At 55.5% G+C, this 57,671-nt stretch carries 54 protein-coding genes and 8 tRNA genes (2 of these 62 running past the window's edge); 42 read left to right on the top strand and 20 right to left on the bottom strand.

What is annotated here, in order from left to right:
• The 9 genes from eno to rpoS form a co-directional block, all read left to right on the top strand.
• Positions 1–5, top strand: the end of a protein-coding gene (gene eno / locus G565_RS0106195) for a phosphopyruvate hydratase (RefSeq protein WP_028670155.1). It extends 1,291 nt beyond the left edge of the window; 5 of the gene's 1,296 nt are visible here — the last part of the coding sequence; its start codon lies off the left edge, out of view; the stop codon is at positions 3–5.
• 194 nt (positions 6–199) lie between these two features.
• Positions 200–514 (top strand): cell division protein FtsB, encoded by a 315-nt coding sequence (ftsB, locus tag G565_RS0106190; RefSeq protein WP_245584137.1) that lies wholly within the window; start codon positions 200–202, stop codon positions 512–514.
• Positions 515–542: 28 nt separating this feature from the next.
• Complete coding sequence (ispD, locus tag G565_RS0106185; protein ID WP_028670153.1) at positions 543–1,250, top strand: 2-C-methyl-D-erythritol 4-phosphate cytidylyltransferase; 708 nt, start codon at positions 543–545, stop codon at positions 1,248–1,250.
• A 36-nt stretch (positions 1,251–1,286) separates the two neighbouring features.
• A complete protein-coding gene (gene ispF / locus G565_RS0106180; RefSeq protein WP_028670152.1) occupies positions 1,287–1,772 on the top strand; it encodes a 2-C-methyl-D-erythritol 2,4-cyclodiphosphate synthase in 486 nt (161 codons plus the stop codon).
• Positions 1,772–2,797: a tRNA pseudouridine(13) synthase TruD gene (gene truD, locus G565_RS0106175; protein WP_037337923.1), complete on the top strand. Its 1,026-nt coding sequence runs from the start codon at positions 1,772–1,774 to the stop codon at positions 2,795–2,797. Before ispF ends, truD begins: the two co-directional genes overlap by 1 nt.
• Positions 2,798–2,814: 17 nt before the next feature.
• Complete coding sequence (locus tag G565_RS0106170; protein WP_037337995.1) at positions 2,815–3,474, top strand: protein-L-isoaspartate(D-aspartate) O-methyltransferase; 660 nt, start codon at positions 2,815–2,817, stop codon at positions 3,472–3,474.
• Positions 3,475–3,543: 69 nt separating this feature from the next.
• Complete coding sequence (locus G565_RS0106165; RefSeq protein WP_051207456.1) at positions 3,544–4,437, top strand: DUF368 domain-containing protein; 894 nt, start codon at positions 3,544–3,546, stop codon at positions 4,435–4,437.
• A 125-nt stretch (positions 4,438–4,562) separates the two neighbouring features.
• Entirely contained in the window at positions 4,563–5,474 is a 912-nt protein-coding gene (locus G565_RS0106160; protein WP_157600011.1) for a peptidoglycan DD-metalloendopeptidase family protein, read from the top strand.
• Positions 5,475–5,527: 53 nt separating this feature from the next.
• Complete coding sequence (gene rpoS, locus G565_RS0106155) at positions 5,528–6,559, top strand: RNA polymerase sigma factor RpoS (RefSeq protein WP_028670147.1); 1,032 nt, start codon at positions 5,528–5,530, stop codon at positions 6,557–6,559.
• Positions 6,560–6,647: 88 nt separating this feature from the next.
• On the opposite strand, the gene fdxA is transcribed toward rpoS, so the two are convergent.
• Positions 6,648–6,971, bottom strand: a complete 324-nt coding sequence (gene fdxA, locus G565_RS0106150; RefSeq protein ID WP_028670146.1) for a ferredoxin FdxA — start codon at positions 6,969–6,971, stop codon at positions 6,648–6,650.
• 157 nt (positions 6,972–7,128) lie between these two features.
• On the bottom strand, positions 7,129–9,756 hold the full coding sequence (gene mutS, locus G565_RS0106145; protein ID WP_425413968.1) for a DNA mismatch repair protein MutS: 2,628 nt from the start codon (positions 9,754–9,756) through the stop codon (positions 7,129–7,131).
• 30 nt (positions 9,757–9,786) lie between these two features.
• Here mutS and G565_RS0106140 point away from each other — a divergent pair, with 30 nt between their 5' ends.
• The 9 genes from G565_RS0106140 (at position 9,787) to G565_RS0106100 (ending at position 17,307) form a co-directional block, all read left to right on the top strand.
• The gene (locus tag G565_RS0106140; RefSeq protein ID WP_245584136.1) at positions 9,787–10,275 is read left to right on the top strand and encodes a CinA family protein; all 489 of its coding nucleotides are present in this window, start codon (positions 9,787–9,789) and stop codon (positions 10,273–10,275) included.
• A gap of 86 nt (positions 10,276–10,361) precedes the next feature.
• Positions 10,362–11,450 (top strand): recombinase RecA, encoded by a 1,089-nt coding sequence (gene recA, locus G565_RS0106135; RefSeq protein WP_028670143.1) that lies wholly within the window; start codon positions 10,362–10,364, stop codon positions 11,448–11,450.
• 70 nt (positions 11,451–11,520) lie between these two features.
• Positions 11,521–11,994, top strand: a complete 474-nt coding sequence (locus tag G565_RS0106130; protein WP_028670142.1) for a regulatory protein RecX — start codon at positions 11,521–11,523, stop codon at positions 11,992–11,994.
• 358 nt (positions 11,995–12,352) lie between these two features.
• A complete protein-coding gene (gene alaS / locus G565_RS0106125) occupies positions 12,353–14,956 on the top strand; it encodes an alanine--tRNA ligase (RefSeq protein WP_028670141.1) in 2,604 nt (867 codons plus the stop codon).
• A 110-nt stretch (positions 14,957–15,066) separates the two neighbouring features.
• Complete coding sequence (locus G565_RS0106120; RefSeq protein WP_028670140.1) at positions 15,067–16,299, top strand: aspartate kinase; 1,233 nt, start codon at positions 15,067–15,069, stop codon at positions 16,297–16,299.
• A 249-nt stretch (positions 16,300–16,548) separates the two neighbouring features.
• Positions 16,549–16,743 (top strand): carbon storage regulator CsrA, encoded by a 195-nt coding sequence (gene csrA, locus G565_RS0106115; protein ID WP_028670139.1) that lies wholly within the window; start codon positions 16,549–16,551, stop codon positions 16,741–16,743.
• A 106-nt stretch (positions 16,744–16,849) separates the two neighbouring features.
• Positions 16,850–16,939 (top strand) — tRNA-Ser (locus G565_RS0106110).
• 81 nt (positions 16,940–17,020) lie between these two features.
• Positions 17,021–17,097: transfer RNA gene (locus tag G565_RS0106105), tRNA-Arg, on the top strand.
• 133 nt (positions 17,098–17,230) lie between these two features.
• Positions 17,231–17,307, top strand: a tRNA-Arg gene (locus tag G565_RS0106100).
• Between the two features lie 103 nt (positions 17,308–17,410).
• On the opposite strand, the gene G565_RS0106095 is transcribed toward G565_RS0106100, so the two are convergent.
• Positions 17,411–18,385, bottom strand: coding sequence for a tRNA-dihydrouridine synthase (locus tag G565_RS0106095; RefSeq protein WP_028670138.1), 975 nt, complete (start codon positions 18,383–18,385; stop codon positions 17,411–17,413).
• A gap of 334 nt (positions 18,386–18,719) precedes the next feature.
• Here G565_RS0106095 and G565_RS0106090 point away from each other — a divergent pair, with 334 nt between their 5' ends.
• The 19 genes from G565_RS0106090 to ylqF all read left to right on the top strand — a co-directional run bounded on the left by G565_RS0106090 (position 18,720) and on the right by ylqF (position 35,465).
• Entirely contained in the window at positions 18,720–18,950 is a 231-nt protein-coding gene (locus G565_RS0106090) for an OadG family protein (protein WP_028670137.1), read from the top strand.
• A gap of 41 nt (positions 18,951–18,991) precedes the next feature.
• Complete coding sequence (gene oadA / locus G565_RS0106085; protein WP_028670136.1) at positions 18,992–20,791, top strand: sodium-extruding oxaloacetate decarboxylase subunit alpha; 1,800 nt, start codon at positions 18,992–18,994, stop codon at positions 20,789–20,791.
• 11 nt (positions 20,792–20,802) lie between these two features.
• Positions 20,803–21,969 (top strand): sodium ion-translocating decarboxylase subunit beta, encoded by a 1,167-nt coding sequence (locus G565_RS0106080; protein ID WP_028670135.1) that lies wholly within the window; start codon positions 20,803–20,805, stop codon positions 21,967–21,969.
• A 139-nt stretch (positions 21,970–22,108) separates the two neighbouring features.
• Complete coding sequence (locus G565_RS0106075) at positions 22,109–23,353, top strand: hypothetical protein (RefSeq protein ID WP_028670134.1); 1,245 nt, start codon at positions 22,109–22,111, stop codon at positions 23,351–23,353.
• Positions 23,350–24,051 carry an OmpA/MotB family protein gene (locus G565_RS0106070; protein WP_028670133.1) on the top strand — a complete coding sequence of 234 codons (702 nt, stop codon included), beginning with the start codon at positions 23,350–23,352 and terminating at the stop codon, positions 24,049–24,051. The genes G565_RS0106075 and G565_RS0106070 overlap by 4 nt, the downstream gene beginning before the upstream one ends.
• A gap of 1 nt (position 24,052) precedes the next feature.
• Positions 24,053–24,592, top strand: coding sequence for a hypothetical protein (locus G565_RS0106065; protein ID WP_028670132.1), 540 nt, complete (start codon positions 24,053–24,055; stop codon positions 24,590–24,592).
• Positions 24,593–24,729: 137 nt separating this feature from the next.
• The gene (locus tag G565_RS0106060; RefSeq protein WP_245584135.1) at positions 24,730–25,605 is read left to right on the top strand and encodes a TRAP transporter TatT component family protein; all 876 of its coding nucleotides are present in this window, start codon (positions 24,730–24,732) and stop codon (positions 25,603–25,605) included.
• A gap of 170 nt (positions 25,606–25,775) precedes the next feature.
• Positions 25,776–26,765 (top strand): TRAP transporter substrate-binding protein, encoded by a 990-nt coding sequence (locus G565_RS0106055; protein ID WP_245584134.1) that lies wholly within the window; start codon positions 25,776–25,778, stop codon positions 26,763–26,765.
• A complete protein-coding gene (locus G565_RS0106050) occupies positions 26,762–27,244 on the top strand; it encodes a TRAP transporter small permease (protein ID WP_245584133.1) in 483 nt (160 codons plus the stop codon). The genes G565_RS0106055 and G565_RS0106050 overlap by 4 nt, the downstream gene beginning before the upstream one ends.
• Entirely contained in the window at positions 27,241–28,518 is a 1,278-nt protein-coding gene (locus tag G565_RS0106045; RefSeq protein ID WP_028670128.1) for a TRAP transporter large permease, read from the top strand. The genes G565_RS0106050 and G565_RS0106045 overlap by 4 nt, the downstream gene beginning before the upstream one ends.
• Positions 28,519–28,629: 111 nt before the next feature.
• Positions 28,630–28,705, top strand: a tRNA-Val gene (locus G565_RS0106040).
• Between the two features lie 6 nt (positions 28,706–28,711).
• A tRNA-Asp gene (locus tag G565_RS0106035) sits at positions 28,712–28,788 on the top strand.
• A 67-nt stretch (positions 28,789–28,855) separates the two neighbouring features.
• A tRNA-Asp gene (locus tag G565_RS0106030) sits at positions 28,856–28,932 on the top strand.
• Between the two features lie 137 nt (positions 28,933–29,069).
• Positions 29,070–29,145, top strand: a tRNA-Val gene (locus tag G565_RS0106025).
• 6 nt (positions 29,146–29,151) lie between these two features.
• Positions 29,152–29,228, top strand: a tRNA-Asp gene (locus tag G565_RS0106020).
• Positions 29,229–29,617: 389 nt separating this feature from the next.
• Positions 29,618–31,636, top strand: a complete 2,019-nt coding sequence (locus G565_RS0106015; protein ID WP_028670127.1) for an NADPH-dependent 2,4-dienoyl-CoA reductase — start codon at positions 29,618–29,620, stop codon at positions 31,634–31,636.
• A 547-nt stretch (positions 31,637–32,183) separates the two neighbouring features.
• Complete coding sequence (locus tag G565_RS0106005) at positions 32,184–33,626, top strand: hypothetical protein (protein WP_028670125.1); 1,443 nt, start codon at positions 32,184–32,186, stop codon at positions 33,624–33,626.
• Positions 33,623–34,552: a 1-aminocyclopropane-1-carboxylate deaminase/D-cysteine desulfhydrase gene (locus G565_RS23195; RefSeq protein WP_051207451.1), complete on the top strand. Its 930-nt coding sequence runs from the start codon at positions 33,623–33,625 to the stop codon at positions 34,550–34,552. The genes G565_RS0106005 and G565_RS23195 overlap by 4 nt, the downstream gene beginning before the upstream one ends.
• A gap of 37 nt (positions 34,553–34,589) precedes the next feature.
• Positions 34,590–35,465, top strand: coding sequence for a ribosome biogenesis GTPase YlqF (ylqF, locus tag G565_RS0105995; protein ID WP_028670124.1), 876 nt, complete (start codon positions 34,590–34,592; stop codon positions 35,463–35,465).
• 94 nt (positions 35,466–35,559) lie between these two features.
• Here the strand turns inward: ylqF and G565_RS0105990 are convergent, their stop codons facing one another.
• Positions 35,560–36,498 carry a histone deacetylase family protein gene (locus tag G565_RS0105990; RefSeq protein ID WP_051207449.1) on the bottom strand — a complete coding sequence of 313 codons (939 nt, stop codon included), beginning with the start codon at positions 36,496–36,498 and terminating at the stop codon, positions 35,560–35,562.
• A gap of 95 nt (positions 36,499–36,593) precedes the next feature.
• Here G565_RS0105990 and G565_RS0105985 point away from each other — a divergent pair, with 95 nt between their 5' ends.
• Both G565_RS0105985 and nudC read left to right on the top strand, forming a co-directional pair.
• Positions 36,594–39,251 carry a bifunctional acetate--CoA ligase family protein/GNAT family N-acetyltransferase gene (locus tag G565_RS0105985; protein ID WP_028670122.1) on the top strand — a complete coding sequence of 886 codons (2,658 nt, stop codon included), beginning with the start codon at positions 36,594–36,596 and terminating at the stop codon, positions 39,249–39,251.
• Positions 39,252–39,295: 44 nt separating this feature from the next.
• On the top strand, positions 39,296–40,111 hold the full coding sequence (gene nudC, locus G565_RS23190) for an NAD(+) diphosphatase (RefSeq protein WP_051207447.1): 816 nt from the start codon (positions 39,296–39,298) through the stop codon (positions 40,109–40,111).
• Positions 40,112–40,160: 49 nt separating this feature from the next.
• Here nudC and ccoM read toward each other — a convergent pair whose 3' ends face one another.
• The 15 genes from ccoM to G565_RS0105905 form a co-directional block, all read right to left on the bottom strand.
• Entirely contained in the window at positions 40,161–40,277 is a 117-nt protein-coding gene (gene ccoM, locus G565_RS27575) for a cytochrome c oxidase subunit CcoM (RefSeq protein WP_281168917.1), read from the bottom strand.
• Between the two features lie 138 nt (positions 40,278–40,415).
• Positions 40,416–41,156 carry a fumarate/nitrate reduction transcriptional regulator Fnr gene (gene fnr, locus G565_RS23185; protein ID WP_051207445.1) on the bottom strand — a complete coding sequence of 247 codons (741 nt, stop codon included), beginning with the start codon at positions 41,154–41,156 and terminating at the stop codon, positions 40,416–40,418.
• A 117-nt stretch (positions 41,157–41,273) separates the two neighbouring features.
• Positions 41,274–42,236, bottom strand: a complete 963-nt coding sequence (ttcA, locus tag G565_RS0105965; RefSeq protein ID WP_037337915.1) for a tRNA 2-thiocytidine(32) synthetase TtcA — start codon at positions 42,234–42,236, stop codon at positions 41,274–41,276.
• 94 nt (positions 42,237–42,330) lie between these two features.
• Positions 42,331–42,873: an adenine phosphoribosyltransferase gene (locus G565_RS0105960; RefSeq protein WP_028670120.1), complete on the bottom strand. Its 543-nt coding sequence runs from the start codon at positions 42,871–42,873 to the stop codon at positions 42,331–42,333.
• Positions 42,874–42,930: 57 nt separating this feature from the next.
• Positions 42,931–43,521 carry a gamma-glutamylcyclotransferase family protein gene (locus tag G565_RS23180; RefSeq protein WP_051207443.1) on the bottom strand — a complete coding sequence of 197 codons (591 nt, stop codon included), beginning with the start codon at positions 43,519–43,521 and terminating at the stop codon, positions 42,931–42,933.
• 10 nt (positions 43,522–43,531) lie between these two features.
• On the bottom strand, positions 43,532–44,176 hold the full coding sequence (locus G565_RS23175; protein WP_051207441.1) for a sulfite exporter TauE/SafE family protein: 645 nt from the start codon (positions 44,174–44,176) through the stop codon (positions 43,532–43,534).
• Positions 44,173–44,415, bottom strand: a complete 243-nt coding sequence (gene ccoS / locus G565_RS0105945; protein WP_028670119.1) for a cbb3-type cytochrome oxidase assembly protein CcoS — start codon at positions 44,413–44,415, stop codon at positions 44,173–44,175. Before ccoS ends, G565_RS23175 begins: the two co-directional genes overlap by 4 nt.
• A 37-nt stretch (positions 44,416–44,452) precedes the next feature.
• A complete protein-coding gene (locus G565_RS0105940) occupies positions 44,453–46,930 on the bottom strand; it encodes a heavy metal translocating P-type ATPase (protein ID WP_157600010.1) in 2,478 nt (825 codons plus the stop codon).
• Positions 46,861–47,367: a FixH family protein gene (locus G565_RS0105935; protein WP_028670117.1), complete on the bottom strand. Its 507-nt coding sequence runs from the start codon at positions 47,365–47,367 to the stop codon at positions 46,861–46,863. Before G565_RS0105935 ends, G565_RS0105940 begins: the two co-directional genes overlap by 70 nt.
• Positions 47,368–47,442: 75 nt before the next feature.
• Positions 47,443–48,852, bottom strand: coding sequence for a cytochrome c oxidase accessory protein CcoG (gene ccoG / locus G565_RS0105930; protein ID WP_028670116.1), 1,410 nt, complete (start codon positions 48,850–48,852; stop codon positions 47,443–47,445).
• A gap of 94 nt (positions 48,853–48,946) precedes the next feature.
• Positions 48,947–49,846 (bottom strand): cytochrome-c oxidase, cbb3-type subunit III, encoded by a 900-nt coding sequence (ccoP, locus tag G565_RS0105925; protein WP_028670115.1) that lies wholly within the window; start codon positions 49,844–49,846, stop codon positions 48,947–48,949.
• On the bottom strand, positions 49,843–50,025 hold the full coding sequence (locus tag G565_RS0105920; protein WP_028670114.1) for a CcoQ/FixQ family Cbb3-type cytochrome c oxidase assembly chaperone: 183 nt from the start codon (positions 50,023–50,025) through the stop codon (positions 49,843–49,845). The genes ccoP and G565_RS0105920 overlap by 4 nt, the downstream gene beginning before the upstream one ends.
• A gap of 4 nt (positions 50,026–50,029) precedes the next feature.
• Entirely contained in the window at positions 50,030–50,635 is a 606-nt protein-coding gene (gene ccoO / locus G565_RS0105915) for a cytochrome-c oxidase, cbb3-type subunit II (protein ID WP_028670113.1), read from the bottom strand.
• 17 nt (positions 50,636–50,652) lie between these two features.
• Positions 50,653–52,092, bottom strand: a complete 1,440-nt coding sequence (gene ccoN / locus G565_RS0105910; RefSeq protein WP_028670112.1) for a cytochrome-c oxidase, cbb3-type subunit I — start codon at positions 52,090–52,092, stop codon at positions 50,653–50,655.
• A 221-nt stretch (positions 52,093–52,313) separates the two neighbouring features.
• Entirely contained in the window at positions 52,314–53,777 is a 1,464-nt protein-coding gene (locus tag G565_RS0105905) for a hypothetical protein (RefSeq protein WP_028670111.1), read from the bottom strand.
• Between the two features lie 300 nt (positions 53,778–54,077).
• Here G565_RS0105905 and G565_RS0105900 point away from each other — a divergent pair, with 300 nt between their 5' ends.
• Positions 54,078–54,350, top strand: a complete 273-nt coding sequence (locus tag G565_RS0105900; RefSeq protein ID WP_028670110.1) for an acylphosphatase — start codon at positions 54,078–54,080, stop codon at positions 54,348–54,350.
• A 10-nt stretch (positions 54,351–54,360) separates the two neighbouring features.
• Here the strand turns inward: G565_RS0105900 and G565_RS0105895 are convergent, their stop codons facing one another.
• The gene (locus G565_RS0105895) at positions 54,361–54,930 is read right to left on the bottom strand and encodes a lytic transglycosylase domain-containing protein (protein WP_245584132.1); all 570 of its coding nucleotides are present in this window, start codon (positions 54,928–54,930) and stop codon (positions 54,361–54,363) included.
• A gap of 219 nt (positions 54,931–55,149) precedes the next feature.
• Between G565_RS0105895 and aspS the strand changes: the two genes are divergently transcribed.
• A complete protein-coding gene (aspS, locus tag G565_RS0105890; protein ID WP_028670108.1) occupies positions 55,150–56,922 on the top strand; it encodes an aspartate--tRNA ligase in 1,773 nt (590 codons plus the stop codon).
• Between the two features lie 38 nt (positions 56,923–56,960).
• A protein-coding gene (locus G565_RS0105885; RefSeq protein WP_028670107.1) for a YebC/PmpR family DNA-binding transcriptional regulator crosses the window boundary here: on the top strand, positions 56,961–57,671 show its 5' portion. The gene runs 21 nt beyond the window's last position; only the first 711 of its 732 coding nucleotides appear in the window; it begins with the start codon at positions 56,961–56,963; the stop codon falls past the right edge of the window.

The following is a 57,671-nucleotide window of genomic DNA, read 5'->3' as shown; positions in this document are numbered from 1 at the left end:
GTTAAGCCGGTTCTGTTGCCTGTTTGGGTGAGAATTGAACAGTAAATGCAAAAGGGGGCTTGGCCCCCTTTTTTGTTTGAGTCAGAATGCCGCCAGAGTTGTACAATGGTGCCGAGCAAGCGCCCCCCTCCCGAACCGAACCGAACCGGGAGGTCACACACTGCCACCGTTGCGTGGCCTGACAGAGAGAAGCCAACCGGTGAAAACCAGTGCTGTGCCACAACTGCAACGCCAAAACCCGCTGCGCTGGCTGCAAGTTGTCTTGTTGGTGTTACTGGTCATGTTGCAATATCGCTGGTGGTTGGGCGAAAACAGCTGGGTTGATGTGACTCGCCTGCAAACCGATGTGGCCGACCAACAGCGAATCAATGCCGATCGCCAGGCGCGCAATGATGTTCTCAGTGCCCGGGTAGCGGATCTTAAGTCCGGACTGGATGCCGTCGAAGAGCTGGGTCGCAGTGACCTCGGGCTGATCAAGCCAGGCGAGGTTTTCTACGTCATACCCGCTGAATAGTGGCAGTGCGACGGTTGATTTGGACACTATGGACCTAACTGATTTCCCTCGTGTGCACCTGGTATTTCCTGCGGCCGGAATCGGGCAGCGTTTTGGCCAGCCACACCCCAAGCAATATACTCAATTGGCTGGCAAAACCTTGCTGGAATGGACGCTTGACGCCTGGAGTGATTTGCCTTTTCAGGGTGAGCGCATACTGGTGTTGTCCGGTAATGATGCTCAGGGACATGCCCTGGCGACCCGTTACCCTGGGTTGCGCTGTGTCGAAGGCGGAGCAGAACGCGCCGAGTCGGTACTGGCAGGGCTGTCGGCCATCAACGCGGCGACAGACGATTGGGTTATGGTGCATGACATCGCTCGCCCTTGTGTGCGCCGGGCCGATATTCTGGCGTTACTGGCTCATTGTCAGTCCGCAGGGCAAGGTGCACTGCTGGCGCGCCCGTTGACAGATACCATTAAGCGTAAAACGGGTGAGCAGGTGTCGACGGTTGACCGCCGGCAGCTATGGGCAGCCATGACCCCCCAATGCTTTCGCCATGGGCAACTGCACAATGCCTTGTCATTCGGTCTGGCCGAGGCTACATATCTGACCGACGAAGCCTCGGCCATGGAAGCGTTGGGTGAACCGGTGGGTTTGGTCAGTGGCAGTGGCGACAACATCAAAGTGACGCACCCGGACGATTTGGCACTGGTGGCGTTTTATCTGGAACAACAGGGTCGGCTGAGCTCGACCTGACGGTCACAAACAGCGATCGCTTCAACGAGGCAAGGCATGCGAATAGGCCATGGTTTTGACGTACACCGGTTTGATCCGGATGCCGGTCCGACGGACATAAGGCTGGGCGGGGTGCTTGTGCCCGCTGAGCATCCATTGCTGGCGCATTCCGATGGCGATGTCGTGCTGCACGCTATCGCTGATGCGCTGCTGGGTGCGGCAGCCCTGGGCGACATTGGTGAGTGGTTTCCGGACACAGACACGCAATGGGCCGGTGCGGACAGTCGGGCTTTGCTGGCCAATGTTTATCACCGCATCGTCAGTCAGGGGTATCGGCTGTTGAATCTGGATGTCACCGTCATCGCCCAGGCCCCTCGCTTGGGAAGTTACAAAGCTGCGATGAAACTGACCATCGCTGAAACGCTGCACTGTGATCCGGCACAGGTGAACATTAAGGCGACCACGACCGAGAAACTTGGCTTTACCGGTCGCAAAGAGGGCATCGCCACCGAAGCGGTGTGTTTGCTGGAGGTGGCGTCTTGATGGAGCTGCCGCAATGGCCCAGAGCCTGGGGTGATGTTGTCGGGGCGGGTCGACTAAAAGCCGAGCCGGCCGATTTTTACGTAGATGAGGCTCTGCCGGAGTCGGCCTCCGGTGAGGGTGAGCACTTATGGGTCACCCTTGAAAAAACAGGACAGAATACCGCCTGGGTTGGCAAGCAACTGGCACGTTGGGCCGGAATTGCGCCCCGGGATGTCAGTTACGCCGGGTTAAAAGATCGCCATGCCGTGACCCGCCAGACCTTCTCCTTGCACCTGCCGGGCAAGCCAGACCCATCCGAACCTCTGCGTCTGGATGGCGTTCAGGTGCTGGCCCTCAAGCGACATGGTCGCAAACTGCGTACGGGCCAGTTGATTGGCAACCAATTTGTGATTCGCTTGCGCGACTGGCAAGGCGACACCGATGCGCTGGCGCAACGCTGGCAACGGGTCGTCGAGCAGGGATTTCCAAATTATTTTGGCCCGCAGCGGTTTGGCGATCAGGGTCAGAACCTGAGTCGGGCACTGGCCTGGATTCGCGGTGAGGGCAGATTGCCGCGGGGACAACAAGGCATACACGTCTCCGCGATGCGCAGCTTTCTGTTCAATGCTTTGCTGGCAGAACGTGTCGGGCAGGGAACCTGGAACCAGTTGTTGCCTGGCGATTTTCTCCAGTTCAAAGAAGGTAAGCGCGGGTTTGAATGTCTTGAACCGACTGATAGCGAGTGGTCACGCGTGGCGTCTGGCCAGCTCTCCCCTAGCGCCAGCCTGCCCGGAGAGCAGTCGGAAGTGTTTGCTCTGCTTGATGAGCGTGAATCGACGCTGCTGAGTGCCGAGTCGGAATGGACTCAGGCGTTGGTACGGCTGCGCATTCAGCGCAGTTTGCGCAAGTTGCGTGTTTACCCTGAACACGGGCAATTGGAATGGCAGGGGAGCGATCCGCAATTTCGGTTCTTTTTACCGGCAGGCAGTTACGCCACTGCGTTGCTGCGAGAGGTATCGGGTTGTGATGAGGAGGTAACTCCTTGAATCTGACCGGCATCGGCATGACTTCCCAGCGGACCCGACAGCGGCTGATTGAACGGCTGTTTGCCAAGGGCATCCGCGACCCCCGTGTTATGGAATGTTTCATGAAAGTGCCCCGCCACATCTTTGTTGATGAGGCATTGGGGCACAAAGCCTACGAAGACATCGCTGTGCCAATTGGCTATGGTCAGACATTGTCGCAACCCTACATCGTGGCACGTATGAGTGAACTGGTGCTGGCGGCACCACACCATGAGCGTATTTTGGAGATCGGCACCGGATCGGGCTTCCAAACCTCCGTGCTGGCGCACCTGGTCGATGAGATTTACTCGGTAGAGCGGATTAAACCATTGCAGTTGAAAGCGCGGGAACGGTTGCGACTGCAAAAGCTTTACAATGTGCGCCTCAAACTGGATGACGGCTTTCTGGGCTGGCCCGATGCCGGACCATTCGATGTGATCATTGGAACCGCCGCTCCCGACTCGCCACCGCAATCCCTGCTCGACCAACTGGTGCCTGACGGCGGACAACTGATCCTGCCCGTGGGTGCCGCCGAGCAGTATTTAACCGTGGTCGAACGCCAGGGTGATGAGTTTACCGAGCGGCGCATTGAACCCGTGCACTTTGTTCCGATGCTCGCTGGCATTCAAACGGGCGAAACCGATACGCTGAGGCTGTGAATGAACATTTTCCGGCCTGTAGTGCTTGTAACCGGGCAGGGATATTACCCATCAATAGGGAGTCACTGAGTGATTAAGTTGATACTGAGCTGGTTTTTCAAAGGTGCTGTCATGGGTGCGGCGGATGCTGTACCCGGCGTATCCGGTGGCACCATGGCGCTGATCACGGGCATCTATGAGCGGCTGATCAATGCGCTGGCCTCATTCCGGCCCGGTTTACTGGTGGGTCTGTCGAAAGGGCAGATTGCGGCCGTCTGGCGTGAGATCGACGGTACCTTTCTGGCCAGTCTGGGTCTGGGCATTCTGGTCAGTCTGGTGACGGTTCTGAATCTTGTTCAGTGGCTGTTAATCGCCGCACCGCCAATATTGTGGGCGTTCTTTTGTGGCTTGATTGTCGCGTCGCTGGTTATGTTGCTCAAGCAACACCGTTGGCACCGTGTTGATGTTGGCCTGTTTCTAGTTGGTACCGCTATTGCGGCGAGTATTTCCTTTGCGGGTGAAATGGCACTGGCCGTCACTCCGGTGACCCTGGTGTTCGGCGGTGCGCTCGCGATATCTGCCATGTTACTGCCCGGTATATCCGGCAGTTTCATTCTGTTGTTGCTGGGTTTGTATCCGGCCATTACAGAAGCGGTGCACGCGCGCGATGTGGTCACTATTGCCTGGGTTGCGTTGGGTTGTCTGATCGGCCTGCTGGTGTTCAGCCGGTTCTTGCAGTGGGTGCTTGCCCGTTGGCATGATCGGGTTATGGGCTTCATGCTGGGGTTTGTCATGGGGGCCTTGCTTAAGGTCTGGCCCTGGCAGCATGATCAGCAGTGGCTCACACCGGAGCTGTACACTCGACTCTCCGGTCAGCCATCCTGGTTTGTCGGCGCCATACTGGCGGCGTTAGCAGGGGCGGCGCTGGTGACCTTGCTGAGTCTGAAAACGGGCGGTTCCAGGGTTGTCAAATCAGAAACATGAAGCAGTCCTCGATTTGAACCTGGTATCTGCCCGTTTTTAGATTAATTACACCTAATAAATTACCCTGTATTAAGGTTGGGCTATATTGCAGGGTCATGAACAGCGTTTGAGGGGTGGATGAATCTTTGTTTGAGAAGGAAACCGACGTGATGATTCACGTCTGGAAGGCGTCAATTTTCTGGACATGCCTGAGCACCCTTGTCGTGTTAGTGGGGTGTACCAGCAGTGCCTATCGTTCGCTGGATCCGGCAGGAAGCAGTGCACGGGGTACGACCACCCACAATACCGGGTCGCCAGTGATCCAGTCTCGCCCTGCCAGCGCGGCGCCGGCATCAAACGCCCGTACTGCCTCGCCAGCGTCGCGCCCTGATCAGTATCAGGTTCGTCGGGGGGATACCCTCTATTCGATTGCTTTTCGGTTTGGTCTTGATTTTCGGCGCCTGGCGGCGGCCAATGACATCGATCGGCGCTATACCATCTTCCCCGGCCAGATATTGATGCTCAGAGAGGCCGATGCTCCCGTGGTTGCTGCGGCCCCGTCCCGGCCATCCACTGCGTCACCACCGGCACAACCTTCAGCCAATAGCAGGTCTTCACAAACAGTTACAAACGCAACGCCAGCGCCATCGTCGCCATCGTCTTCGTCGGGAAATGCCAGTAATAATAATCAGTTAGCATGGGTTTGGCCACACGACGGGAAAATAGTGCGAACATTTGACTCTAATGTGTCCGATCGTAAAGGCGTTGATCTGACCGGTGAGATTGGTGATTCTGTGGTTGCGGCGGCAGCGGGTTCCGTTGTCTACGCAGGAAATGGTTTGCCTGGTTATGGCAACCTGATCATTCTGGAACATCAGGGCTCTCTGTTGAGTGCCTATGCATTCAATCAGGAATTGCTGGTGTCGGAGCAGGATCGGGTCACCGCAGGGCAGGCCATTGCCCGAATGGGCAGGCAGGGTGACCAGCCCAGCCTGCACTTCGAGATAAGGCAAGAGGGTAAGCCCGTCGATCCAATGAGGTTTTTGCCTCGTCGGTAGTCGGGTTCTTCCGGCCACAGGGCGCACGCCCTATATCGCACAGGTGAATGACTATGGCAGCACTCCGGGAACTCAGCACGGCAACCGCGGAAGACACCTTCACTCCGTATACAAATCTGCTCGATACCCCCAATGATGAAGTCAGCGCCGCTGAAAAAGCGGAAGCGGGCGACTCTGCAGAATTGGATTACGAAGGTGATACCGACACCGAATTTCGCGACGCCGTTAACAATCTGAGTGGCATGCAACGCTCGCTTGACGCCACGCAAATGTATTTGAACGAGATTGGTTTTTCGCCTCTGCTCAGCCCTGAGGAGGAGGTGTATTTCGCCCGACTGGCTCAGAAAGGGGAGCCGGCTGGCCGCAAGCGCATGATCGAAAGCAACCTGAGGTTGGTTGTTAAAATCGCGCGCCGTTACCTCAATCGAGGGCTTACTCTGCTCGACCTGATTGAAGAGGGCAATCTCGGCCTGATTCGTGCGGTCGAGAAATTTGACCCGGAGCGGGGCTTTCGCTTTTCAACCTACGCGACCTGGTGGATACGCCAGACTATTGAGCGTGCCATCATGAACCAGACGCGCACCATTCGCTTACCCATTCATGTGGTCAAAGAGTTGAATGTTTATTTGCGTGCTGCCCGGGAGCTGACTCAAAAACTCGATCACGAGCCTACGGCGGAAGACATCGCCGACCTGCTCGAACGTCCCATTGAAGATGTGAAGCGCATGCTGGCGTTAAACGAGCGTGTAACCTCAGTAGATACCCCTCTGGGGCCATCTTCCGAGAAGAATCTGCTGGATACGATTGCCGATGACAAGTCGGTCGACCCGTCAGAATCGCTGCAAGACGACAACCTGCGACTCAGCATCGATCACTGGCTCGATGAGTTGTCAGAAAAACAGCGTGAGGTCGTTGCGCGCCGGTTCGGTTTGCGGGGTTTTGAAACCAGTACGCTTGAAGAAGTGGGTCGTGAGATTGGCCTTACACGAGAACGAGTCCGGCAAATTCAGGTAGAAGCTCTGCGCCGGTTGCGTGACATCATGGAAAAACAGGGTCTGTCTGCGACAGCTTTGTTTGGGGCCTGAGACTGGCGGTCGGTCAGCGGTCAGGGTAACGCTATTCATAAAAAAAGCGCCTTCAGGCGCTTTTTTTATGGGTCTGCAACGGGGGCGCCTATCGAGCCAGTGCCGCTCGTTTGCCAGCGACGCCATTTTGCTCATCGGCGTCCGCAGGTGGGTCTTTGCGTTCGGTAATGTTGGGCCAGACTTCAGCCAGTTCTGCGTTTAATTCCACAAATTCGATTTGATCTTCAGGCACTTCATCCTCTGACAGGATGGCTTCGGCCGGGCATTCAGGTTCACACAGGGCGCAATCGATGCACTCGTCCGGATGAATGACCAGAAAGTTCGGGCCTTCGTAGAAGCAATCCACCGGGCAGACTTCTACGCAGTCGGTGTATTTGCACTTGATGCAGTTCTCGAGAACAACGAATGTCATCGGGCCCTTCTCCCAATACCTGATGCTGAGTGTGTGCGTATTCTAGTGGCAGGTTCCGACCCCCTCAAGTGAGATCTAAGACCAATTATCCAAGGCTTTATAGCCAATTAGAATATAAATTAAGTTTTTAGACTTCAAATACTATAAAACCGGCAGCTTACCGTTTTTCCTGCTGTTCGGCCAGCCAGTTCAGCGCCTGCAGCGGTGTCATCTGGTTCAGGTCGAGTTGCTGCAACGCTTCCACCAGCGGGTGAGTTTCGGCGGCGAAGAGGTCGTTTTGCATGGGTGCTGGAGCCGGGTTATCCCGGTTGCCGGAGCGGTACTCCGTTCGGCCCACCGCCGGCGACCGCTCCAGGTCACTCAATTTCAAGCGGGCACTGGCAATTACCCCGTCCGGAACACCGGCTAACCGAGCCACTTGAATACCAAAGCTCTGACTGGCCGGACCGGCCTGAACCCGATGCAGAAACACCAGTTTGTCGTCGTGTTCAGTAGCGTCGAGATGCAGGTTGCTGGCCTGACTGTTGTGCTCGGGCAGGGACGTCATTTCGAAATAGTGCGTCGCGAACAGGGTCAACGCATGAGTGTGTTGCACCAGATGTTCAGCTGCCGCCCAGGCCAGTGACAAGCCGTCAAAGGTACTGGTGCCACGGCCAACTTCATCCATAATCACCAGGCTATTGGGTGTTGCATTGTGCAGGATGTTGGCGGTTTCGGTCATTTCCACCATAAAGGTCGACCGGCCTCCGGCAATGTCGTCGGAGGACCCCATGCGGGTAAAAATCCGGTCCAGATTGCCAATCCGCGCTTCGCGGGCCGGCACAAAGCTGCCCACATGAGCCAGTAACGCGATGACGGCCGCCTGTCGCATGTAGGTGCTCTTACCGCCCATGTTCGGCCCGGTGATTACTTTGAGCGTGATGTCGCTGTTCAACTCCAGATCATTCGGTACAAAAGGCGTTTCAGTTACCGCTTCAACAACCGGATGGCGACCCTCCCGTATCACCAGCTCGGCTTCGTTGGTCAGAGTGGGGGCCGTCCATTGATAGCGGTCGGCACACGAGGCCAGGGCCATTAACGTATCCAGTTGAGCCAGGGCACGGCCCAGTTGCTGCAGTGTCAGCAGGTCGTCTGCAAGAGATCGGACCAGTTGCTCGTACAGATATTTTTCACGCGACAGCGCCCGGCTTTTGGCGCTGAGCGCCTTGTCTTCAAATTGCTTGAGTTCGGGGGTAATAAAGCGTTCAGCGTTCTTCAGGGTTTGACGTCGGCTGTAATCAACCGGCGCCTGCGCTGACTGCGCCTTGCTGATTTCTATGTAGTATCCATGAACCCGGTTGTAGCCGACCTTGAGTGTACTGAGGCCAGTGCGTTCGCGTTCCCGGGTCTCCAACTGAAGCAGAAAGTCGCTGGCATGGGTATCGAGCCCGCGCAGCTCATCCAGCTCCTCATCGAAGCCAGGTGCGATAACGCCTCCATCGCGGATGACCACGGGCGGGTTGTCGATCAACGCCCGTTCCAGCGTATCGAGCCAGATCGGCTGTTCCTTGAGGTCATCGCGCAGGTGTTGCAGGCGAGGCGAGTCCAGTGGGGTCAGCAATCGCTGCAGGTCAGGAAGTTGCGTTAATGTACTGCGCAGGCGAATAAGGTCGCGGGGCCGGGCGGAGCCCAGGGCGATGCGAGACAACACCCGTTCGATGTCACCAATGGGCTTAAGAGTCGATTTAACCGTTTCGAAATGGAAGTCGGTTAGCAGGGTGGTCACTGCATGATGGCGGTGTTGTAGCTCGCTCCGGTCACGAAGGGGTCGTCCTAGCCAGCGGCGCAGCAATCGACTGCCCATGGTGGTGGCGCAATGATCCATCAATTGGAACAGGGTATTGTCTTCTTCACCGCGTACATTGATGTCGATCTCAAGGTTGCGGCGCGACGCAGCATCCAGAATCACGGCTTCATCCTGTCGCTCGGGGACAATGGCGCGAATGTGGGGTAAAGCGCTTTTCTGGGTGTCGCTGGCATAATTGAGCAGGCAACCGGCTGCCTGCAGTGCCAGAGGCATATCCTCGACGCCGAAACCGCTCAGATCACGGGTACCCATCTGTTGGCAGAGTGATTGGCGGGCGCTGTCGAGATCGAATAGCCAGACCGGTTGGTGGCGAATGGCGGTTCGGGTAATGAGTTCGGGTGCCGGGTGATCTTCGGGTAACAGCAATTCGCTTGGGCGCAATCGCTCGAGTTCCGCGCTCAGGGCTTCCTGGTCAGGCAGTAATTGAACGGTAAAGCGGCCTGAGGCCATATCCAGCGCGGCCAGTCCGTAGTCGTCGGCGCCGGGCCAGACGGCCACCAGCAAACTCTCTTGCCGGTCACTCAGGAAGGCCTCATCGCTTAGGGTACCCGGCGTTAGAACGCGCACAACTTTGCGTTCCACCGGCCCTTTGCTGGCAGCCGGATCGCCAATTTGCTCAGCGATGGCCACAGTGTGGCCCTGACGAACCAGGCGTGCTATGTAGCCCTCGGCGGCGTGGTAAGGAATACCGGCCATGGGTATGGGTTCGCCGGCACTTTGGCCACGCTGAGTCAGGGTGATGTCCAACAGGCGGGCGGCCTGTTTGGCATCCTGGTAAAACAACTCATAAAAGTCCCCCATCCGATAGAACACCAGATCGTCCGGGTGCGCCTGCTTTATTTGCAGGTACTGTTGCATCATGGGGGTGTGTTGCATTTTACTGGCACTGGTTGGCGGCATAAGGTCGGCTTGATGGCTGGCTTGAAATCGACCGCCCATGGTATTCGAATCACCGACAGGATGAAATGCATGACGGCTTCAGAAATGCCTGCAGGGGAGGAACTGGTCGCGGTGCTGGCGCAGCGGCTGACGTCATCGGGTTGGCGAATGGTGTCGGTAGAGAGCTGTACCGGAGGCGCCATCGGCTCGCTGATCACGGATCGCGCGGGCAGCTCCGACTGGTATGAGGGTGGGTGGATTACCTATTCGAACGCCCTTAAGGTTCAGTTGGGTGTGCCTGCTATCGACATTGACCGGCATGGAGCGGTCAGCGAACAAGTAGCCCGAGCCATGGCCGAGCAGGGCCGGTTGCGTGCAGAGGTCGATATCGCTGTGTCTGTAACCGGCGTCGCAGGCCCGGCGGGCGGAAGCCCCGGCAAACCGGTTGGCATGGTTTGGATTGCCTGGGCCTGGCCCGGGGGGGCTGAAGCCGAGGTTTTCTACTTTGACGGAGACCGCAGTGCGGTGCGCGAGCAGGCAACACTGCAGGCATTACATGGCCTGCAGCAAAGACTTTGAATTAATCGGGCAGTCCGGCTTGTCATGGTCGGTCACCCTGTGTAAGAATACTGGTCATTCATACAGCCTTTTGATGGGAGAACACCATGGACGCGAATAAAGAAAAAGCGCTAACGGCCGCACTCAGCCAAATTGAGCGTCAGTTTGGCAAAGGCTCGGTCATGCGCATGGGGGATCAGAAGCACGTTCAGATCCCGTCCATTTCAACCGGCTCTCTGGGGCTGGATATCGCGTTAGGCATTGGTGGTCTGCCCAAGGGGCGGGTTGTCGAAATTTACGGTCCTGAATCCTCCGGTAAAACCACCCTGACGTTGCAGGTCATTGCCGAAGCCCAAAAAGCCGGCGGAACGTGCGCTTTTGTCGATGCTGAACATGCGCTGGATCCTTCATACGCCAACAAGCTGGGTGTGAACGTCGATGATCTGCTGGTGTCCCAGCCGGACACGGGTGAGCAGGCTTTGGAAATCGCCGATATGCTGGTGCGCTCCAATGCTGTCGACGTGATTGTGATCGACTCGGTTGCGGCGCTGGTACCCAAAGCGGAAATTGAAGGCGAAATGGGTGACATGCACGTAGGGCTTCAGGCTCGTCTGATGTCCCAGGCGCTGCGCAAAATCACCGGTAACATCAAAACCGCCAATTGCCTGGTTATCTTCATCAACCAGATCCGTATGAAAATTGGCGTTATGTTTGGTAGCCCGGAAACCACCACTGGCGGTAATGCCCTTAAATTCTACTCATCGGTTCGTCTCGATATTCGACGCACCGGTACCATCAAGGAAGGTGATGAAGTCGTCGGTTCCGAGACTCGGGTAAAAGTCGTCAAGAACAAGATTGCTCCGCCATTCAAACAAGCCGAGTTCCAGATCCACTATGGTAAGGGTATTTACCATATGGGTGAGGTGATTGATTTGGGTGTGAAACTGGGGCTGATTGAAAAAGCCGGCGCCTGGTATAGCTATCAGGGTGACAAGATAGGTCAGGGCAAAGCTAACGCGGCCAAGTTTCTGGAAGACAACCTGGAGATTGCAAAGACCATTGAAAGCAAAATTCGCGATGCCTATTTGGTCAGCAATGCACCCAAAGAAGATGCCGCCAAGCCTGAGGGTGATGTGACTGAAGCCAGTACTGATACGGCAGTTACACCGGCGAAGAAAGGTAAGGCTGAAGTCTGAGTCTATGATCTGTTTGCACCGTCCTTGTCAGGCCGGGAGCTCGCTGAAGCGGGCTCCCGGCTAATGCAGCATGACTGAAAAGACCCCCTGGAACACGGCGCTGAACATGCTGGCTCGCAGAGAGTACAGCCAGGCCGAGTTGCGTACCCGTTTAACTGAGCGTTTTCCGGAACAGCCTGACGCGATGGAGGCGGCACTGCTGCGCCTGATTGACACTGGCTTGCAAAACGATGAACGCTACGCAGAAGCGTTTTTGCGATCGCAGATTAACCGGTCGCGAGGGCCGGTGCGGATCAAACACGAAGCTCGTCAGAAGGGTGTGGCCGAGCCGGTGCTGTCGCTCTTAGACGACTGGGATATAGACTGGTTTGAGCTGGCGCTGGCAGCAGCTCGTCGCAAGCTGGGGTCCTCCGACCCCGCCGAGCAAAAGAACCGGGCGCGTATCGCGCGCTTTTTAGCTTACCGGGGGTTTACGGGCGAGCACGTCCGCTACTCGCTGGAAGCTTTGCTGAACACCGACAACACTGATGAAAGGCATGCCTGACTTTCACTCCTTGCCATACTGGCTGACTGTTCCGCTTTAATCCTGATACAGGCACATTGCTCCATGTGTCTGTATCATCAAAGCACCTCGCGTGTGCCCTGTCGTTTTCCTCAGTTCATTCCATCTGCCTGTCAAAGGGCGTCCCTACTGGTGTCGGCCCCGGCATCTGTGTACTATTGCGCCCTTTAAGCTCTGCCAGCAGTTCTCCTTACTTGCAGGCAGTAATTCCGGGTTATTTGCGCCGAAGGCAACCAATCAGGTCACGCATTGCGTATCGGGTTGTGTATTGCATTTTTCGGGCTAAACCCAATCCCGAAAGCTAGTTTATTCACGTGCGGAACAGGACGTCAGACTGACCATGAAAACCTCTGAAATACGCCGGCGCTTCTTGGATTATTTTGTCAGCCAGGGTCACAGCGAAGTCGACAGTGCCCCATTGATACCGGGCAATGACCCTACACTGTTGTTCACCAATGCGGGTATGGTTCAGTTTAAAGACGTTTTTCTGGGAACCGACAAACGTGATTACCATCGGGCGACGACCTCGCAGCGGTGCGTTCGAGCCGGTGGCAAGCACAATGACCTGGAAAACGTCGGTTACACCGCACGCCATCACACCTTCTTCGAGATGCTTGGCAACTTCAGCTTTGGCGACTATTTCAAACGGGATGCCATAGGGTTTGCCTGGACGTTTCTGACTGAAGAGTTGGGTCTGCCGAAAGAACGTCTTTGGGTAACGGTGTTCCACGACGATGATGAAGCCGCCGATATCTGGATCAACGAAATCGGTGTGCCGGCTGACCGGTTGTCCCGACTCGGTGAGAAAGACAACTTCTGGATGATGGGTGATACCGGACCCTGTGGCCCTTGTTCGGAGATCTTCTACGACCACGGTCCCGAGGTTCCCGGTGGCCCTCCGGGCAGCCCGGATGATGACCTGGACCGCTATATCGAGATTTGGAACCTGGTTTTCATGCAGTACGACCAGTTGGAAGACGGTTCCCGGGTACCCCTGCCGAAGCCGTCTGTCGATACTGGTATGGGTCTTGAGCGGTTGGCGGCTGTGCTCCAGTCAGTGCATTCAAACTACGAAATCGACCTGTTTCAACAATTGATTCGGGCGACCATGGACGTAACCGGCTGCACGGATATTGAAAACCGGTCGTTACGCGTTATCGCTGATCACATTCGTTCCAGTGCGTTTCTGATTGTTGATGGCATTGTCCCGTCCAATGAAGGCCGCGGCTACGTACTGCGTCGGATCATTCGGCGCGCTATTCGGCATGGTCACAAACTGGGTCAGAATGACGCCTTCTTCTTTCGTCTTGTTGATGCACTGGCTACCGAGATGGGCGCCGCCTACCCGGAACTGGTGACGCTGAAAGATCACGTTAAAAAGGTGCTTCGCCTCGAAGAGGAACAGTTTGCCCGCACGCTCGAGCATGGCATGCAGGTGCTTGAAGATGGCATTGCTGCCCTCAATGGTCAGGTTTTACCAGGAGAGCTGGTGTTCCGGCTTTATGACACCTATGGGTTTCCGGCCGATCTAACAGCCGATGTCGCCCGAGAGCGGGATCTTGAGATTGATCAGGCAGGCTTTGACCAGCAAATGGAAGCCCAGCGTGATCGGGCTCGGTCGGCCAATAAATTCAAGATGGACCGCAATCTGGATCTGGGGCTCGCCGGGCAGACGCAATTTCTCGGCTATGACTCCCTGTTGGGCGAAGGCACGGTAATGGCGCTGCTGCGTGACAGTGAACGGGTCGACCGTCTGCAATCCGGTGAGTCTGGGGTGGTAATCCTGGATCAGACGCCATTTTACGGCGAATCTGGCGGGCAGGTGGGTGATCATGGCCAGCTAGGTACGCAAGGCGTCGTCATCAACGTAGACGATTGCACAAAGCTACAGGGTCATCACCTGCATCATGTTGAGGTGGTTCAGGGTGGTATCGCTGTAGGCGACCGTTTGACTGCCACCGTAGCGCGCGAAGAGCGCAGCAACACGGCCCGCCACCACAGCGCCACCCATTTACTGCATGCTGCACTGCGGGAAATTCTTGGTGAGCACGTCCAGCAAAAGGGCTCTCTGGTCACTTTCGACAAGCTACGCTTTGACTTTTCCAACCTTGAGCCGGTTACTTCAGCTCAAATAACGGCGATCGAACAGCGTGTTAACGATCAGATTCTGGCCAATACACCAGTCCAGACTGAGTTGATGAGCATTGACGCAGCCAAAGCTGCCGGGGCCATGGCCCTTTTTGGTGAGAAATACGACAGCGAAGTTCGAGTGCTTAGCATGGGCCCCGATGGTTTCTCCAAGGAATTGTGCGGTGGTACCCACGTCAGTCGGACAGGCGATATTGGCTTGTTCCGGATTGTTTCTGAGAGCGGTATTGCTTCTGGCGTGCGGCGGATTGAAGCGGTGGCCGGGCCTTATGCAGTGGCCAGTGTGCAGCAACAGGATGTGTTGCTGCAGCAACTGGCAGCGTCACTCAAATGCGCACCAGATCAGTTGATCGACCGGACTCAGCAGTCCCAGCAACGTATTCGTGAGCTTGAAAAGCATCTGGAGCAGGCGCACGCCAAGCTGGCTTCAGCAGCGGGTAGTGATCTTGCGGCAAGCGCCCAGGCCATCAACGGCGTTAGCGTGTTGTCGGCCGAGCTGGAAGGGGCTGATGCGAAGACATTGCGCTCCACCATGGATCAGCTCAAGAACAAGCTCGGTTCGGCCGTTATCGTGTTGGCCGCAAAAGAGGGTGCCAAAGTCCAGATAGCAGCAGGAGTGACAAAAGATACGCTCGGTAAGATCAAGGCTGGAGACCTGGTCAATCATGTTGCCGGCCAGGTAGGCGGTAAGGGCGGCGGCAAGCCGGATATGGCCATGGCCGGTGGCAGTGAGCCTGAGCACCTGGCTGACGCGCTGGCCTCGGTAGTGCCCTGGGTCACCGAGCGACTTACCTGAGCGTTAATCGTCGCGGGCAGCCGGGGGTCATTCACCGGCAGCGGCGATAAAAAGGGGCAGGGTGGCTTTCCCCCTGTTTGATTCATAGCATAGGTTTTGGAACGGGTCCCATGGCTCTGTACGTCCAGAAATACGGCGGCACCTCGGTTGGCACAACTGACCGGATTGAGCATGTCGCTGATAAAGTGAAAACGTTTTGCGATAATGGCCATGATGTTGTGGTCGTTGTATCTGCTATGAGTGGGGAAACGAATCGGCTGTTGTCTTTGGCGTCTGCGATTACAGACCAGCCCAACCCCCGTGAGATGGACGTACTGGTCTCTACTGGCGAGCAGGTGACCATCGCCCTGCTGAGCATGGCTTTGCAAAAGCGCGGTTGCTCAGCTCGCTCCTACACCGGTGATCAGGTGCGGATCGTAACGGACAGTGCCCATACCAAGGCCCGCATCAAGCACATTGATGTTGAATCGATTCAGAACGATCTGAAAACCGGGCGAGTCGTTGTGGTTGCCGGTTTTCAGGGGGTGGATGAGCTCGGCAATACAACAACGCTGGGGCGTGGCGGGTCCGATACCACGGCCGTGGCGCTGGCTGCGGCATTGAAGGCCGATGAATGCCAGATTTACACCGATGTCGACGGCGTATACACCACCGACCCCAGGGTGGTCGACAGTGCTCGTCGGCTCGACAAGATAACCTTTGAAGAAATGCTGGAAATGGCCAGTCAGGGATCTAAGGTGTTACAGATCCGGTCGGTTGAATTTGCTGGCAAATACAACGTTCCGCTGCGGGTATTATCGAGTTTCGTCGATGGTCCGGGCACTTTGATTACGCTGGAGGAAGAACAGCCCATGGAACAGCCGGTAATTTCAGGCATTGCCTTTAACCGCGATGAAGCCAAACTGACTGTGTTGGGCGTGCCGGACATCCCCGGTGTGGCCAGTCGTATTCTGGGGCCTGTCAGTGCCGCAAACATTGAAGTGGATATGATTGTGCAAAACGTGGCGGATGATAACTCCACAGATTTCACCTTTACGGTCCATCGCAACGATTTCGAACGGGTCAAGAAAGTCCTGAATGAAGTTGGCAATGATCTGGGTGCTCGCGAAGTTCGGGGCGATGCCAATATTGCCAAGGTATCGATTGTTGGTGTTGGCATGCGGTCACACGCCGGCGTGGCCTCGAAAATGTTCGATACACTGGCGGCTGAGAATATCAATATACAAATGATTTCTACGTCTGAGATCAAGGTTGCGGTCGTTATTGCTGAACGCTACCTTGAGCTGGCGGTGCGTGCGCTTCACTCGGCTTTTGAGCTGGATGCGCGTGAGCAAGATCGTTAAATCGGTTGTTTGCCGGTTTCGATGGTAAAGGTCTGCATTCCACTGCCCGGAATGACAGGCTATAAAGTGCGGATAGAGGCGGATTATTGCAGAAATGTGGACAGTCCGGCTTTATTTTTAATGTATGTGGTCAATACTCTGAGGTGTATTTGTTAAAAGGATGTTGGTCTCAGGATTGGGCCGCCGCTAGCAAATTGCACAATCAGGAGCTGGATACTGGAAGTTTCCAGAACATTTAGGAGAGTTTAGATGCTTATTTTGACGCGCCGTGTAGGTGAAACACTCATGATCGGTGATGAAGTCACTGTGACTGTGTTGGGGGTCAAGGGTAATCAGGTTCGTATTGGTGTGAATGCCCCCAAGGACGTAGCTGTGCACCGTGAAGAAATCTATCAGCGTATTCAACGCGAGATGGGTCACCCTGAAGGTGAGGATGACCTGTAGTTAGCCCGGGCCGGGGCATGTTAATGAAATGGAGCTAATCGCTTCATTTTATTGAAGTTTTTCCTTTTCTTTTGTGAAAAACATGATAACATGCGCGCCGTTGTTTGGAGAGATGGCCGAGTGGCTGAAGGCGCACCCCTGCTAAGGGTGTATAGGAGAAATCCTATCGAGGGTTCGAATCCCTCTCTCTCCGCCATTGTTTTTCGTTGGGATAAAAGGGTGCTAACCCGTCAGTCTCAATCAGGAAAGCAAGGCGGAAACGGTTTCGCCAAGTTACGCGCCCGTAGCTCAGCTGGATAGAGTACCTGGCTACGAACCAGGCGGTCGCACGTTCGAATCGTGCCGGGCGCGCCATTCTTACTGGTTTCAGCAATGCACAATGTGTTGATCATTGGTAAGAATAAGTAACGAGTAAAAAGGGCAAGGCGCTAGGCCTCCCTGCTATAAGATCCCTCCAGGCCGGTGAGGTAAAACATCGGTGATGTACGCGCCCGTAGCTCAGCTGGATAGAGTACCTGGCTACGAACCAGGCGGTCGCACGTTCGAATCGTGCCGGGCGCGCCATTTTTCTCCCCCCTAGTTTTTCAGTCTTCCCGTGTCGGTTGTGATGGTCAGTTACCGCTATGTTATCGGCTGGCGTTACTGGTTAATCGCGTTATGGTCAGGCCTATGGCTGGCCTGATGAATTGCGTACAGGGTCGGAATCAGGCTCCAGGTTGTGAATCAGGCGATCCAGTGCCTGGGTGGAGCGCTCAGCTCTTACCTCCAGCCACAAGCGCTCGGCACCCGAATGCGCGACTCTAAGGTGATTGAGCCACTGCTTCAGACGTCCTGCACAGTATTTTTCCGGCATGTCTGCCCGTACTTCGCGCCAGAACTGAACAATCAGCCCGCACAGGCGCTGCCAATCCAGGGTGGTTTCATTATTTTGGCGGATTCGATGGGCCAGATCCGGATGCCGGATGGCGCCTCGCCCCAGCATAACGTCCTGGGTGCCGGCTATCTGGCTGCAGGCCTGGTAATCGGCGGGTGACCAGACATCGCCGTTTGCGATCAGCGGAATGGAGATGGCGCTGCGTATGCGCGCCAGCTCGTGCCAGTGGGCGGGTGGCGCGTAACCCTGAGCCCGGGTTCGGGCATGAACGGTCAATTCTGTGGCCCCGGCATCGGCGATCGCCCGGGCATTGTCCAGCATCAGTTCGGTATCATCATAACCCAGTCGCATTTTGGCTGAGACGGTGATGTGCTCAGGCAGTGCCTCTCTGACAGCCTTGACTACCTGATACAGGGTATCCGGTTCGCGTAACAATACAGCGCCACCCTGGCTGCGATTAACCGTCTTGCTGGGGCAGCCAAAATTCAGATCAATACCATCAGACCCCAACGCTATGGCGCGCTGTGCATTGGCCGCCAGAGCCTCCAGATGATTACCCAGAAGTTGAACTCGAACGGGTGTGCCGCTGTCTGTTCGGCTGCCCTGCAGAAGTTCCGGGCAGATGCTGTAAAAAACACTTTCCGGCAGTAATTGATCCACGACACGAACAAATTCTGAGATTACGCGATCGAAGCCGCCCTGGGCGGTAATCAACCGGCGCAGGTACACATCGGCAAGCCCTTCCATCGGGGCCAGTATCAGGCGCATTGTTGGCTCACTTTCATGTCTGACTGCTCTTGAATTGTATGAAAAACAGGCGCGGAGTCTACCTGAGACCAAGGTCGAATCAAGGTCGAAAATCCCTGTCAATTCAGCATATTGCAACAGTTTGTTGCGAAAGTTGCTGAACTGACCTCTGTTGCGCCAATTCTCGGGTTTGGGGTACCCTACCGACGCTCGGCGCTGTGCTGCTTACGGCAAGATCAGCCACAATCAACCATTCAGAGTCAGAATTCAGATCGTCGAACAGGGTGCCGAACGCACCGTTTCATCGATGATTTGAAGGGTGTCTCTGCGGCCGGCCAACATTAAGGATCTCCTGATGTCCGAATTTCTAAGAGAAGGTTTTTCGCTGCTGTTCATGGGAATGGGTACTGTATTCGTATTCTTAACCGTTTTGGTGATTGGCACTACTTTGATGTCCAAAATCATCAACCGCTTCTTCGGCCTTCCAGAACCGGAAGCCAAGGGCAAACGGCGGCCTTCAACTGCAGAAGATTTGTCTGAACTGGCGGCTGTGGCCGCTGCAGTCAAGGCCGTACACGGCCACTGACCATTGCCAACCCATTTCACTGAACGCTAAGGGCGATTGCCATGAGTGCTAACAAAAATCCAATCAAGCTGACCGATGTCGTACTGCGTGATGCTCATCAGTCGCTGTTCGCGACTCGGTTGCGCATCGACGACATGCTGCCAGTCTGCGAGAAACTCGATAACATCGGCTACTGGTCTTTGGAGTCCTGGGGCGGGGCAACATTTGATGCCTGCATCCGGTATCTGGGTGAAGATCCCTGGGATCGGATCCGCGAGTTGAAAAAAGCCATGCCCAATACCCGTCAGCAAATGTTGCTGCGCGGTCAAAACCTGCTCGGATATCGCCATTATGCAGACGACGTGGTTGACCGGTTTGTTGAGCGTGCGGTAACCAACGGCGTTGACGTGTTCCGCGTTTTCGACGCAATGAATGACCCCCGTAATTTGCAGCGTGCCATGGCCGCGGTAAAAGCCAATGGCGCGCACGCACAAGGTACGATCTCCTATACGACCAGCCCGGTTCACAACACTGAGAACTGGGTTCAACTGGCCCGTGAAATCGAAGACATGGGAGCCGACTCGCTGGCGATCAAAGACATGTCCGGTATTCTGACGCCGTACGACGCTTTTGAGCTGGTCACCAAGTTGAAGGCGGCCCTGGACATTCCGATCAGCCTGCATTGCCACGCGACGGCTGGGTTGTCCTCGATGACCTTGCTCAAAGCTATTGAGGCCGGTATTGATCATGTGGACACCGCAATTTCGTCCATGTCGATGACCTATGGGCACTCGCCAACGGAGTCCATTGTTTCGGCCTTGCAGGGTACTGATCGTGATCCTGGCTTTGACCTGCTCAAACTGGAGGAAATCGCCTCCTATTTTCGCACGGTGCGTAAGAAATACGCGGCTTTTGAAGGGCAGCTACGTGGCGTGGATTCACGTATTCTGGTCGCCCAGGTGCCAGGTGGCATGCTGACTAACATGGAAAGTCAGTTGAAAGAGCAGGGCGCTGGCGATAAATTCGACGCGGTTCTGGATGAGATCCCGAAGGTTCGTAAAGACCTCGGCTACATCCCCCTGGTAACACCCACCTCCCAGATCGTGGGCACCCAAGCGGTGCTGAACGTTCTAACCGGCGAACGGTACAAGTCCATCTCCAAGGAAACACAGGCTATCCTTAAAGGTGAGTACGGCTCCGCGCCAGCGCCTTTTGATACTGAGTTACAAGCCAAGGTCCTTAACGGTGGTGAAGCGATCACCTGTCGTCCGGCTGATATGATTGATGACGAGATGGACAAGCTGACGTCTGAACTTAAAGATATCGCCAAAGAAAAGGATATCCAGCTTGCTCATGACGTGGTCGATGATGTTCTTACCTATGCTCTGTTTCCGCAAATCGGTCTGAAGTTCCTGCAGAATCGCGGTAATGCCGACGCCTTTGAGCCAGTGCCCACTGCCGCTGTAGCCACGCCAGCCAAGGCTGGTAAGGCCGAAGCAGCTACTTACACGGTCGCAATAAACGGTAAGTCATACGTCGCCCAGGTCGATGCGTCCGGTGGTGTCAGCGTGTCCATCAACGGCAAAACCTATAAGACGGACATCAGTGAAGGCGGTGAGGTCTCCTCGACCCCGGCGGCACCTGCTGAAAGTGGAACGGACGTTCCGGCTCCGCTTGCTGGCAATATTTTCAAGATTCTGGTTCAGCCAGGCGACACCGTTGATGAAGGGCAGGTGGTCATGATTCTGGAAGCCATGAAGATGGAAACCGAAGTCAGTGCTCCCCAGGCCGGAACGGTTGGAACCGTCCAGGTGAAAGAAGGTGACTCGGTGTCCGTAGGCGATACCCTGCTGACGTTGTGAGGGAATAACGAATGGATAAGCTCAACGTATTATTGGGGCAATCGGGGCTCGCCAACCTTACCCTGGGTCAGTTCAGTATGATCATCATAGGGTTGGTGTTGCTGTATCTGGCGATCAACAAACGGTTCGAGCCGTTGTTGCTGTTGCCTATCGGTTTTGGAGCCATTCTGGTCAATATACCCGGGGCTGGCATGTATGCCGAGCCCATCTATGCGGCTGATGGACACCTGGAGGCTGCGGGCGGCTTGCTGTATTACGTTTACAGCATTGGCATCGAAAGCGGGGTCTTTCCATTGCTCATCTTCATGGGCGTTGGTGCCATGACTGACTTTGGTCCCATGCTGGCTAACCCCAAGACGCTGTTTCTCGGGGCTGCAGCTCAATTTGGTATCTTTGGCACCATTATTGGTGCCGTCTGGATGTCTTCAATGGGCTGGATGGATTTCTCGCTGGCAGACGCAGCGGCCATTGGCATCATCGGCGGGGCTGATGGGCCAACTTCCATTTTCGTAGCCAGTCGACTGGCGCCAGATTTGCTGGGTGCCATTGCGGTAGCCGCCTACAGCTATATGGCCCTTGTTCCGCTGATACAGCCCCCTATCATGCGGGCTCTGACGACCAAGGCTGAGCGCAAGATCACCATGACTCAGCTGCGTGTTGTAAGCAAGCGAGAAAAGATCGTCTTTCCGCTGATGGTCCTGGTAGTCGTCGCCATGTTTTTGCCCTCTGCGGCACCTTTGTTGGGTATGTTTTGTTTCGGCAACCTGATGAAAGAAAGCGGTGTGGTAGAGCGCCTGAGCGATACGGCTCAAAACGCTCTGATGAACACGGTCACGATCTTTCTCGGGCTGGCGGTAGGTTCCAAGCTGAGTGCTGATGCTTTCCTGAATGTCGAGACACTGGGTATTCTGGTGCTTGGTTTAGCCGCATTCTGTGTCGGCACAGCTACGGGTGTATTGATGGCCAAACTGATGAACCTGATGAGTAAAACACCGATCAACCCGCTGATTGGCTCGGCTGGCGTTTCAGCCGTGCCAATGGCAGCCCGCGTATCCAACAAAGTGGGTCTGGAGAACAACAACCAGAACTTCCTGCTGATGCATGCCATGGGCCCCAATGTGGCCGGTGTTGTTGGCTCTGCGGTCGCAGCGGGTGTGTTGCTCAGTTACCTCGGCTGATCCCCAGAGTTACCGCAAAGGCGACCTTGGGTCGCCTTTTTTTGTAGGGTTAATTCGGGTCATGGCATGACATTCAGCCTTTGAGGCGAGCGCTTGCCAGTGGCATACTGCCCATCGCTTTCTTAGGAATAGGTGTGGCATGGAAATAATCGCGTCATTTTCGACCCTGACCTGGGTATTTATCGGTGTCATTGGCGTTTTGTTGCTCTATTTTCATGGCCCTGTCTACTCCGCCCATACGGCGAACTACACTCCCAGTATCCTGACCAGTATCGGTATCTTTGGTACCTTCCTGGGTGTAGCGCTGGGTCTTGCCGAGTTTGACACAAACGCCATTCAGTCGAGTGTGCCTGCGCTGCTGGAGGGGCTTAAAACAGCCTTCTGGACTTCGATAGCCGGTTTGCTGGGCGCACTGACCATCAAGTTTCGCTATGCCGTCGCCAGTATGCGTGTGCGTGCTCATCGGGAAGCGAAACAAACCGCGACCATGGATGACCTGGCCTGGCATCTTGAGCGTATATCCAATCATTTGGCGACTGAGGATGCTGAACCGGTCAGTTCACTGTTGAAACAGCAACACGGGGCTCAACTGGCACAGCAAAAACAGCTTGAAAGCACCATTCGCAACTACCAGTCAGACATGACTGAGGCCAATCAGCAGGCATTGCAGCAAGCCATAGGCCATGTGATGCGCGAGTTCAATACCCGCATTGAAGAACAGTACGGTGAGAACTTCAGGCAATTGAATGAAGCCGTCGGCCAGATGATCGTCTGGCAAAAAGAGCATCGTGAATCGATAGAGGCGCTCGTCGAGAGCAATCGCCAGAGTGCTGAAAGCGCCAAGCTGGGCGCGGAGTCGTTTGAAAGGCTGATACAGCAAACCCGGTCGTTCACCAGTGTGGCGGAAGACATGGAGGCACTGCTGTCGACGCTGCAGACTCAAAGCGAAAACCTGCGGGAATACCTGTCGACCTTTTCAAACCTGGTGGTCGATGCCCAGCAGGGCCTGCCACAGCTGGAAACGCGAATACTGCAATTGACCGAAGGTATGCAGCAACTGGTGGAAACGCAGGGGCGGCAAATGCGCACTTTGCTCGAAGGGTCGGCGACCGATATTCGCGATACCGTGAAAAACGTCAGTGATGTTCTGATGGAAGGCACCGAGCGAGCCCAGCAAACCATGGGTACGCAGTTGACGCAGTTGCTGGAACGCAACGATAAACAAATGCAGCAAATGGACCAAACGCTCGAAGCCGAGCTGAACCAGGCGATGAAATCCTTTGGTTACCAGTTGACGGCTTTGTCGGAAAAATTTGTCAACGACTATACGCCGCTGACTGACAAGTTGCATGATTTGGTCAGGCTGGCCGAGCAGTCGAAATGAGAGATGATGGCGAGCATATTGAGCAGGAGGAGCACTGGGTCTCGGTCAGTGACCTGATGGCTGGCCTGATGATGGTGTTCTTGCTGGTCGCTATCGTGTTCATGGTGGATGCTGAAATCGAACGCAACAAGGTCAGTGAGGTTGCTGTGCTCTACGACCGTCTGCGAACCCAGTTATACCAGGATTTGGTCGAAGAGTTTGAGCCGGATCTGGAGCGCTGGGGTGCCGAGGTTAACCCTGATCTCAGTATCCGGTTCAATCGCGAATCCCTGATCTTTGGTCGCGGGGAGAGCGATCTGAGCGCAGCGTTTGAAACCATTCTTGCGGAGTTTTTTCCGCGCTACATGCGCATCATCACCTCCGATCAATACCGGGATGATATCGCTGAAGTCCGGATCGAGGGTCACACCTCCAGTGGCTGGCTCGGACAAACCGAAGATGAAGCCTACATCCTGAACATGGGGCTGAGCCAGGAGCGAACCCGTTCGACGTTGGCCTATGTGCTAAATTTACCCGCAGTGAGCAATCAGCGGGATTGGCTCAAAGAGCACATGACAGCCAATGGACTGTCTTCCTCAAAACCCATTACCGACAACTCTGGCGAGGAAGATGGTGAACGGTCGAGACGCGTTGAATTTCGACTGCGCACGGACGCTGAAAGTCGCATCGCCACCATGCTCGAAGAGCAGGATTTGTAGCGTGGAATTGTACGACTTTCTTGAATTCGAGCCGTTTAACCGGTTGCGTGAACTGATGGGCACCGATCAGCTCGGTCAGTTTGAACTTTTTGATCCGGATCGCCACTTAACCGGCGACGAGCGATCTGTACTGGCGCGCCAGGGGTTGCAACTGCCCCGGTCTATGCTGGGCCGGCTACTGGATCACTGCCTGTGTTATAAGAATTCAAGGGTTGCGATAGTTGACGAAGACACCCTGCATCTGGCGAACTGTGACCAGTTTCCCGACCGTGACCAATACCGGGTTGGAACCAGTGAGCAGGCTTTTGACGCACCGACGGTCGTCTGTTCGGCCTGCTTGCAGGTTCTGAATTATCAGGGATATGACGAACAAAAGGCCCGCAAAGAGTACTATAACCGTCAGGTACTGCAGCAGTTCTCACTGGAGGCCTTTTGGTCTGACTATGTACCGTACCCACTGAACCGGGATCGGGAAAAAGTAAAACCAATAGACCGGTCGGAAGGCGTAGAAGGACCGCCGACCAGTAATCCGATCGGGTAGAGACTCACAAAAGTAACACGAGTCTGCGCATAATGAGACCACCGTGGCGGCTATTTGGCCGGTATTCAGGACACCCCATTTGGGGGGCTTTGTCATCATTCATCCCATGCATACTCACAGAGTGGGGAGCCGTATCGATGCGCTTTTCTTGTTACAACCGGGTTCAACACCCAATAATGCTGTGGTTTTGGCTGGTGTTGGCGGTGTTCTTTCTAAGCGGCTGTGCAACCCGTCAGCTGCCGGCCAATCTCTCCAGTGCCATTCTTAACAGCGATGACTTACAAACCGTTGAGGATGGACTGCCCAGCTACCTGTTGATGATCGATGCGCTGGTCGAGACCTATCCCGACAGTGAGCAAATGCAGTTAACCGCCGCCTCTTTGAACAGTGCTTACGCGGGTGTTTTTATTCCGCCGGAGCAGACTGATCGGCGCCGTGCCATGTCCACTAAGGCGCTCGAATATGCCTTTTCGGCGTTTTGCACCTACGATGATGAAGCTTGTGGCCTTCGGGATGTGAAACCGGATCGGATCGAAATCGCCCTGGCTCAGTGGGATCACCCCGATGACTTACCCTTCCTTTACACCCTGGGAACCGCCTGGGCCAGCTACATCCAAAACAACAGCGACGACTGGTTAGCTGTTGCACAACTGGGCCAGGCTCAGGCGGTGCTAGAGCGCACGGTTGCTATAGAGCCCGGCTACGAGCGAGGAACGGCGTTGTTGTATCTTGGCGTCATGAACAGCATTCTGCCTCCAAGCCTGGGCGGTAAGCCTGATGTTGCTCAAGCCTATTATGAGCAAGCCCTTACCGCAGCCGATGGCCAGAACCTGATCATTCACGTGTATTATGCGTCTCAGTTTGCCCGCCTGATCTTTGACCGGGAGCTGCACGACCGGCTGCTTCAGGATGCGTTAAGCCGGGATCCGTATGTTGATGGTCTGACATTGCAAAACCGATACGCCCAGCAACAAGCCGAGCGGCTGCTGGCCAGCGCTGATGATTACTTTTAGCGGGCGGTTTACTGGCAAAGAGTACTACCTGCCTACTCTCTCTATAGGGATGTAGTTCATAAAAGACAGGATGCCTTTGTTAATCTTTCTTTAGTCCGGAACGGGCCATAAGCCCAATCCAGACGACCTATTCGGGGTGCACGCACCCCTGTGAGGACTCTATGATATCCATGCGTAGCTTGACGGTCACCGCCATACTGTCCATTACCGCGGTGATGGCTCAGGCTGAAGAGCTGAAAATCTCCACCCAGTACCCTGATGGTAATGCGGTTCTAAATGAACTGCGTCGAGCCGGGGAAGCGATCAAGGCGCAAACCGAGGGACGGGTCGACATCCGTTATTACCCGGGTGGGGTGATGGGCGATGACCAGGCCGTTCAGCGGAAAATCCGTATTGGTCAGTTACAGGGTGCCTTTGTTCAAAGCGGCGCTTTGGCAAACGCTTTTCGCGATTCCCAGGTGCTCAACGCCCCGCTGTTGTTTCGGAACTACGATGAGGTCGATGCGGTTCGGGCGCAATTGGATGGTGATATTGAGCAAGGCTTCGCAGAGGGTGGCTGGCAAACCTTTGGGCTTATTGAAGCTGGTTTTGCCTACGGCATGAGCCAGCAACCCATAACATCCATGGACAGTTTGAAGGCCCGCAAACTCTGGCTACCGGCCAACGACCCATTTTCCGAGCAGATCGCCAGGGCGTTTGGTATCAACCCGATTGTGCTGAATATTGGCGATGTGCTCACCGCGCTGCAAACCGGTGCTATTGATGCCATTGTGGCCCCTCCTGTCGGCGCCATAACGCTGCAGTGGTACAGTCGGGTGGACTACCTGACGGATGCCCCTTTCATGTACACCTATGGCGTTCTGGCGCTCTCAGATCGAGCCTTTAGCCAGTTGACAGCTGCGGATCAGGCCATTGTTGAGGCCGAGTTTGGTAACGCCAGTGCCACGATTGATCGACAGACCCGTCAGGACAATCTGCGTTCCTTCGCGGCACTGGAAACATTGGGCATCGAGATTGTCGAGCCTGGAGAAGCCGACCGGTCAGCCCTGGAGGCAGAATCCGAAGCCGCGACTCGTTTGCTGATCGAGCGTGATCAGTTCTCGGCCGGCATCTATGAGAAAGTCAGCGATATATTGGTCCGCCACCGGGATGCGCTGTGACAGTCTGGCGCTTTCTGGACCGTTGGATGGCCACACTGGAGCGTTTGCTGCTGGCGGCAATACTGCTAACGATGATCAGTCTGAGCGTTTTGCAGATTGGGTTACGCAATGTGGCTGACACCAGTTGGTATTGGATTGATCCCTTCACCCGGCTGCTGGTGCTTTGGCTGGCTGTACTGGGTGCCATGGTGGCGACCCGTACCGGAGAGCACATCGCCATTGATGCGTTGGGGCACTTTCTGAAGCCCGGGTTGGCCCGGTTGGTGAGTGCCCTGGCCAATGCGTTCGCAGCCCTGGTTACGGGGCTAATGGCTTGGCACGCTGCCCGGTTTGTCCTGGATGAATGGCAGTATGGAGGTACCACCTTTTCCGGATTGCCAGTCTGGCCGTTCGAGCTGATCATGCCCCTGGGGTTTGCCTGGATGTGCTTCCGCTTCGGGCTCAATACCCTTAAACCTCCGGTGAAACCCGCGATATGAATGCTTTAGTTTCTGCACTACTGGCGCTGATCGCTGCGCTGGGCGCGCCCCTGTTTGTCATCATCCTGGCCGCTGCAGCCTGGGGCTTCTGGGTCATCGGCATTGACCTCATGGTTCTGCCAATAGAACTCTATCGGCTAACGGAAAACACGTTGTTGATGGCGCTGCCACTTTTTGCCTTTGCTGGCTTTTTGCTCAGTGAATCCCGCACCGCAGAGCGGTTGGTCAGGGTATCCCGGGCAGCTATGGGGTGGCTGCCAGGAGGCATGATATTGATTGCTTTGCTTGCCTGCGCCTTTTTTACCATGTTGACCGGCGGCTCCGGGGTAACCATCGTTGCTCTTGGGGCTCTGTTGTTACCTGCGTTAACTCAGGCTGGCTATTCCGAGCGTTTTGCCCTTGGACTGATCACCACCTCAGGCAGTTTGGGGTTGTTGCTGCCGCCGGCCATTCCACTGATTCTGTACGGCATTGTCGCCCAGCAAATGGATGTGCAAGGGGTCGACATTCAGTCTCTGTTTCTGGCCGGATTCATTCCAGCCCTTATCATGATCGTCTCTTTGTGGTTGCTTGGCTTGTGGCAACAACGTCATCAACCTGTACCTCTGACGCCGTTTAACCTGCGTGAACTGGGCAGTGCACTGTGGGAGTCCAAGTGGGAGCTGGGCATTCCGGCCATCGTTATGGGAGGGCTGTTCAGCGGCTGGCTGGTGGTGTCCGATATAGCGGCGATCACGGCGCTCTATGTACTGATCATTGAAGTGGCGATCTATCGTGAAATACCGCTTCGACGCCTGCCTGCAGTAGCGGCTGAATCAATGAAAATGGTGGGCGGGATCCTGCTGATACTGGGCGTGGCACTGGCGTTCACCAATCTACTGATTGATCTGCAAGTGCCGGCTCAGGTGTTCGACTGGGTCAGTACGCACATAGACAGTCGGTGGGTGTTTTTGCTGTTTTTAAACGTCGGATTGCTGGCATTGGGCGCTGTTCTGGACATCTTCGCCGCCTTGATTATCATCGTTCCGTTGATTCTCCCGGTTGCGCTGGAATATGGTATCGATCCGGTTCATCTGGGCATTATATTTGTTGCCAATATGCAGATTGGCTATTTTACGCCACCGGTTGGAATGAACCTGTTCATCGCCAGTTACCGGTTTAAACGCTCAATAACCGAGCTGTACGTCGCCACCTTGCCAATGATGCTGGTGTTGATGGGAGTCGTATTGCTGATTACCTACTGGCCTGACATGGTGTTGTTTCTGGTAAAATAATCTGCGCTAAACGTTTGACTTAATTGGGAAAATCGCTAAAATGCGCTCCACTTTCAAGGTTCACAGTGTGGGCTTCGGATGTAGCCGGGAGGCGTTGTATCCAAAAGGTGTGGGTGTGTAGCTCAGCTGGGAGAGCATCGCCCTTACAAGGCGAGGGTCAGCGGTTCGATCCCGTTCACACCCACCATACCGTGGAGCGGTAGTTCAGTTGGTTAGAATACCGGCCTGTCACGCCGGGGGTCGCGAGTTCGAGTCTCGTCCGTTCCGCCACTTCGTCAAGCGAGAAGTGAAAAGGTAGAAAAAGTAAGGCCAAGTCGCAGGACTTAAAACTAAGTGTGGAGCGGTAGTTCAGTTGGTTAGAATACCGGCCTGTCACGCCGGGGGTCGCGAGTTCGAGTCTCGTCCGTTCCGCCACTTTTCTTATGAAAAGTGAAAAGGTAAGGAAGGAAAGGTAAGACCAAGGTCGCGAGCTGGAGCGCCAGCCCGGTCGGGTCACGTCCTTAATTGGACAGTGAGGCAGTAAGCCGGGAGGCTTCGTATCCATTAGTACTGGGTGTGTAGCTCAGCTGGGAGAGCATCGCCCTTACAAGGCGAGGGTCAGCGGTTCGATCCCGTTCACACCCACCATACCGTGGAGCGGTAGTTCAGTTGGTTAGAATACCGGCCTGTCACGCCGGGGGTCGCGAGTTCGAGTCTCGTCCGTTCCGCCATTAAGTTTCAAGCAAGACCCTGGTCGCGAGCTGGAACGCCAGCCCGATCGCGTCACGTCCGTTCCGCCATTAAGTTTCTTGGTTTCAAGCAAGACCCTGGTTGAGAGCTGGAGCCGTCAGCTCGGTTGCGTCCCGTCTGCTCCGCCATTTACTAACCACTTCCAGGTGAGTCCCTGTTCTTGAGCTGAAACGTTAGTCGGGCTTTCTCTGTTCTGAACCATTCGCGTTCAACGCTCCTGATATCCTATTCAGAGGCTCCCTAGCTTGTACTTGTTGGATTTGCTATTGAGTGTGGTTGTTTTTGAACTGATCCTGCTTGACTCACCGCACTGCATATGGCTCTATTAGCTGATTAAAACGATCGTTTGAAACGGATAATAGGTTTTGCCATGACGCAGACATACCCAGCCCTGTTCACCCCCCTTGATGTAGGTCCTTTTACCCTGAAAAACCGGTTTCTCATGGGGTCGATGCACACTGGTTTGGAAGAAGCCAAGCAAGGTTTTGAGCGTATGGCGGCGTTTTACGCTGAACGGGCGCGAGGCGGCGTGGCGCTGATCGTGACGGGTGGTATCGCCCCGAATGAGGAGGGTGTGACGTATCCGGGTGCAGCAAAGCTAACCAGCGAGGCCGATGTGGAGTCGCACCGCCTGATTACCCGGGCAGTGCAGGCAGAAGGGGGCCGAATTTGTCTGCAGATACTTCATACCGGGCGCTACGCTTATGTCCCGAATAATGTGTCTGCCTCGGCTTTGCAGGCGCCTATTAACCCTTTTAAACCGCGCGAACTGACGTCTGACGATATTGAGCAAACCATTGCCGATTTCGCTCGCTGTGCCCGGCTGGCCCAGCAAGCAGGCTACGACGGTGTTGAGGTCATGGGATCGGAGGGTTATCTGATCAATCAGTTCACCGCCTTGCGAACCAACCAGCGCGATGATGAGTGGGGCGGTGATATTGAACACCGAATCACATTGGCCGAGCGCATTGTTCGCGCGATTCGCGACGCCTGCGGTGACAATTTTCTGGTGATCTACCGGTTGTCGATGATCGACCTGGTTGACGATGGCAATACCTGGGATGAAATCGTCATACAGGCCAAGCTACTTCAAGCGGCGGGTGTCAATTTGCTCAACACAGGTATTGGCTGGCATGAAGCGCGTGTTCCTACCATTGTTACCTCGGTACCCCGGGCTGCCTTTGCCCGGGTAACTGAGCGCATTCGCAAAGAAGTCAGCATTCCTGTGGTGGCCTGCAACCGTATCAACACGCCTGAGGTGGCTGAAACCATTGTTGCTTCCGGGCAGGCCGATATGGTGTCCATGGCGCGCCCGTTCCTCGCAGATTCCGATTTCGTCAACAAGGCAGAGCAGGGCGACGCAGAGGCAATCAATACCTGCATCGCCTGCAATCAGGCCTGCCTGGATCATATATTTGAGATGAAGCTGACGTCATGCCTGGTCAACCCGCGAGCCTGTCGTGAAACTGAACTGAACTATGTTCCGGTGACCGAACCCCGGCGAATAGCGGTTGTCGGGGCAGGCCCGGGTGGTCTGGCGACGGCAACGGTTGCCGCTCAACGTGGCCATCAGGTTACCTTGTTTGACGAGCATGATGATATTGGCGGGCAGTTTAATCTCGCAAAACGAATTCCCGGAAAAGAAGAGTTTTTTGAGACGCTGCGCTACTTCCGGGTCCAGCTGCAGCGGAACCAGGTTGAACTCAAGTTGGGTCAACGGGTGTCCGGAGCCGATCTGGCGGGGTTTGATGAGGTCGTTATCGCTACGGGAATCGTGCCGCGAACACCAGACATCGCCGGTATCGATCACCCCATGGTTGTGTCCTATACCGATTTGGTCAGTGGCGTGGTTGCGCCAGGCAGCCGGGTAGCCGTGGTGGGCGCCGGTGGCATCGGTTTTGATGTCAGCGAGGTACTGATTCACGGTGGCCAGTCACCCAGCCTCGATATCGACGCGTTTTCACGCGAGTGGGGTGTGGATCTGACGGTGTCGGGTCGCGGTGGACTGATAGCCGCTCAGCCTGAGCCGAGCCCGAGGGAAGTGTGGTTGTTGCAGCGCAAAGCCAGCAAAATAGGGAAGAATCTGGGGAAAACGACGGGCTGGATTCACCGGGCCACGTTAAAAGCCAAGGGTGTCCATTTTATGACCGGCGTCGACTATCAGCGCATCGACGACGATGGCTTGCACCTGATGGTCGGGGGTGAATACCAGTGCTTGCCGGTTGATCAGGTCGTGATTTGCGCGGGTCAGGAGTCGCGTCTGGAGTTGTTTGACGCACTTGAGAAGCTCGGGATCGCGGCTCACCGGGTCGGCGGGGCCATGCAAGCCGGTGAGCTGGACGCCAAGCGGGCCATCCGGCAAGGGTCAGAACTCGCAGCTGAACTTTAACGGGTTGCCGAAAAAACCATCCTGCGTTGTATGAGCTACATACATGTAGCTCAGCCTGGCTTGTTGCCTGTTGATTTGCTCCAGCCGAATCGGTCCACAACGCGATAACCAGCAATGTGATTTGTCACTGGTTTTTTGAAATCAATGACCTGGCCGACATCGTTCTTTGCCGGAGGATAGGTGTGTTGGCGAGATTCGTCACGGCTCTGGCATTGGTTCGCAGGTATCATTCAGAGTCTTTCTAGCCCCAAGCCCACTGCAATAGGGTTCTCACCCTGTTGAATCGACACTTTTACCACAACATTGGTCACACTCTGGCGCTTTGCCCCTAGTGGGGCGATCCAATTGACGATCAGGTCACACTTCTGGTGACCGCCAGAGGTTAGACTTGTTCGCCTGGGGTCACTCTCTGAAATTACGTATGCCAAGCATGCGTGCTACTCTGAGTCTCAGGCAGGTTCGCCTGAACAGGCGCAGGTCTTTTTGATGGCGACCGATCTGGTTTCGGGTTGCTGTCGAATAGTATGGGGACGGATAGAGGTAAGGTATGGCATATCGCAACAGCAAAGAACTGATCGAAGCGGTCTTTTTCTTTGGTCGCAAAGGCATTACCAAAGAAATGCGTTATACCGAGTTCGAAGCCGTTCTGGATGGCGTGGTCGGCATTACCGGCTTGTCATCTCGAGAAATTCAGGCAGCCTACCTGAAAATCACTCCCACCCTGGAAGTACACAGCGTCGTATTGTTTCTGATCGAATTTGATGATCGTGGTTTTGCCGATCAGGATTGGAACATCCCGCTGCGCCACCTGGCCGACACCGCAGGCCCCGGTCCCAATCTCGGTCAGGGGCCGATCCGGCTCGCTTGCCGCAGTCAGTGCTCAGTCTCCTGGTACCAGCGAGAGCTTTGGGAACCCAAGGTGCGGGATGGTCTTAACCATTTTCAATTGATTCACGAAGCTGTGAAGCGCAATAAACTGGGTATTATCACCGAAGACGAGCCCTCGCAGCTCAGCGCCACGCCTATGCAAGCACCCACCGCAAAAGCCCCTGTGGATCCGCCCACGATCAGTGAGCAGGTCGATGATGTTGGTGACTTTGAGGACCTGCCGGTCATTTCCGACCAGGTGGAGCCCCAGACACTGAGCGGATACAGTGAAGCAGACCTGAAAGCAGAGCTGGGCAAGCAAGCCCGGGACTTTCAGGAAAAACTCGCTTTACTGACGCGACGCCAGAAACAGCGTATCCACGGCCTCGAAGAGCAGCACAAAGAAGAGGTTGAGCAGGTCAAACGAGCCATGCGCAATGAAGCGCAAACCTACCGTAACCGAATACAGGAGCTGGAGCAGCAGACCAATCAGTCGAGTGTCCTGGGCGATAAACTCCAAAGCAGCTTTCGCAAGCTGGAACGGGATAATCTGGTGCTGCAGGAGCAGTTTGATACGCTTAAGGAGCGGCATGACGAGCTGAAAACTGAACACCTTGCCGCTTTGCACTCCCAGCAATCTTCTACCGCTAGCGAACAGGACAAGGTCGTAGAGCTGAAAGAGGCGTTGACGGAAAAGAATTTCGAGATCGACGAACACAAAGAAACGTTGCGCAATTCGGAGGCTCAGATTCAGGCGTTGACGGAGCAAGTGGCTGAGCTCGAACAAAGCGAAGACACCAATGACGACCTGATGGATCGTCTTGATGGGCTCGATCTGGTCTTTGTGGCCTATCACCCCGGTGCAGGTCACATCAGCATGCCTTCCAGGCAGCTGGCCGATTATCTGGAGCGGCCTCTGGCGTTTGCCGCTCAGAAATGCGGTGTGACGCTGGAGCAATATAAGGCCTGGCTGATTCACTATGACAGCCCTGAGTGCAATGAATGCGGTGTACCGGTTAAGCGGGTAGACCAACCTGGTGATTTTGAACCGGGAACGCATAATTTCTGTTCCCGACACCGGGTGGTCTCCGGTAACGTCACGGCTTTCCGCAAGTCGAGTTGATCTACGATACTGAGGCGACATTGGCCCAGTTCAACGATCCTCGCTTGCCACCAGAGCCAGGCCGCATAGCAACCGATCGAACCCCCTGGTTGGCTGCACCTCGGGTCTTCAGTGTCCGCGGGGACCGCCTGCATCCCATCATTTCCGGTAACAAGTGGTTTAAGCTGCGGGCCTGGCTGATGTTGGCGCATCAACAGTCCGTCAGGCATCTGGTGTCGGTCGGGGGGCCATATTCCAATCATTTGCACGCTCTGGCCTACGCTGGCCATGTACTGGGGCTGGCTACCACAGGCTGGGTGCGTGGCCCGGCGCCCAAACACCTGTCACCGACTCTAGTCGATTGCCAGGGTTGGGGCATGGCCCTGAATTTCATTGACCGTGAGCACTACCGTCAGCGAGAAACTGCTGAGTTTGCCGAATGGGCCTGTCGTGGTCTTGAATCTGCTATGTTCATTCCGGAAGGGGGCTGGTCGCCTGAAGCCATCGATGGATCCAGCGCCTGGTGGCGCCTGGCCGGGGTTGACCTGGATGCGTTGATTTGCCCCGTCGGGTCTGGAACCACTCTGGCAGGGCTGGTCCGCTCTGCTCCTCAATCGACCCGGGTTATTGGCGTTCCCGTCTATCGCGATCCGGATCACTACGCGACGTTGATCGAAAAGCTTGCGGCTGCTGGTGTAGATGCCGGTCAATACACCCTTTGGACAGGTTTTGCCGGAAGAGGCTTTGGCCGGTTGAGCGCTGAACAGAGAGGGTTTATGGCCGATTTCGAACAGCGTGAGAATATCGCACTGGATCCGGTATATACCGCTAAGACCTTCCATGCATTGCAGCATTGCCTGAGCTTTGACTCTGATCTTCGCGAACAACGGCTGGGTATTCTGCATACGGGAGGGTTGCAGGGACGGCGCAGCCAGATCGGGCTGTGATACACTGCGCGTTTTTAACCTGCAGGTAACAGGCTCGATGGCGAAAATTAACTGGTTTCCCGGGCACATGAACAAAGCCCGGCGACAAATCAAAGAGATCATGCCCGCCATTGATGTGGTCATTGAAGTGCTGGATGCGCGTTTGCCGAAGTCAAGTATGAATCCGGTAATCGCCAAAGCCCGTGGCGACAAACCAGTCGTGCGCCTGCTCAGTAAAGACGACCTGGCTGACCCGGAGATCACCGAGGCCTGGCGTCGGCATTACAGCGATGATGTCAATATGACGGTATTGCCCATCGTAATGACTGACCGCCGCCAACTGGCCCGCATACCCGACCTGTGTCGCAAACTTGCTCCCTATCGGGGTGGCATCGGCAAGCCGGTTCGGGCGGTCGTAGTCGGTATTCCCAATGTCGGTAAATCGACACTGATCAACGGTTTGGTCGGACGGCGTATTGCCAAAGTGGGTGATGAGCCCGCCGTGACGCGTCGCCAGCAGCGGATTCAGATCGCGGATGACTTCACCCTGATGGACACACCGGGCATCATGTGGCCATCGCCGGACTCGGAGGTCGGTGGCTACCGTCTTGCTGCCTCCGGAGCGATTCGTGATACTGCGGTCGAGTACGAAGACATTGCCCTGTTCGCGATTGATTACCTCATGCAACGCTACCCTGAACGGCTTATAGAGCGTTACAAATTAGCCAGCATTCCCGACGGCGCTATGGAGTGTATGGAAGCTATTGCCCGTAAACGGGCCTGCATCAAAGGCCGTGAAGTCGACTGGCATAAAGTCAGTGAAATTATTCTGAAGGAAATGCGCAGTGGAGTGCTGGGTCGAATCAGCCTGGAAGAGCCCGACCGGGAGGTGCCTTATCGGGAATTGGACGTCGACCCACACCAGATGCCTTAGCCAGGGTGGGTAAACCGGCACTGCTTTAACCCCGGGCCTGGGCATTTCAGTTAGTGCGCAGCGACCGGGGCGTTGTTTAGTCTGTTACAGTGCACTAGTCTTTCGACTCAAGCCCCATCATTGCCCGAATGTGTTGCTCAGCCGACTCGGCCAGGGCTTTGAGATGGTAGCCACCTTCCAGCATTGAAACGACCCGCCCCGAACACAGCTGCTCGGCTTGTTCCATTAGCACCCGGGTGATCCAGTAGTAATCATCGGTTTGCCAGTTTAGCTGGCCCATGGGGTCGAGTGTGTGGGCATCGAAACCAGCGGATATGAAGATCATTTCTGGTCGGTGAGCTTGCAGTGCAGGCTTCCAGCGAGCCTCCCAGTCTTCCTTAACGTCGTCTATGGTGGCAAAAGCGACCTGAGGCGTGAGGATCATGTGCGGGTGTTCACTTTGCCAGTGCGTATTCGGGTAGAATGGGTGTTGAAAGCTGCTGCAGACCAGCACATCCGGTTCGTCGGCAAAGGCTTCGATGGTACCGTTGCACTGGTGTACATCGAAATCGATAATCGCCACTCGCTTTAGCCCGTGATGATGGCGGGCATGCTGGGCGGCAACTGCAATATTGTTGAAGAAGCAGAAACCCATCGTAGAGGCTGGCTCAGCATGGTGACCGGGCGGACGTACTGCACAGAATGCCCGCTGGTAGTGACCGGCCATGATATCGTCAACAGCCTGAATGCCAGCACCCGCGGCGCGATAGCTCGCTTCCCAGGTATAAGGGCCCATCAACGTATCCGGGTCTGCCTGAATCAGGCCGTGAGAGGGGCTGATCCGGTCGAGCTGCTCAACATAAATCGGATGGTGCACCCTTAGCACCGCCTCTTTGCTGGCCAGGGGGGCGTCGAGCTGGGTCATTCGCTGGCTTACACCACTGGACTCCAGCTGGTTGAGAATGGCATCCAGGCGCTGGGGCGACTCGGGATGGTCGTTTCCCATGTCGTGTAAGTGGTAAACCGCGTGATGGAGTAAGGCTGTTGGAATCATCAGGCATCACCGTTGAAAGGCAAGGCAGTATACGACTACATTAGTCGGGGGGCCACTGTGCACCCGACCCAAACCTCTTCGACTTTGGTGGTAGCATGCCCGACCTGAGTAACTTTTTTCAACCCAAAAGCATCGCAGTCATCGGGGCATCGGAACGGGAAGGCAGTATGGGCGCCGTGGTGATCCAGAACCTTCACCAGAGTGAGTACCCACACCCACTTTATGCCGTGAATATCAAAGGCTATACCTCGGTTTTTGGCTATCCGGCGTATCGCTATGTGCGTGAAATTCGTAAGCCGGTTGACCTGGCGGTCATTTGCCTCCCCCCTGAATCGCTCATGAGGGTATTACGTCAGTTGGGCCGGGTTGGCATTCGAGCCGCCATTATTCTAACGGGCGGGTTATCCCGCAGGCAGTCACTGGGAACGGCTCGCAATGAGCGAATATTGAGTTTGGCCCGGGAACTGAATATTCGCATTCTCGGACCGAATTGTCTGGGCATTCTGGTGCCAGACGAGCATTTGAACGCCAGTTTTGCTCACCTCAACGCATTGCCGGGGCAGTCGGCTTATGTCGGGCACTCGGCCTCTCTTGGATCGGCTCTGCTCGACTGGGCAGGCGCTCGCGGTATCGGGTTTTCGCACTTCATGACGGTTGGTTCAAGCGCTGACCTGCGTATCTCTGATATTGTCGATCATTTATCCACAGACCGTCGGGTAAGATCCATTCTGATTCACCTGGAACATATCCGGGATGCCAACCGATTGCTGATAGCAATGCGTGCTGCAGCTCGTTCCAAAAAGGTATTGGCGATTCGTACTCAGGCCAGGCGTAGCGTACCTCCTGGACTGGTGGATCGACGTCCGGTGGATGATGAGTATTTCAACCGTGCTGGCGTGCTGCAGGTTGACAGTGCCGATGGTTTGTTCAGTGGTCTGGAAGTGCTGTCCAGGGCCAGGCCGCTGCACCGGGCGAACCTGGCTATTGTCAGTAATGGCCTGGGGACTGCCATGCTTGCCAGTCAGCAATTACAGTCTCTGGGGGGCGAATTAGCCCAAATTAAGGGCCATAAAGCACAATTGCCAACGCTCTGGTATGCGGAGGAAACCGGTTATAACCCGGCCATTCTTCCTCCGGAATCTACCGGGCAAGACTATCTCGATGTGCTCAAAGTTCTTGAACGGGATCCGGCGATCGGCGGCATTCTGGTTATACATAGCCCCAATAAGCGCTCCGACAGTACCGATGTGGCTCGATTACTACAGCCTTATATAAAGCGCAGCAGACGCATGTTCCTGACTTGTTTCATGGGCGGTGTGAGCATTGTCGAGGCGCGCAAAGAATTCGACAAAGCCGGCTTGTTGAACTTCGATTCTCCCAACGATGCGGTTGAAGCCTACTTTACAGTGGCCAAACACGAACTCGCCCAGGAGCGTCTGCGCGAGACCCCAAGTTCCACTTCATTGGGGTTCACTCCGGATCGACAGCAGGGGCAGGATCTGTTTCGTCAGATAGATGACCAGGGCCGCCGTTACTTTACCTGGGCTGAAGCCCGGGCACTGATGCGATTGTATGGATTCACTCTCGTCGACAGTACCTTTGGTGTTGATTTTGAGCAGGTTATACAGCGCCTCACGCCACGCTATTTTCCGGCATCTCTGCGTCTGGTTCATGAAGCGTATTGCTTTCCGTTTGCTTACAACGAAGCCCCATCCGAACGTTGGCGTGGTGTTCGCATTGAGCTTGCCGATGTAGCCGCACTGCGTGAAGCCCGTGAGTCACTGGCTGCTGAAAAAGGAGAGCAATTTCCGGACAGCCGAACCCTGGGCTGGGGCGTACAACCCATGCGGCGCAAGATCGACCACCTCCAATTCAGCCTGGGGATGACCCGTGACGATGATTACGGCCCGCTGATTGTATTTGGGGAGGGCGGATCCCGGGCCGACATGCTGGCTGACCGCCAGGTCGCACTGCCGCCATTGAACAGCTCACTGGCGCGACAGATGATCATGCGTTCGCACGGTTATCAGGTGTTGGCAGAGCGCAGTGAGAATCTGGATCAGGACCTGGCCCAATTGGTGCGGGCGCTGAAAGCATTGTCACAGATGGTCATAGACTGGCCTCAGTTGGCCGGGCTTGAAGCCAACGTATTGTTGCAACCCGGCGAAGGCTTACTGGTGATTGGTGTCGCGGCGTGCATTGGTGAGCCCCAGCGGCCGGCATTGAATCCGTACCCGAGTGAATTGGTTGAGTCCGTTACCCTGAAGAACGATCAGTCTGTTATTCTGAGGCCAATTAAAGGAGAAGATGAGCCACAGTTAAAAGCGTTTTACGGTCGTTTTGATGCCGATTCTTTGCGCTTGCGTTTTTTTGGCAGCCGGTTGCACTTTGAACACCGTGAACTGGCAACTCTGTGCCAGATTGATTATCGCCGTGAAATGGTATTTGTTGCTCTGTCGAAGCGCGCCATCGTCGGTGAAATGCGGCTTTGGACGGACGTCAATACCAATGAAATGGAGTTTGCTATTATGGTCGAGTCGACGTTTCAGGGTACCGGTCTGGGTCGTCTGCTGATGCAAAAAACGCTGGCCTATGCCGCTGAACAGAAGATTGCCAGTGTCGTCGCGGACGTATTGCCGGAGAATATTCCCATGTTAATGCTGGGGCGTCGATTTGGCTTCAAAGCCCATCATGAACAAGACGGTACTGTCCGTCTGACATTATCGTTGTCTGCACCCGGTAGCCAGGTCTAAGGCGCCGGCCGGGCGGACCAACCCCCGATAACAGAGGCGAGTAAGTGCTATACGAATTGGGTCAACACAACATAGAACTGCCGGGCAAAGCGCCGGCGCCAGCGCCGGCAGACCGTCTGATGCTTTGGCTGGGCGATGAGCTTGTACTGAACGGCGATAGCCACATTCATCAGCGTCAGGCTTGCCAGTTTGAATGGGAACAGGAAGAGTTTGTTGGCCTGTTGGATGGACACAGCTATTACACGGCACGGCTGCATCCCTCAGGCGGTTTACGGACCCAGGCTTTGCGTGACGTCGCCTCGGTCAGTGAAACAGCCTTTATGTTGGCCGCCCGGGCGCGGGGTTTGCTTGACTGGCGACGCCAGCACCGTTTTTGTGGCCAGTGCGGACAACCTACTCTGGCGTTGGCTGGTGAACCTGCCATGGTATGTGACCCTTGCCGTCTTAGATTCTACCCAAGAGTCAGTCCCTGCATCATCGTCCTGATTACTCGCGGATCAGAGGTATTGCTGGCCCAGGGCGTGCGTAACCGTTCGCGTGGCTGGTACAGCACGCTGGCGGGTTTTATAGAAACCGGTGAGTCGGCCGAGCACGCAGTGCACCGCGAAGTACGGGAGGAGGTTGGCGTTGAAGTCACGAATTTACGCTATCAGGGCAGCCAGACCTGGCCCTTTCCCCATCAATTGATGTTGGGCTACTGGGCCGATTACAACGGCGGTGACATCCGGCTTCAGGAAAACGAAATAGCCGATGCGGGCTGGTTTTCACTGGATGCATTGCCCACCGTGCCACCCGGGTTTTCAATTGCCGGGTGGCTGATCAATCGCTACCGTCAGGCCAGGAAGGCCGGGACGGTATAGTGTGACCCGCCTGGCAGAGCTTGCTGCCAGGGTTTAAGCGATAACCGGGCTATTTTTCGTGATCGTTATGCAGACCTTTATAAACCACGTACCCCCAGATACCCATAAAGCCAACAATAAGACCCACTGTTAGCAGGCTAGCGAATACGACTGTGTCCATATACATGATCAGACTCCTCTGTGCTCTATGTTTGAGCACAGTATAGGGAGTCGTTTGGATGGGAGGTTTGACGCGAGTCAGGGAAAACAGCCGGGATACTTGATCTGTATCAACGTTCCCGGGCGGCGGAGGCTGGTCTGTGACTCAGGCGCTGATGCCGAGTTCGACACGCTCGCAATCGGCCAGACTGGCCAGCTTGGTCAGGGCGGTGAAATCCTCAATAACGATGTCTTTGGCACTGTCGCTCTCGCCCAGAATGCTCTGTTTCTGAAAACGGGTGAATACCCGACTGACCGTTTCTACGGCCATGCCCAGATAGTTGGCAATATCGCCGCGTGACATGGTCAAACGAAAGCTGGTTCCAGAATAGCCGCGTCGCTTGTAACGTGCCGCCAGGTTGAGCAAAAAGGAAGCAAGCCGTTCTTCCGAACTCTTTTTGCTCAGCAACAACATCATTTTTTGCTCTTCTCGCAACTCTTTGCCCATCAGTCGCATGAGATGACGGCGCAATTCTGGCATTTGGCCAGACAGATCATCGAGCCGGTCGACCGGAATTTCACAAATGTTGGACGTTTCCAGTGCCCTGGCAGTCGCGGTGTAACTAATGGCGTCATAGCTATCGAGTCCAACCAATTCACTGGCCAGGTGAAAACCCGTAATCTGCTCTTCACCTTCCTGAGTCAGGGTGTAGGTTTTGATGGTGCCGGTTCGCACGGCAAAAATAGAGTGAAACTCCTCACCCTGGTGGAACAGGACGTCACCTTTATGAACCGGGCGCCCGCGTCGGATAATGGAATCAAGTTTGTCCATTTCCTGGCCGTTCAGCGCCAGCGGCAGACACAAGGGGTGCAGGCTGCAGGTGTTGCAATGTGTATTCAGCTTCACGTTGGACTGGCTCCGTGCGGTTAGGCCCCCGGGATGAGGATTGTTTTGTCTATCAGGCATGGTAGCTGAATCAACGGCCATTACCAGCCCGGCGCAGGTAAAGCGGCGTCGCCCGCCTTACTGCTCGCTTTCAGGAGCCCAGGTGTTGACCGAGGTTTGTGCCATCGGACTGAATTCACCGCTGTCACTGACGGACGCCATTGGGATACCGGTTGCCTGCAGCGAAACAAAGTCGTGCAGTGAACGATCGGCCAACTGCGACGGAGCCACGTTCTGTATGGCCCTGAAAATGTTCTCTACCCGGCCTGGAAACTGCTTTTCCCAGCCACGCAACATGGCCTTAATTGACTGGCGCTGCAGGTTTTCCTGAGAGCCACACAGATTGCAGGGGATAATCGGGAACTCCATGAACGCTGCATAGCGTTCAATGTCAGCTTCCCGGCAGTAGGCCAGGGGTCTGATCAGGACGTTAGTGGCACTGTCGCTCAGCAGTTTTGGCGGCATGGCCTTGAGTTTGCCACCATGGAACATATTCAAAAACAGGGTTTCCATGATGTCGTCACGGTGGTGGCCCATGGCAATTTTGGTGGCACCAATCTGATCGGCAAACGCGTAGATGGTGCCGCGACGCAGGCGTGAGCAGATGCCGCAGGTAGTCTTACCTTCAGGCACCATTTCCTGCACGATGCTGTAGGTATCCCGCTCCAAAATGTGGAAGGGCACGCCACGTTGCTTCAGGTAATTGGGCAGTATGTCTTCCGGGAATCCGGGCTGTTTCTGGTCCAGATTCACGGCGATCAGTTCAAAAACAACCGGGGCACTGCGCTGTAGGCTGATCAGGATCTCAAGCAGGGTATAGGAATCTTTGCCACCGGAGAGGCACACCATGACTTTGTCGCCTTCTTCAATCATATTGAAGTCGGCAATGGCCCGGCCAGTTTCCCGGCGCAGTCTTTTCTGAACCTTGTTGAACTCGGTTTTGGCCTTCTTCTCGGCGGTTACCGGGGTCGAATCCGACGCTGGCTCTGTTAAGGTTTCAGTTTCAGCGCCTGATGGGGCGTGGTGTGTGGTGACGGTCATGCCTGAATCCATACCTATGTGGCTGTAGCAACAATGCGGGCGCGTTTTCTACCACCTACGACCGCCGGGGACAAGCCTTGTGCAGAAAAAGTCTCTAGCTCCCTTCATAAGCAAGCAGGGTAAACGTTGGAATGCCGGCTTCGCCCAGCACCTCGACACCGCCCATGTCGGGTAGGTCTACCACAGCCGCGGCTTCAACCACGCGAGCGCCCTGACTCTGAATCAGTGTCGAGGCGGCCAGTGCTGAACCGCCCGTTGCAATCAGGTCGTCGAAAATCAGGACCCGATCGCCATCACCACAGCTGCCTTTTTGCAGTTCAAGCCTGCGTTTGCCATGAGGCAGGGAAAAGTCTTCGCTGGCGACCGCTCCCGGCAGTTTTCCGCCTTTGCGCACGAGAATAATGGGCAGATTGAGCTGATAGGCAATGATGCTGCCCAGAATAAAGCCACGTGCCTCCAGTGCGGCAACGTGGGTAATGTTTGCCTCAAGATACCGCTCGACGAAGGCATGCGCGCATAGATGCAGAGCCCGGTTATCATTGAACAGGGGTGTCAGGTCGCGAAAAGTAATGCCGGTTACAGGCCAGTCCGGGTAGCTTTTGATCCTGTTTTTCAGGGTGATCTGGTCAAATCGCATCGTGATTCTCCGGGTCGGTGTGTATACAGGTCGTCTGGCGGCGCTGAACTGATGAGTCTAGCAGACTCTGCTTCGAGCACTGACCAGAGCCGGCAAGGTACGTTGTAACAGGGCATCAATATCGGGGTGCCTACGGTGGTCGGCCAGGGCACGCGGATAGCCAGGGGCCTGACGGTCATCGTGCAAATGTTGCCAGGGTGTCGTTGAATCGATAAAGCGTTCGGCAAAATCAGGACTGATCGCCAGGCAACCGTTCAGTATCACATCCAGGTAGGTTTGCAGTATCGGGCGTTCTGGCAAAGGATGGTCCGCCTGGGTGCCTACATAGGCCCACAGGGTATGGTGCGTTGGCAGTGGCGTCTGACTCAGGTTGTCGACCTGGCGCCAGTCTATGCGGACTCGGTCATAGCCTTGCTCGCGCTGGTCAAACCTGGCCAGGTTGTCTTCATCGACCGCAAACACCACACCGTTGCAATGAGCCTGGTCGTCTTGATGGGCGCCCAGTGCAGTAGCGCCATAATCTGGCACCGGTACCGACCAGCGCCTGGCGATGCCGCTGACTTCAACGGCATAAGCCAGTCCGCTGATACCGGTTCGGCTTCGGCTGTCAGCACAGATCAGGCTGCCGTAACCAAAGATATAATGCATGATGGTTCTCCTAATGACCCATGGAAATGGCCTGGAAGGCTAGCCAGGTGGCAAGGGCTAGCAGGCTGATGCCGAGCAATCTGCGCACCCAGGGTAGGTTCAATCCACGCTGGAAGGGGCGGGCTGCGGCACCGGTCAGCATCATAGCGGGCAGGGTACCCAGCCCAAAGCAGAGCATCAGGCTGGCGCTGGCCCAGGGGTTAGCAGCCGTTGCGGCAAATCCCAGGGCTGAATAGACCAGACCGCAGGGTAAAAACCCCCAAACCAGTCCCAGCGGGTAAGCCTGTCGCACCCGGGTGACAGGCAACCAGCGCCTGGCCAGAGGTTGCACACGTCGCCACAGCGGCAGCGCCAGGTGTTCCACCCGGGTTATCCAGGAGGCGATGTTCAGATAGTAGAGCGCAATCAACACCAGCAGGGCAGAGGCGATTAATCGTAATACAGGGATAGCACTGGCTGGTAGCCAGGCCAGGCCGGCACCGATTAGAAAGCCAAGGCCTGTGTACGTGGATATACGGCCCAAATTATAGGCTGCCAGAACAGCTGTGCCCTTGCTGTTAACTCCGAATGCCAGGGTCAGTCCTCCGCACATTCCCAGGCAATGCCCTGCGGAGATAATGCCGATCAAAAAGGCAGATAGTGCATCGACCATCATGAGCCGGTTGATCCTTGTTGATCGGCCTTCGCCTCCCTCTCTGTGTTCGGTGAATCGATGGCTGAATCCGACTTCTGGTGTCGGCCAGGCACCATATCACTGTCATCATCAAACAGAATGCGGCGAGCGGGGCTGTCCAGATCATCATATTGGCCGCTGTTGACTGTCCACCAAAACAGCACGCCGCCCACTGAAAGCAATAGCAGGCTAACCGGAATCAACAACAGTAGAATATCCATGATTGTGCTCCGTCGGAGAAGGTGTCTACAGGCCGGATCATGCTATGCGTCTGAGGCGCAAGGCGTTTCCGACCACTAGCAGGGAACTGAGCGACATGCCGATGGCCGCTTGCCAGGGGGCTACCCAACCCAGGGCGGCTAACGGCAGAGCCAGGCCATTGTACAGCAGAGCCCAGATCATATTTTGCCGGATGATGCGCCGGGTTTTACGAGCGACCACAATAGCCAGCGCCAATGTTGACAGGTTTTCGTTCAGCAACAAGGCATCAGCGGCTTGTTTGGCGAGATCCGTTCCGGATGACATGGCGACGGATACCGGCGCACCGGCCAGTACCGGGGCATCATTGATGCCATCGCCAACCACCGCCACCTGTGCACCCTGACGGGCTTGCTGGTTGACCCAGTCCAGTTTTTGTTCGGCACTGAGCCCATAGTTAAACCGGCCTTTTTGACGCAGATAGGCCAGTCGGGGGTCCAGCTCTCCACTGGGGTCGCCGGTTAGGATGTGGCAGCGAACACCCAGGGTTTCAAGGGCGTTTAAGGCGGGCAGCGCGCTACTGCGAAGGTCATCGTTGAGTGAAAATGCCGCCAGCGTCACACCGTTAAGGCTGAGCCAGACTGTTCCGGATTGTGACGTTGGGTGGCTCGCTGAACCCTCACAGGCAAATGCCCGGTGACCCAGGCGCCACTGTCCGGACTCACCACGCGCAGACAGACCGGCTGCCGGGTGACGCTGATGATCGAACAGTTCAGACGAATGGGCGCCTTTCGCCTGAGCCTGTTTGAACGCCCGGGCTATGGGGTGTTCACTGGTGCGTTCCAGTTCAACCGCCACACCGATAAGGTCCGCGCGGGTATAACCCTTGCGCTCGGCCTCTGCTTCAAGGTGAACACCGGTTAATACAAAATGACCTTCAGTTAGGGTGCCGGTTTTATCAAACGCCAGGTCTGTCACCGAAGCCAGTTGATCCAGGGTATGGCCGCGAGTAATGATCAGACCACGCTGCCGCAGGCTGTTGGTCGCCTGTGCCAGTACCGTAGGGGTTGCAAGGCTCAGAGCACAGGGGCAGGTGACTACCAGAACGCTGATGACCACCCAAAAAGCTCTGTCTGGTGCAACCCAGAGCCAGATCAGTCCAATGAGGGCTGTGATCAGTAACGTGGAGCCGACAAAGTAGTGAGCTCCGCGGTCGGCCAGTTCGGCCATTCGCGGCTTCTCACTCGCGGCCCGCTCCAGCAGTTGCATCACGCTGGAGGCTGAACTTTCCTGCCCCGTGCGTTCAACGTCGATTTCGATCGCCTGGCTTTGATTCAGAGTGCCTGCTAGCACCGTGTCGCCCGGAGCTTTGCTGCGCGGCTTGAACTCGCCGGTCAATCGGGATTCGTCAAAATCGCTGTGTCCAGTTTTGACAGTGCCATCGACCGGACACAGCTCACCGGCCTGAACCAGAATGCGTTCGCCGGGTTGAATGTCGCGCAAAGCCTGGCGCTGCCACTGACCGTCCCGCCAAACCTCGCAGGTGGCCGGCAAGTGGCTGGCCAGTGCGTTGCCGCTGGCGTGCACGGTGTTGCGAGCCCGGAACTCCAGGAAACGGCCAAGGACCAGAAAGAAAGTGAACATGTTGACTGATTCATAGTACACCTCACCACCGCTGCTCAGCGTTGCCCAGAGACTGGCCGCAAAGGCTGAGCCGATGGCCAGGGCCACGGATACATCCATCGATAAATGGCGAGCTCTCAGGCTGCGCCAGGCCGACCTGAAAAATGGACCGGCAGCAATGACAACCACCGGTATGGTGAGGACCAGACTGGCCCAGCGGACCAGCAGCTCAGTGCCTCCGGTCATGCTGCCGCTGTAAATAGCCACTGCGTTCATCATCGCCTGCATCATGCCAATGCCGGCAATGCCAAGCCGCAATAGATAGTGACGCTGAGACTTCTGACGCAGCACTTCTTCCTGATCCGGCCGGTAGGGGTGGGCACGGTAACCCAGGCTAAACAAGGCCAGAAAGATATTGCTCAGTGTCTGCTGGTCAGGGTTCCAGGTTACCTGGCAGCGGTGGCTGGTTTGGTTAAAGTGAACCTGGGATACGCCCGTCAACTGTGTCAGGTGTTTTTCGATCAACCAGCTGCAGGCTGAGCAACTGACGCCCTCGATCATGAGGGTGGCTGTCAGGTTATGAGGATCGGACCGGCTGACAAACTCCGACTGAACGTCCTGCCGGTCATACAGCAACAGTTTGTCGCGCTCCGTATCGGAAACGGGAGGGGACGCCGGTGCCTGATTCGGGTCGTGAAAGCGATAATAGGCCTCCAGCCCATTGTCTAAAATGGTCTGAGCCGCCGCCATACAGCCAGCGCAGCAGAAAGTACGGGAGACTTCTGCGACGCTAAGCCGGTAACGTTCATCGGATACTGGCAAGCCACAGTGAAAGCAATCCCGGTTCATCGCACCCGGGGTTGCAGCGTCTGGATCGTGCTGCTGGGCAGCGTGACATTGCCATGCAGCCGCCAATTGGCTTTGCTGTCGGAGGGTTGCAATAACAGGGAACGCTGGCCTTCGATCGACTCGGTTAATAGACCCGTATAACGACCACCTGGCGTCCGGTTTAGCGTTATTTCGACATCGCGCTGAGCATGTGCATCGAACACGAATAGCAAGACCAGCGTTTCAGGCCAGGACTCCAGGTTGCCGTCCAAACGCAAACTGATGCGGTCTCCGATCATTTGCATTTGAGCCTGTAGCTGCAGCTCAATAGCCAGATCGTCTGCTTCGGTGCTGACGATATAGCTGCGGCCATCCTTGTAGACATCGTCTATGACTGAACCGTCGCTGGTCACGACTGAGATATAGATCATCCAGATACCGGCGGGTACCACAAACAACATTGGGCTAAACACCAGCCATGGCCAGAATTGCCGGTACCAGGGCGTTATCGCGGTTTGATTCACTCAGGTTCTCCAAAAACAATCAGGCGACGCAGATGCGCCGCAACAGGGTTCGAAATGGGCAGCGTTGACCGGAAATCAGAAATTTGCCGGGCCAAAAAAACGACTTTCAGTGTCCGTACTGATCTGGGCGTCATCCACTGCTGTGGCGGTAAAGAACACGTCATTATTCGGCAGCGCTAGGTCATCGGGAGACAATACAAGTCTCGCGGTAAACGCCACCTCTCCTCCCGCAATGACATCGATTTGTTCCGGAGCAATCAGTTCCGCGCCTTCGAGCCCGCTAACACTTAAGGTATAGCTGCGGTCAACCTGGGACATGTTCATCAATTGGATATTGTAACTGTTTTCGACCATTCCCTGAGGGGTGATCCGGTGCAGCGCACCGCGGCCCCGTTCAATCGACATCTCCAGGGGTACCCGGGTAGCGATTACCCAGGCGAACAATACCATCATGATGGTCAGCGCCACTGCATAGCCAATGAGCCGCGGTCTCAGTATGCGAGATGGCTTACCTTCCAGTGCATGCTCCGTGGTGTAACGAATCAGGCCAGGTTCATAGCCCATTTTGTCCATGACGCTGTCGCAGGCATCGATACAGGCGGCGCAGCCAATACACTCGTATTGCAGGCCATCGCGAATATCGATGCCGGTCGGGCAAACCTGAACGCACAAATCGCAGTCGATGCAATCACCCAGGTTCAGCTCTTGCGGGTCAATGCCCCGACGGCGCGACCCTCTGGCTTCACCTCGTTTTTCATCGTAACTGACGATCAGCGTATCCTGGTCGAACATAACGGCCTGGAAACGGGCATAGGGGCACATGTAAATGCACACTTGCTCGCGCAGCCAGCCAGCGTTGCCATAAGTCGCCAACGTAAAAAAGGCAATCCAGAAAACCGCCCAGGCGCTGGTATCGAAGGTAAACAGGTCTGGAATCAGTTGCCTGATTGGTGTGAAGTAGCCGACAAAGGTGACCGCAGTTGCCAGTGCGACCAATACCCACAGCAGATGTTTGGCAAATTTGCGGCCAAACTTTAACCAGGTCATGGGTTGTTCATCGAGTTTTATACGAGCGTTTCGTTTGCCCTCGGTCTTTTCCTCGATGAACATAAATATCCAGGTCCACGCACTTTGCGGGCAGGTATAACCGCACCAGACGCGACCGGCAAACACGGTGATAAAGAAAAGCGCGAAGGCACAGATGATCAACGCCCATGACAACAGCATGAAATCCTGTGGCCAGAAAGTGATGCCGAAGACGTGAAACTGGCGGCTGGGCAAATCAAACCAGACGCCCTGGCGACCGTTCCAGTTCAGCCACAGGGTGCCAAAATAGGCAGCAAACAGCAGGGCACCACCATAGACGCGCAAGGAACGATAGAATCCCTTGATTCGCCTGACATAGATTTTTTCACGTTCCTGGTAGAGGTCGACCGTTTTAACGGCGTTGTCCGTGACGTCTTTGACTTCAATTTTTTGGGTCATTGTCCGAACTTACTAAAAGGCTTGGGGAACAACCGGATTGTTTCCTAAACCCATTAGCGGGGAGCAGAGGTCTGCTCCCCGGGGAGGAGATTATTTACTGATTGCTCATGTTGTAAACGTAACCGGCCAAAATGTGCACTCGCTCTTCACCCAGAATGTTCTGCCAGGCAGGCATGTTTCCGGCCCGACCATTATTGAGAGTGTATTGTACTGAATCCCGAATCGATTCGCCGGGAATCCGGTAGAGCCAGACATTGTCGGTGAGATTGGGGGCACCCAGGCCCTGGTTGCCTGTTCCGTTTTCAGCGTGGCAGGCGACACAGGAGGCGTTGTACAAGGCTTCACCCTGACGAGCGAGCGATGCATTGACGTTGTCCTGGTTAGACAGTTGCATCACATATTCGGTTACTGCCCGCACGCCCTGCGCGCCCAGTGCGTCACCCCAGGCTGGCATCTGGCCACGCCGGCCGTTGACCAGGCTGGCCTTGATGGTCTCGCCACTGCCACCGTACAGCCAGTCATTGTCAGTCAGGTTGGGGAAGCCATAGCTTCCCTGGCCTGCCTGGCCGTGACACAGGGCACAGTTGTCTTCGAACAATCGCTGACCAATACGCATGGCCTGGGGGTTATCTGACAGATCTTCCACCGGCATGCTGGCCAGGCGCTCATAAATCTCGCCATACCGGCGATCGTGGGCAATCTGGGCGTCAGTCAGTTCTTTTTGTGAGGTCCAGTTGAGCACGCCATCCCAATTACCAACCGGGTAAGCAATGAGATAAAGCACAGCAAACACAATGGTGATCCAGAACAGGTTCAACCACCATTTAGGCAATGGGTTGTTGAACTCTTCGATGCCATCGAAGCTATGGCCTGTCGTGGATGCCCCTTCGCCGCCCGGGTCTTTCATGCGCCGGGTCAGGGTAATCAGAATAGCCAGCCCGACGATCGAGATACCCGTCAGGATAAAGATGTAAGCACTCCAAAAACTGCTCATTTGTTGTCGTCTCCTGTCCTGGCTTGGGTCTTCTTATGTAACGCTTCGTCTTCGAATGGCAGATTGGCTGCTTCGTCAAATTTCTTTTTGCGCTTGCCGCTGTATGCCCAAATCACAATGCCGAAGAACGCTACCATGGTGAATATCGTGGCCAGGCCTCTGAAATCGTTAATATCCATAGGGTCAGCGGCCTGTCACAAGCGTGCCGAGCTGTTGCAAATAGGCAACCAGCGCATCGATCTCTGCCACGCCATCGACTTCACTCTCGGCGTTGGCAATCTGTTCATCGGTGTAGGGCACCCCTACACGGCGCAGAGCCGCCATTTTAGCGCCGGTTTTAGATCCATCCACGGTCCATTCAAACAACCAGGGAAAAGCCGGCATGTTGGACTCGGGAACGACCGAGCGTGGGTTGTATAAGTGGGCTTTCTGCCACTCGTCGCTGTAGCGCTGACCGACGCGGGCGAGATCGGGACCGGTGCGTTTTGAACCCCAGAGGAAAGGGTGTTCATAGACGTCTTCGCCGGCCTGCGAATAAGGCCCGTAACGCTCTACTTCAGCGCGCAGCGGTCGCACCATTTGGGTGTGACACACGTGGCAACCTTCCCGAATGTAGATATCACGACCTTCCAGCACCAGAGCGTTGTGTGGCTCCAGGCCTTCGATGGGTTCGGTCACTTCATCCTGAGCGAACAGGGGCACAATCTCGACCAGACCGCCAAAGCTGATGGCTACCAACACCAGTGCGACCATCAGGCCGACGTTCTTTTCAACCGTTTCGTGTTGCATTGTATCCGTCCTAACCGTTAAGCGGGCTGAGCGGCGGTGTCAGCCGCGATGGTTTTATTTTCGCTCCGGATGGTCATCCAGACGTTATAGGCCATCAGGAACATGCCCGTCAGGAACACCATGCCGCCGATCATGCGAACGACATAGCCCGGCCAGCTGACTTCCACGCCTTGCACAAAGCTGTACATCAGGGTGCCATCTGTGTTGACCGCACGCCACATCAGGCCCTGGGCAATGCCGTTGACCCACATGGCTGCGATGTACAGAACTGTGCCGATGGTCGCCAGCCAGAAGTGCGCATTAATCAGGGAAATGCTGTACATCTGTGTCTGGCCATAGAGCCGTGGAATGGTGTGATACAGCGCGCCGATGGAAATCATCGCAACCCAGCCGAGCGCGCCGGAATGCACGTGACCGATGGTCCAGTCTGTATTGTGAGACAGCGCGTTCACTGTTTTGATGGCCATCATCGGGCCTTCAAAGGTTGCCATGCCATAAAACGACAGGGAGACAACCAGAAAGCGAAGTATCGGGTCGGTCCGTAATTTGTGCCAGGCCCCGCTCATGGTCATCATGCCGTTGATCATGCCGCCCCAACTCGGTGCCAGCAGAATAAGCGACATCACCATGCCGAGGTTTTGAGCCCAGTCTGGCAGGGAAGAGTAGTGCAGGTGATGGCCGCCGGCCCACATGTACACTGAGATCAGAGCCCAGAAGTGGACGATCGACAAACGGTACGAATAAATCGGGCGTTCAGCCTGCTTGGGTACATAGTAATACATCATGCCCAGGAAGCCGGCCGTCAGGAAGAAACCAACAGCATTGTGGCCATACCACCACTGAACCATGGCGTCCATGGTGCCAGCATAAGCCGAATAGGATTTGAACATTGACACCGGAATGGCCGCGCTATTGACCACGTGCAGCACGGCGACTGTGATGATGAAGGCCAGATAGAACCAGTTGCCGACGTATATGTGTGGCATTTTACGACGGCTGATGGTGCCGACGAATACCGCAAGATAAGACAGCCAGACCAGCGCGATCAGAATGTCGATAGGCCATTCCAGCTCGGCGTATTCTTTGGTAGAGGTCAGGCCCAGTGGAAGCGTTACTACCGCTGCGACGATGACCGCTTGCCAACCCCAGAAGGTAAACTTAACCAGCCCTTCGAACGCCAGCCTTGCCTGGGTGGTGCGTTGAACCACGTAGTAGGAGGTGGCAAACAACGCAGACCCGCCGAAGGCAAAGATCACCGCGTTTGTGTGTAAAGGACGCAACCGGCCAAAGTGAAAGTAGGGGCCGAAATTCAGTTCCGGGAATGCCATCTGGGCGGCGATGATGACGCCAACCAGCATACCGACAATCCCCCAGACAACAGTCATGATGGAGAATTGACGCACAACCGTATAATTGTACGTCGTCTGCTCCTCAGGCACGGTAGTAGAGTTGCTCATGGATCAGCTTCCGATAGGGTGTGTAAGGGTTAAAAGGATTAGGCGGCGAAAGTATGCTGAGTCGATATGCTATTTGCAAATGACACAGGTCAATAACATTGCCATAAGTTATTGTTTTGTCGATTTATTGCGATTCTTTCCCGAGAGTGTAGAACAGGACGTCCAGCTTGCTTGAATCATGATCAGTTTTCCGGCCACCAACTGTGTCCTGCGTTAGTCGGTCAAACAGCGCTTCGCTTCAATCGGATCTGATCGGTGGTCTCTCCGCGTTGTAACAAAGATTGCGCTCTGGCCTCCAGGGCGAGGCCATGTCTAAAATTTTTCAGCCGAATGGAGCTGTTACTGGTGCAATACCCTTTATGAGTGATGAGGGAGTCGTTGCCCTGGGTGCTGATCAGTAAGGCTTCGGACAGACGGTCTTTGATACGCACAGCGACCGGTTGAAGGTTGCCCGTCAGATATTCTAATCCACAGATGCGGCCCCGGCTGTCGCGGTGCATCCAGCGAACAATGCCCAGCCGGCCTTCACTGTCTGGGCTGTCATCCTGATCTCGATGCATGAGCACGTCCCCGACGTTCAGCGAGACGGTGTCATCTCTTAGCCGAATGCAGGCGCCCTGTTTACTGGAATTCAGGGTGGTGATGCTAGCCAGTTGCTCTTCGCGGGTTCCATTGACCCGCAAGTACTGATGAACCGAATGCAGGCCGATCGCGGCCTGAGTTTGCTGTTCGAGTGAATCGCGCTCGAAGCGACGAGAACCTACCTGTTTCCAGGCGGATATGGCTTTCTTTAGCGTCATGAACAGATCAATGCTGTCGAGGTCGGCCGGTAGCCCCAGTTTTTCGGGTGATAAGCCCTGGCGCTGGTTCTTCATGTGCTGGCGTGCCTGCTCAATCACCGGTAATGGGTTGAGAACCAGAATGGATTCGTCGTTACCGGCGCCTTTTATTTGCCGGGCTGTTTGAATGCCCTGGTTGGTCTCAGTGTCTACATAGAAGTAGCGGGTATTAAAATCCCTTCGTTCCTGGTGGCTCAGCCGGGCACGGAATGCCCAATGGCCCAGGTAAGCATCGAGGATCATGCGCTCGGTGTGGCTGAGGTGCTCCGTCTGGCTTGCAGACAGCAGCAGGGCGTGTTTATAGCGGGTTTCAATGTCGCCACGGTCAGGAGTCAGCGCCTGAAAGTCGGTCAGTCGTCGTTGATTGGCAAACTGAAACAGTCGGTGCATTTCACCCCAGAGGGCCCCGGGCTGGCTGCGATACTGTGACGAGAAATCGTTCAGGTGAATCGACAAGGCTGACATGGCCCAGTAAACGAATCGAGCCCATTCCTCCTTGGAGCGGGGTGTGCAATCGCGCAGCAACAGTTTAGTGGCGTAAGACAGCTCCCGGTTGCATTCGCCCAGTAAAGTCGTCGACAGACCACGATCAGCTATGACAGGCGCTTGTTGCATGTAGATAAGGTAATGCTGAATCAGGTTCTCGGTCAGCTCCTGGCGTATTTCGCCCTGAAGGGGAACCCGGTTCAGGTTGTGCAGATAAGACGCAATTTTTTCCAGGCGCGCACCAACATGCTCTGCATCCATGACCTGATTGACCAGTACATCACGATACAACGCCAGTGTGTCCTGGCTGAGGTGCAGTGCCTGATTCGGCAGCGTTAGGTGCAGGGCCGCGAAGCTCATGAAACAGTCTCCCTCTTTCTGTCGGGTACCTCAGAGGAGTACCCGCTGGGCTTGATCTCCCAAACTGAACATAGACGGTGGAAAACACGATCGATGTTCCAATATGTACCTGTTCACATTATTCTGTCAATTATGTGATTTATATCACATTTAGATCGCTGTTAGTCGGGTTTCTAGTGGGCCGGAAATTCTGGTAGTCCGGTCAACTTGCGGATTGAGATACAGACAGGCTGGTGCAAACCCCGATAAACTTTGTCGCGACAAGTCAATTTGACGAACAGAAGAATAAGGTTGGCCGCTATGTTGTGTATGAAAGCCTGGGTATATGGCAGGGTCCAGGGCGTCGGCTATCGGATGTTCTGCCGTCGCCAGGCGCGCGAGCTGGGTATTCAGGGTTACGCCATTAACCTGGACGACGGCCGGGTTGAAGTGATGATGGTCGGTACTGAGCCGCAACTGGCTGCCATGCTCGACGCGCTGCATGAGGGACCCCGTTTTTCACAGGTCCTGGGTGTCGATGTAGAGCGCGTAGATCCGGACGTGCCGGCGCCGCAAGGGTTCATGCTTGGGTAATCCGTGAATGTTAGCCAGCGTTGAAGCGCCACCGTTGATGCCAGTAGCGCAAGACCCGCTCCGGATACCAGGTCTGGCCCCGACTGCCATTGTACCTCGCCAGCGCACGAATCAGGCTGCCGTCCTCGATATCAAGATAATGCGCCAGAATGGTACAGCCGTAACGAAGGTTGGTGTCCAGATCAAAGAGATTATCGTCCTCACGCCCGATCTCCCGTGTCCAGAAAGGCATGATCTGCATCATACCCCGGGCACCGGCTGAAGAAATGGCGTATTGGTCGAAATTGCTCTCAACCTGAATCAGTGCCAGCACCAGACCGGGATCCAGCCCGGCAGCCGTTGCTTCCCGATGGATGCGACTCAGCAGGTCGATACGCTCATCGGCCGGTTTTACCCAGCGCCCCAGCGGCGTCGACATACTGGCCAGCCAGACCTGGCCCACGTAACGGTCGTCAAAGGATCCATCCTGGTCCAGAGCAGTCTCCAGAGAGGCCAGTAATTGCGGATCTGGTGCTTCTTCTGCGTGCACTGGTGCCAAAAACATCAGGGCTGTAACAATGAACAGCAATGGTCGTATCACGGTAATTCCTGGTTCGGGATTGGATCTAAGGCAGAGAGTTTAGCTGAAAACCCGACGGGTTTACCAAGTCAGGTGTGCTTCTGATCGCAAAAACCGGCCAGTTGCTTGTTCGGCTGCTGTCCTGCGCTCAATTCAGGGTGTGGCCATGGTAGTCTAACTCATGCTCAATCGGTATAATGCCGCCCTTTTCGAATTTGAACCGCCAGATCAGGAAATCTTATGCGAAGCCAATATTGTGGGGAGCTGGACAGCGCCTCAATCGACCAAACCGTTACCATCAGCGGCTGGGTGCACCGTCGTCGCGATCACGGCGGCGTGATTTTTCTGGATGTGCGTGACCGAGCGGGCATTCTGCAGGTTGTATTCGACCCGGACCTCGAAGCCAGTTTCAATACCGCTGACCGCGTACGCAGTGAATACGTTATTGAAGTAACCGGTCTGGTGCGGGCGCGTCCCGAAGGCACCGTTAACAAAAACATGGCCACTGGCGAAATTGAACTGCTCGGCCGTGATATCAAGGTTCTGAATGTCGCCAAAACCCCTCCTTTCCCGCTCGACGAATACTCGGACGTCGGTGAAGACGTTCGTTTGCGTTACCGTTTTATGGATTTACGTCGACCCGAGATGCAGCAAAAACTGATTTTGCGCAGCAAGATTACCTCCAGTATTCGCCGGAATCTGGAAGACCAGGGATTTCTGGACATAGAGACCCCCATTCTGACACGTGCAACGCCAGAGGGTGCGCGCGACTACCTGGTGCCCAGCCGCACCCACCCGGGTGAATTCTTCGCATTGCCGCAGTCCCCTCAGTTGTTCAAGCAACTGCTGATGATTTCCGGATTCGACCGGTATTATCAAATCGCCAAGTGTTTCCGTGACGAAGATCTTCGGGCCGACCGTCAGCCGGAGTTTACTCAGATCGATATGGAACTGGCGTTTGCCGACGAGCAGACCATCATGTCAATCACAGAAGGCATGATTCGGGGTTTGTTTAATGACGTGCTCGAGGTTGATCTCGGCGATTTCCCGCGGATGCCCTATGCCGAAGCCATGGAACGTTATGGCAGTGACAAACCGGACCTGCGAGTTCCGCTGGAACTGGTGACCGTCAGCGATCTGATGAGCGAAGTCGATTTTAAGGTCTTTTCAGGGCCAGCCAACGACCCGAAGGGGCGCGTTGCCGCATTGAAAGTTACCGGTGGTGCCGAGCTGACCCGCAAGCAAATCGACGATTACACCAAGTTCGTCAGTATATACGGCGCGCGTGGCCTTGCCTGGATCAAGGTCAATGACGTGACCCAGCTACCGGACGGCCTGCAGTCGCCGATCGTCAAGTTCATGCCCGAGAGCGTATTGAAAGAGCTGATGACGCGTCTTGATGCGAAAAATGGCGACATCATATTCTTTGGCGCTGACAAGACCGGAGTCGTCAACGACGCTCTGGGTGCACTGCGTTGTAAGCTGGGCGAAGATCTGAATCTGTATACCACTGACTGGGCGCCGCTGTGGGTTGTGGATTTCCCCATGTTTGAAGCGACCGGGGAAGGTCGCCTGGCCGCATTGCATCACCCTTTCACCTCGCCTTCCTGCTCAGCAGAGGAGTTGCAGGCAAATCCGGAAGCTGCTTTGTCCCGGGCTTACGATATGGTGCTGAACGGTACCGAGCTTGGCGGTGGTTCGATTCGTATTCACGACGAAGCCATGCAGCACGTTGTGTTTGATGTGCTGGGTATCAGCCCGGAAGAACAGGAAGAGAAGTTCGGGTTCCTGTTATCGGCCCTGCGTTTTGGTGCGCCGCCTCATGGGGGGCTGGCGTTCGGTCTGGATCGACTGGTAATGCTGATGACCGGGGCTGAATCGATTCGTGAAGTCATTGCTTTCCCGAAAACGCAAACCGCTGCCTGTTTGCTCACCCGGGCGCCGGGTGAAGTCAGTAACGAGCAGCTTAAAGAGTTGAACATTCGTGTGCGCAAGCCGGTTGCCGAGTCCTGAGGGGCTGGGAGCCGGAGGCTGAATTAACGAGGTAACTTATGGCAGGTCATAGTAAGTGGGCCAACATTAAGCACCGCAAAGCGGCCCAGGATGCCAAGCGTGGCAAGATTTTCACCAAGTTGATCCGTGAGCTCGTCGTTGCCGCTCGCAACGGCGGCGCAGCTCCGGAAGACAATCCGGCGCTGCGCAGTGTGATGGATAAAGCGCTGACGGCAAATATGAAGCGCGACACTATCGACAAGGCGATTGCCCGGGGCGTGGGTGCCGGTGAAGGTGACGATTACGAAGCCATGACCTACGAGGGCTATGGCGCCGGGGGTGTGGCGATTTACGTCAAATGCCTGTCAGATAACCGGAATCGTACCGTGTCTGAAGTTCGCCATGCCTTTACCAAGTGCGCCGGGAACCTCGGCACTGACGGTTCCGTCGCCTACCTGTTCAGCAATGCCGGTCAGTTGTTCATCGAACAGGGCAGTGAAGAAGCGGTGCTTGAAGCTGCTTTGGAGGCGGGCGCTGAGGATGTCGTCAACCATGACGACGGCAGTTTCGAGGTGCGCACCACCGCAGAAGACTTTCTGACTGTTAAGGAAGGTTTGATCGAAGCCGGTTATGACGTGGAAGGGGAGGTGACGATGATCCCCAGTACGGAGGCCGAGCTGGACCCGGATACAGCTGAGAAAGTACAGCGCCTGATCGACATGCTGGAAGATCTGGATGATGTTCAGGCCGTCTATTCCAACGCCGTATTT

Origin of the sequence: Saccharospirillum impatiens DSM 12546 (assembly GCF_000423605.1) — a bacterium.
Classification (GTDB): domain Bacteria; phylum Pseudomonadota; class Gammaproteobacteria; order Pseudomonadales; family Natronospirillaceae; genus Saccharospirillum; species Saccharospirillum impatiens.
This window is presented reverse-complemented; position numbering and strand designations above follow the sequence as displayed.

Excerpts from the sequence above, each read along its gene's own strand:
- alaS (WP_028670141.1), top strand. The coding sequence starts at position 12,353 with ATGAAAACCTCTGAAATACGCCGGCGCTTCTTGGATTATTTTGTCAGC.
- G565_RS0106120 (WP_028670140.1), top strand. The coding sequence starts at position 15,067 with ATGGCTCTGTACGTCCAGAAATACGGCGGCACCTCGGTTGGCACAACT.
- G565_RS0106055 (WP_245584134.1), top strand. The coding sequence starts at position 25,776 with ATGCGTAGCTTGACGGTCACCGCCATACTGTCCATTACCGCGGTGATG.
- G565_RS0106170 (WP_037337995.1), top strand. The coding sequence starts at position 2,815 with ATGACTTCCCAGCGGACCCGACAGCGGCTGATTGAACGGCTGTTTGCC.
- fdxA (WP_028670146.1), bottom strand. The coding sequence starts at position 6,971 with ATGACATTCGTTGTTCTCGAGAACTGCATCAAGTGCAAATACACCGAC.
- G565_RS0106075 (WP_028670134.1), top strand. The coding sequence starts at position 22,109 with ATGGAAATAATCGCGTCATTTTCGACCCTGACCTGGGTATTTATCGGT.
- mutS (WP_425413968.1), bottom strand. The coding sequence starts at position 9,756 with ATGGGCGGTCGATTTCAAGCCAGCCATCAAGCCGACCTTATGCCGCCA.
- G565_RS0106090 (WP_028670137.1), top strand. The coding sequence starts at position 18,720 with ATGTCCGAATTTCTAAGAGAAGGTTTTTCGCTGCTGTTCATGGGAATG.
- ccoN (WP_028670112.1), bottom strand. The coding sequence starts at position 52,092 with ATGAGCAACTCTACTACCGTGCCTGAGGAGCAGACGACGTACAATTAT.
- ccoP (WP_028670115.1), bottom strand. The coding sequence starts at position 49,846 with ATGAGCAGTTTTTGGAGTGCTTACATCTTTATCCTGACGGGTATCTCG.
- G565_RS0105905 (WP_028670111.1), bottom strand. The coding sequence starts at position 53,777 with ATGAGCTTCGCGGCCCTGCACCTAACGCTGCCGAATCAGGCACTGCAC.
- oadA (WP_028670136.1), top strand. The coding sequence starts at position 18,992 with ATGAGTGCTAACAAAAATCCAATCAAGCTGACCGATGTCGTACTGCGT.
- G565_RS23180 (WP_051207443.1), bottom strand. The coding sequence starts at position 43,521 with ATGCATTATATCTTTGGTTACGGCAGCCTGATCTGTGCTGACAGCCGA.
- G565_RS0105900 (WP_028670110.1), top strand. The coding sequence starts at position 54,078 with ATGTTGTGTATGAAAGCCTGGGTATATGGCAGGGTCCAGGGCGTCGGC.
- G565_RS0105960 (WP_028670120.1), bottom strand. The coding sequence starts at position 42,873 with ATGCGATTTGACCAGATCACCCTGAAAAACAGGATCAAAAGCTACCCG.
- ccoM (WP_281168917.1), bottom strand. The coding sequence starts at position 40,277 with ATGTATATGGACACAGTCGTATTCGCTAGCCTGCTAACAGTGGGTCTT.
- ccoO (WP_028670113.1), bottom strand. The coding sequence starts at position 50,635 with ATGCAACACGAAACGGTTGAAAAGAACGTCGGCCTGATGGTCGCACTG.
- G565_RS0105985 (WP_028670122.1), top strand. The coding sequence starts at position 36,594 with ATGCCCGACCTGAGTAACTTTTTTCAACCCAAAAGCATCGCAGTCATC.
- ylqF (WP_028670124.1), top strand. The coding sequence starts at position 34,590 with ATGGCGAAAATTAACTGGTTTCCCGGGCACATGAACAAAGCCCGGCGA.
- ttcA (WP_037337915.1), bottom strand. The coding sequence starts at position 42,236 with ATGACCGTCACCACACACCACGCCCCATCAGGCGCTGAAACTGAAACC.
- G565_RS0106140 (WP_245584136.1), top strand. The coding sequence starts at position 9,787 with ATGACGGCTTCAGAAATGCCTGCAGGGGAGGAACTGGTCGCGGTGCTG.
- recA (WP_028670143.1), top strand. The coding sequence starts at position 10,362 with ATGGACGCGAATAAAGAAAAAGCGCTAACGGCCGCACTCAGCCAAATT.
- G565_RS0106095 (WP_028670138.1), bottom strand. The coding sequence starts at position 18,385 with ATGCGCCTGATACTGGCCCCGATGGAAGGGCTTGCCGATGTGTACCTG.
- csrA (WP_028670139.1), top strand. The coding sequence starts at position 16,549 with ATGCTTATTTTGACGCGCCGTGTAGGTGAAACACTCATGATCGGTGAT.
- G565_RS0106080 (WP_028670135.1), top strand. The coding sequence starts at position 20,803 with ATGGATAAGCTCAACGTATTATTGGGGCAATCGGGGCTCGCCAACCTT.
- ccoG (WP_028670116.1), bottom strand. The coding sequence starts at position 48,852 with ATGACCCAAAAAATTGAAGTCAAAGACGTCACGGACAACGCCGTTAAA.
- ispD (WP_028670153.1), top strand. The coding sequence starts at position 543 with ATGGACCTAACTGATTTCCCTCGTGTGCACCTGGTATTTCCTGCGGCC.
- G565_RS0106005 (WP_028670125.1), top strand. The coding sequence starts at position 32,184 with ATGGCATATCGCAACAGCAAAGAACTGATCGAAGCGGTCTTTTTCTTT.
- ccoS (WP_028670119.1), bottom strand. The coding sequence starts at position 44,415 with ATGGATATTCTACTGTTGTTGATTCCGGTTAGCCTGCTATTGCTTTCA.
- G565_RS0106060 (WP_245584135.1), top strand. The coding sequence starts at position 24,730 with ATGCGCTTTTCTTGTTACAACCGGGTTCAACACCCAATAATGCTGTGG.
- G565_RS0105990 (WP_051207449.1), bottom strand. The coding sequence starts at position 36,498 with ATGATTCCAACAGCCTTACTCCATCACGCGGTTTACCACTTACACGAC.
- G565_RS0106015 (WP_028670127.1), top strand. The coding sequence starts at position 29,618 with ATGACGCAGACATACCCAGCCCTGTTCACCCCCCTTGATGTAGGTCCT.
- rpoS (WP_028670147.1), top strand. The coding sequence starts at position 5,528 with ATGGCAGCACTCCGGGAACTCAGCACGGCAACCGCGGAAGACACCTTC.
- aspS (WP_028670108.1), top strand. The coding sequence starts at position 55,150 with ATGCGAAGCCAATATTGTGGGGAGCTGGACAGCGCCTCAATCGACCAA.
- ispF (WP_028670152.1), top strand. The coding sequence starts at position 1,287 with ATGCGAATAGGCCATGGTTTTGACGTACACCGGTTTGATCCGGATGCC.
- G565_RS0105920 (WP_028670114.1), bottom strand. The coding sequence starts at position 50,025 with ATGGATATTAACGATTTCAGAGGCCTGGCCACGATATTCACCATGGTA.
- G565_RS0106130 (WP_028670142.1), top strand. The coding sequence starts at position 11,521 with ATGACTGAAAAGACCCCCTGGAACACGGCGCTGAACATGCTGGCTCGC.
- truD (WP_037337923.1), top strand. The coding sequence starts at position 1,772 with ATGGAGCTGCCGCAATGGCCCAGAGCCTGGGGTGATGTTGTCGGGGCG.
- G565_RS0106070 (WP_028670133.1), top strand. The coding sequence starts at position 23,350 with ATGAGAGATGATGGCGAGCATATTGAGCAGGAGGAGCACTGGGTCTCG.
- G565_RS23175 (WP_051207441.1), bottom strand. The coding sequence starts at position 44,176 with ATGATGGTCGATGCACTATCTGCCTTTTTGATCGGCATTATCTCCGCA.
- G565_RS0106045 (WP_028670128.1), top strand. The coding sequence starts at position 27,241 with ATGAATGCTTTAGTTTCTGCACTACTGGCGCTGATCGCTGCGCTGGGC.